General features: G+C 77.2%; 48 protein-coding genes, 1 pseudogene and 1 riboswitch (1 of these 50 cut by a window edge). Of the genes and pseudogenes, 22 read left to right on the top strand and 27 right to left on the bottom strand.

All coding sequences use genetic code 11. The features are described 5' to 3' along the window. Positions 1–112: 112 nt before the first annotated feature. Positions 113–475, top strand: a complete 363-nt coding sequence (locus ACI79F_RS03335) for a DUF6221 family protein (RefSeq protein WP_456547463.1) — start codon at positions 113–115, stop codon at positions 473–475. Positions 476–492: 17 nt separating this feature from the next. On the opposite strand, the gene ACI79F_RS03330 is transcribed toward ACI79F_RS03335, so the two are convergent. The 4 genes and pseudogenes from ACI79F_RS03330 to ACI79F_RS03315 all read right to left on the bottom strand — a co-directional run. Then, complete coding sequence (locus ACI79F_RS03330; RefSeq protein ID WP_456547464.1) at positions 493–1,563, bottom strand: DUF3616 domain-containing protein; 1,071 nt, start codon at positions 1,561–1,563, stop codon at positions 493–495. Continuing rightward, positions 1,560–2,339, bottom strand: a complete 780-nt coding sequence (locus ACI79F_RS03325) for a sporulation protein (protein ID WP_456547465.1) — start codon at positions 2,337–2,339, stop codon at positions 1,560–1,562. The genes ACI79F_RS03330 and ACI79F_RS03325 overlap by 4 nt, the downstream gene beginning before the upstream one ends. Positions 2,340–2,384: 45 nt before the next feature. After that, positions 2,385–2,642 (bottom strand): MFS transporter, encoded by a 258-nt coding sequence (locus ACI79F_RS03320; RefSeq protein WP_456547466.1) that lies wholly within the window; start codon positions 2,640–2,642, stop codon positions 2,385–2,387. Positions 2,643–3,142: 500 nt separating this feature from the next. Further along, positions 3,143–3,505: pseudogene (locus tag ACI79F_RS03315) on the bottom strand (MFS transporter); the annotation flags it as partial. A 111-nt stretch (positions 3,506–3,616) separates the two neighbouring features. Between ACI79F_RS03315 and ACI79F_RS03310 the strand changes: the two are divergent. From ACI79F_RS03310 to ACI79F_RS03295, 4 genes are all read left to right on the top strand, one after another. Next, on the top strand, positions 3,617–4,486 hold the full coding sequence (locus ACI79F_RS03310) for a tryptophan 2,3-dioxygenase (protein WP_456547467.1): 870 nt from the start codon (positions 3,617–3,619) through the stop codon (positions 4,484–4,486). An 81-nt stretch (positions 4,487–4,567) separates the two neighbouring features. Further along, on the top strand, positions 4,568–4,726 hold the full coding sequence (locus tag ACI79F_RS03305; protein ID WP_456547468.1) for a hypothetical protein: 159 nt from the start codon (positions 4,568–4,570) through the stop codon (positions 4,724–4,726). After that, positions 4,723–5,493 carry an alpha/beta hydrolase gene (locus ACI79F_RS03300; protein WP_456547469.1) on the top strand — a complete coding sequence of 257 codons (771 nt, stop codon included), beginning with the start codon at positions 4,723–4,725 and terminating at the stop codon, positions 5,491–5,493. The genes ACI79F_RS03305 and ACI79F_RS03300 overlap by 4 nt, the downstream gene beginning before the upstream one ends. Before the next feature lie 109 nt (positions 5,494–5,602). Next, entirely contained in the window at positions 5,603–6,628 is a 1,026-nt protein-coding gene (locus ACI79F_RS03295; protein ID WP_456547470.1) for an Atu2307/SP_0267 family LLM class monooxygenase, read from the top strand. A 2-nt stretch (positions 6,629–6,630) separates the two neighbouring features. On the opposite strand, the gene ACI79F_RS03290 is transcribed toward ACI79F_RS03295, so the two are convergent. From ACI79F_RS03290 to ACI79F_RS03240, 11 genes are all read right to left on the bottom strand, one after another. Further along, positions 6,631–7,383 carry an esterase/lipase family protein gene (locus ACI79F_RS03290; protein WP_456547471.1) on the bottom strand — a complete coding sequence of 251 codons (753 nt, stop codon included), beginning with the start codon at positions 7,381–7,383 and terminating at the stop codon, positions 6,631–6,633. A 25-nt stretch (positions 7,384–7,408) separates the two neighbouring features. After that, positions 7,409–7,930, bottom strand: coding sequence for a pyridoxamine 5'-phosphate oxidase family protein (locus tag ACI79F_RS03285; protein WP_456547472.1), 522 nt, complete (start codon positions 7,928–7,930; stop codon positions 7,409–7,411). Positions 7,931–8,031: 101 nt separating this feature from the next. Further along, the gene (locus ACI79F_RS03280; protein WP_456547473.1) at positions 8,032–8,229 is read right to left on the bottom strand and encodes an antitoxin; all 198 of its coding nucleotides are present in this window, start codon (positions 8,227–8,229) and stop codon (positions 8,032–8,034) included. Between the two features lie 75 nt (positions 8,230–8,304). Continuing rightward, positions 8,305–8,688 carry a VOC family protein gene (locus tag ACI79F_RS03275; protein WP_456547474.1) on the bottom strand — a complete coding sequence of 128 codons (384 nt, stop codon included), beginning with the start codon at positions 8,686–8,688 and terminating at the stop codon, positions 8,305–8,307. Between the two features lie 106 nt (positions 8,689–8,794). Then, positions 8,795–9,406: a maleylpyruvate isomerase family mycothiol-dependent enzyme gene (locus tag ACI79F_RS03270; protein WP_456547475.1), complete on the bottom strand. Its 612-nt coding sequence runs from the start codon at positions 9,404–9,406 to the stop codon at positions 8,795–8,797. Continuing rightward, on the bottom strand, positions 9,403–9,843 hold the full coding sequence (locus ACI79F_RS03265; protein ID WP_456547476.1) for an SRPBCC family protein: 441 nt from the start codon (positions 9,841–9,843) through the stop codon (positions 9,403–9,405). The genes ACI79F_RS03270 and ACI79F_RS03265 overlap by 4 nt, the downstream gene beginning before the upstream one ends. Next, the gene (locus ACI79F_RS03260) at positions 9,840–10,184 is read right to left on the bottom strand and encodes an ArsR/SmtB family transcription factor (protein WP_456547477.1); all 345 of its coding nucleotides are present in this window, start codon (positions 10,182–10,184) and stop codon (positions 9,840–9,842) included. The genes ACI79F_RS03265 and ACI79F_RS03260 overlap by 4 nt, the downstream gene beginning before the upstream one ends. A 48-nt stretch (positions 10,185–10,232) precedes the next feature. Beyond that, on the bottom strand, positions 10,233–11,780 hold the full coding sequence (locus ACI79F_RS03255) for an ATP-dependent DNA ligase (protein WP_456547478.1): 1,548 nt from the start codon (positions 11,778–11,780) through the stop codon (positions 10,233–10,235). A 5-nt stretch (positions 11,781–11,785) separates the two neighbouring features. Then, positions 11,786–13,171, bottom strand: a complete 1,386-nt coding sequence (locus ACI79F_RS03250; RefSeq protein WP_456547479.1) for a sensor histidine kinase — start codon at positions 13,169–13,171, stop codon at positions 11,786–11,788. A gap of 9 nt (positions 13,172–13,180) precedes the next feature. Further along, entirely contained in the window at positions 13,181–14,182 is a 1,002-nt protein-coding gene (locus ACI79F_RS03245) for a YihY/virulence factor BrkB family protein (protein ID WP_456547480.1), read from the bottom strand. Between the two features lie 46 nt (positions 14,183–14,228). Next, on the bottom strand, positions 14,229–17,108 hold the full coding sequence (locus ACI79F_RS03240) for a BTAD domain-containing putative transcriptional regulator (RefSeq protein ID WP_456547481.1): 2,880 nt from the start codon (positions 17,106–17,108) through the stop codon (positions 14,229–14,231). Positions 17,109–17,278: 170 nt separating this feature from the next. On the opposite strand from ACI79F_RS03240, the gene ACI79F_RS03235 reads away from it, so the two are divergent. Continuing rightward, positions 17,279–18,535 carry an FAD-binding oxidoreductase gene (locus ACI79F_RS03235; protein ID WP_456547482.1) on the top strand — a complete coding sequence of 419 codons (1,257 nt, stop codon included), beginning with the start codon at positions 17,279–17,281 and terminating at the stop codon, positions 18,533–18,535. On the opposite strand, the gene ACI79F_RS03230 is transcribed toward ACI79F_RS03235, so the two are convergent. After that, on the bottom strand, positions 18,526–21,282 hold the full coding sequence (locus tag ACI79F_RS03230; RefSeq protein ID WP_456578872.1) for an AAA family ATPase: 2,757 nt from the start codon (positions 21,280–21,282) through the stop codon (positions 18,526–18,528). The genes ACI79F_RS03235 and ACI79F_RS03230 overlap by 10 nt on opposite strands. A gap of 197 nt (positions 21,283–21,479) precedes the next feature. Between ACI79F_RS03230 and ACI79F_RS03225 the strand changes: the two genes are divergently transcribed. Next, a complete protein-coding gene (locus ACI79F_RS03225) occupies positions 21,480–21,881 on the top strand; it encodes a VOC family protein (RefSeq protein WP_456547484.1) in 402 nt (133 codons plus the stop codon). Here the strand turns inward: ACI79F_RS03225 and ACI79F_RS03220 are convergent. After that, positions 21,874–22,260 carry a YchJ family protein gene (locus ACI79F_RS03220; protein WP_456547485.1) on the bottom strand — a complete coding sequence of 129 codons (387 nt, stop codon included), beginning with the start codon at positions 22,258–22,260 and terminating at the stop codon, positions 21,874–21,876. The genes ACI79F_RS03225 and ACI79F_RS03220 overlap by 8 nt on opposite strands. A 169-nt stretch (positions 22,261–22,429) precedes the next feature. Here ACI79F_RS03220 and ACI79F_RS03215 point away from each other — a divergent pair, with 169 nt between their 5' ends. Continuing rightward, positions 22,430–22,759, top strand: a complete 330-nt coding sequence (locus tag ACI79F_RS03215) for a PspC domain-containing protein (protein WP_456547486.1) — start codon at positions 22,430–22,432, stop codon at positions 22,757–22,759. A gap of 13 nt (positions 22,760–22,772) precedes the next feature. On the opposite strand, the gene ACI79F_RS03210 is transcribed toward ACI79F_RS03215, so the two are convergent. Beyond that, on the bottom strand, positions 22,773–22,967 hold the full coding sequence (locus tag ACI79F_RS03210) for a hypothetical protein (RefSeq protein WP_456547487.1): 195 nt from the start codon (positions 22,965–22,967) through the stop codon (positions 22,773–22,775). Between the two features lie 152 nt (positions 22,968–23,119). Here ACI79F_RS03210 and ACI79F_RS03205 point away from each other — a divergent pair, with 152 nt between their 5' ends. The 3 genes from ACI79F_RS03205 (at position 23,120) to ACI79F_RS03195 (ending at position 25,725) form a co-directional block, all read left to right on the top strand. Then, on the top strand, positions 23,120–23,710 hold the full coding sequence (locus ACI79F_RS03205) for a DUF4234 domain-containing protein (protein ID WP_456547488.1): 591 nt from the start codon (positions 23,120–23,122) through the stop codon (positions 23,708–23,710). Positions 23,711–23,786: 76 nt separating this feature from the next. Next, the gene (locus ACI79F_RS03200; protein WP_456547489.1) at positions 23,787–24,659 is read left to right on the top strand and encodes an SGNH/GDSL hydrolase family protein; all 873 of its coding nucleotides are present in this window, start codon (positions 23,787–23,789) and stop codon (positions 24,657–24,659) included. 85 nt (positions 24,660–24,744) lie between these two features. Then, complete coding sequence (locus tag ACI79F_RS03195) at positions 24,745–25,725, top strand: isopenicillin N synthase family dioxygenase (RefSeq protein WP_456547490.1); 981 nt, start codon at positions 24,745–24,747, stop codon at positions 25,723–25,725. 7 nt (positions 25,726–25,732) lie between these two features. Here ACI79F_RS03195 and ACI79F_RS03190 read toward each other — a convergent pair whose 3' ends face one another. Both ACI79F_RS03190 and ACI79F_RS03185 read right to left on the bottom strand, forming a co-directional pair. Then, complete coding sequence (locus ACI79F_RS03190) at positions 25,733–26,344, bottom strand: pyridoxamine 5'-phosphate oxidase family protein (RefSeq protein ID WP_456547491.1); 612 nt, start codon at positions 26,342–26,344, stop codon at positions 25,733–25,735. After that, complete coding sequence (locus tag ACI79F_RS03185) at positions 26,341–27,693, bottom strand: FAD-binding oxidoreductase (RefSeq protein WP_456547492.1); 1,353 nt, start codon at positions 27,691–27,693, stop codon at positions 26,341–26,343. The genes ACI79F_RS03190 and ACI79F_RS03185 overlap by 4 nt, the downstream gene beginning before the upstream one ends. Before the next feature lie 94 nt (positions 27,694–27,787). Between ACI79F_RS03185 and ACI79F_RS03180 the strand changes: the two genes are divergently transcribed. From ACI79F_RS03180 to ACI79F_RS03160, 5 genes are all read left to right on the top strand, one after another. Further along, complete coding sequence (locus ACI79F_RS03180; RefSeq protein WP_456547493.1) at positions 27,788–28,753, top strand: PDR/VanB family oxidoreductase; 966 nt, start codon at positions 27,788–27,790, stop codon at positions 28,751–28,753. Next, the gene (locus tag ACI79F_RS03175) at positions 28,750–30,000 is read left to right on the top strand and encodes an amidohydrolase family protein (RefSeq protein WP_456547494.1); all 1,251 of its coding nucleotides are present in this window, start codon (positions 28,750–28,752) and stop codon (positions 29,998–30,000) included. The genes ACI79F_RS03180 and ACI79F_RS03175 overlap by 4 nt, the downstream gene beginning before the upstream one ends. A gap of 115 nt (positions 30,001–30,115) precedes the next feature. Continuing rightward, the gene (locus ACI79F_RS03170) at positions 30,116–30,904 is read left to right on the top strand and encodes an ABC transporter ATP-binding protein (protein WP_456547495.1); all 789 of its coding nucleotides are present in this window, start codon (positions 30,116–30,118) and stop codon (positions 30,902–30,904) included. After that, a complete protein-coding gene (locus tag ACI79F_RS03165) occupies positions 30,901–31,821 on the top strand; it encodes an ABC transporter permease (RefSeq protein WP_456547496.1) in 921 nt (306 codons plus the stop codon). The genes ACI79F_RS03170 and ACI79F_RS03165 overlap by 4 nt, the downstream gene beginning before the upstream one ends. Before the next feature lie 69 nt (positions 31,822–31,890). Beyond that, on the top strand, positions 31,891–33,072 hold the full coding sequence (locus ACI79F_RS03160) for an ABC transporter substrate-binding protein (protein WP_456547497.1): 1,182 nt from the start codon (positions 31,891–31,893) through the stop codon (positions 33,070–33,072). 61 nt (positions 33,073–33,133) lie between these two features. Here ACI79F_RS03160 and ACI79F_RS03155 read toward each other — a convergent pair whose 3' ends face one another. The 3 genes from ACI79F_RS03155 to ACI79F_RS03145 all read right to left on the bottom strand — a co-directional run bounded on the left by ACI79F_RS03155 (position 33,134) and on the right by ACI79F_RS03145 (position 36,661). Next, entirely contained in the window at positions 33,134–33,823 is a 690-nt protein-coding gene (locus ACI79F_RS03155) for a hypothetical protein (RefSeq protein ID WP_456543338.1), read from the bottom strand. A 105-nt stretch (positions 33,824–33,928) separates the two neighbouring features. After that, positions 33,929–35,293: an amidohydrolase family protein gene (locus tag ACI79F_RS03150; protein ID WP_456543339.1), complete on the bottom strand. Its 1,365-nt coding sequence runs from the start codon at positions 35,291–35,293 to the stop codon at positions 33,929–33,931. Between the two features lie 45 nt (positions 35,294–35,338). Continuing rightward, positions 35,339–36,661, bottom strand: coding sequence for an amidohydrolase family protein (locus ACI79F_RS03145; RefSeq protein WP_456543340.1), 1,323 nt, complete (start codon positions 36,659–36,661; stop codon positions 35,339–35,341). A 94-nt stretch (positions 36,662–36,755) separates the two neighbouring features. On the opposite strand from ACI79F_RS03145, the gene ACI79F_RS03140 reads away from it, so the two are divergent. The 3 genes from ACI79F_RS03140 to ACI79F_RS03130 all read left to right on the top strand — a co-directional run bounded on the left by ACI79F_RS03140 (position 36,756) and on the right by ACI79F_RS03130 (position 40,733). After that, the gene (locus tag ACI79F_RS03140) at positions 36,756–37,547 is read left to right on the top strand and encodes a creatininase family protein (protein WP_456543341.1); all 792 of its coding nucleotides are present in this window, start codon (positions 36,756–36,758) and stop codon (positions 37,545–37,547) included. A gap of 122 nt (positions 37,548–37,669) precedes the next feature. Further along, a complete protein-coding gene (locus ACI79F_RS03135) occupies positions 37,670–40,444 on the top strand; it encodes an MGH1-like glycoside hydrolase domain-containing protein (protein ID WP_456578871.1) in 2,775 nt (924 codons plus the stop codon). A gap of 88 nt (positions 40,445–40,532) precedes the next feature. Next, positions 40,533–40,733 carry a hypothetical protein gene (locus tag ACI79F_RS03130; RefSeq protein WP_456543343.1) on the top strand — a complete coding sequence of 67 codons (201 nt, stop codon included), beginning with the start codon at positions 40,533–40,535 and terminating at the stop codon, positions 40,731–40,733. A 31-nt stretch (positions 40,734–40,764) separates the two neighbouring features. Here ACI79F_RS03130 and ACI79F_RS03125 read toward each other — a convergent pair whose 3' ends face one another. Beyond that, entirely contained in the window at positions 40,765–41,133 is a 369-nt protein-coding gene (locus tag ACI79F_RS03125; RefSeq protein WP_456543344.1) for an ArsC/Spx/MgsR family protein, read from the bottom strand. Positions 41,134–41,236: 103 nt separating this feature from the next. On the opposite strand from ACI79F_RS03125, the gene ACI79F_RS03120 reads away from it, so the two are divergent. Then, entirely contained in the window at positions 41,237–41,542 is a 306-nt protein-coding gene (locus ACI79F_RS03120; protein WP_456543345.1) for a hypothetical protein, read from the top strand. Between the two features lie 79 nt (positions 41,543–41,621). Here the strand turns inward: ACI79F_RS03120 and ACI79F_RS03115 are convergent, their stop codons facing one another. Next, a complete protein-coding gene (locus tag ACI79F_RS03115; RefSeq protein WP_456543346.1) occupies positions 41,622–41,825 on the bottom strand; it encodes a cold-shock protein in 204 nt (67 codons plus the stop codon). Positions 41,826–42,392: 567 nt separating this feature from the next. On the opposite strand from ACI79F_RS03115, the gene ACI79F_RS03110 reads away from it, so the two are divergent. Continuing rightward, complete coding sequence (locus tag ACI79F_RS03110; RefSeq protein ID WP_456543347.1) at positions 42,393–44,060, top strand: bifunctional 3'-5' exonuclease/DNA polymerase; 1,668 nt, start codon at positions 42,393–42,395, stop codon at positions 44,058–44,060. A 72-nt stretch (positions 44,061–44,132) separates the two neighbouring features. On the opposite strand, the gene ACI79F_RS03105 is transcribed toward ACI79F_RS03110, so the two are convergent. Further along, on the bottom strand, positions 44,133–45,980 hold the full coding sequence (locus ACI79F_RS03105) for a phosphoenolpyruvate carboxykinase (GTP) (protein ID WP_456543348.1): 1,848 nt from the start codon (positions 45,978–45,980) through the stop codon (positions 44,133–44,135). A gap of 399 nt (positions 45,981–46,379) precedes the next feature. Further along, positions 46,380–46,535, top strand: a riboswitch (cyclic di-AMP (ydaO/yuaA leader). 292 nt (positions 46,536–46,827) lie between these two features. Between ACI79F_RS03105 and ACI79F_RS03100 the strand changes: the two genes are divergently transcribed. Then, positions 46,828–47,814: a hypothetical protein gene (locus ACI79F_RS03100; protein WP_456543349.1), complete on the top strand. Its 987-nt coding sequence runs from the start codon at positions 46,828–46,830 to the stop codon at positions 47,812–47,814. Between the two features lie 41 nt (positions 47,815–47,855). Here the strand turns inward: ACI79F_RS03100 and ACI79F_RS03095 are convergent, their stop codons facing one another. After that, positions 47,856–48,147, bottom strand: partial view of a helicase-related protein gene (locus tag ACI79F_RS03095; protein WP_456543350.1) — the 3' end only. 1,505 nt of this gene lie beyond the right edge of the window; 292 of the gene's 1,797 nt are visible here — the last part of the coding sequence; its start codon lies beyond the right edge, outside the window — the gene reads right to left on this strand; the stop codon is at positions 47,856–47,858.

Below are 48,147 nucleotides of genomic sequence, written 5' to 3'. Positions count from 1 at the left end.
CCGCCCGCCCCCCCCCCCCCCCCCCCCCCCCCCCCCCCCCCCCCCCCCCCCCCCCCCCCCCCCCCCCCCCCCCCCGCCCCGCCCCGGCGGCGCCCCGGGCCTGGAGCCGGACATGGAGCCCCGGCTCGACGAGTTCCTGCTGGCCCGCATCGCCGAGGACAAGCGCGTCGCGACGCAGGCCGCGGCCGGGTGGCCGGCCGGCGGCCCGGGCGAGGGCCTGCCCGCGGCGGCGCGGGAGCACGTGGCCCGGCACGACCCGGAGGCGGTGCTGGCCGACTGCGCCGCCCGCTGGCGGCTGGTGCTGGCCTGCCGCGAGCTGCGGCCGGAGCTCGCGTTCGTCGGGGCGCGGCAGCGCGGCCTGGCCGACTTCCCGGTGCCCCCGGCCGACTCCCACCAGCTCGCCGCCCTCGCCCTCGCGCTGCTGGCCCTGCCCTACGCCGACCACCCCGACTACCGCCGGGAGTGGCGCCCCTGACGGCCGGACGCGGCGGGTCAGCCGCCCGGTAGCCGCACGACGTCGGCCAGGACCCCGCCGGCGTCGTCGAGCCGGCCCGGCGCCGGGCTGTCGTACACCACCAGCAGCCGGGACCCGTCGTCGCCGAGCAGCCCGATGCCCTCCGCGTGGTCGTCGCCCTCGCCGTGGGGCAGCGCCACCTCGCGGGTCAGCAGCTCGCCGCGGACGACCTGCGGCGCCTGCGCCGCCAACGCGCCGTGCCAGCGGTACACGCGCACGGGCCCGTCCAGGTCCATCGTCGGCCCGGCCAGCACCAGCAGGTCCTCGCCGTGCGGGCACAGGTCCCGCACGCCCAGCCCGTCCAGCCGCAGCACGTGCGTGCGGTAGCCGCGGTCGTCGTCGTCGAACGGGCGCAGCCGCAGCCGGGCGGGGTCGTGCGGGTCGACCTCGGGCCGCAGCTCCAGCACCACCGCCCAGCCGCGCAGCACCGGCCCGCGCAGCCCCAGGTACACCCGGTCGCCGGAGACGGCGACGCCCTCGACGTCCAGCCCGTTGTCCTTGCCGGGGATCGCCAGGAACGGGGCCAGGTGCTCGTCGTCGGCGAGCACCTCGCGCAGGTCGGGCGCGAGGACGGCGGCGAGGTGCCGCTCGCCGTCGACGGTCAGCTCCCGGACCGGGGTGGGCAGGCCGTCGGCCTCGGCCACCGGGATCCGCGCGAGCAGCTGCCGGTTGGCCTGGCCGGTCACCCGCGCCAGCCGGCGCAGCGCCTTCTCGCCGTCGTGCCTGCTCTTGACCCGCCGCCGGCGCAGGCTGTGCGACCCCACCGCCCACAGGAACCGGCCCGAGCGGGCGAGCCCCTCGACGTCGGCCTCCTCCGCGGCGTCCTCGCCCGGCAGGGTCACCAGGTCGGCGAGGCGGACCGTGGTCTGCCGCCCGTACTCCCGCGGCCGGGCGGGGTCGTCGGCGACCAGCCGCTCGATGGTCGCCGTCTCGTCCCCGGCGACCCACAGCACCGGGCCGTCGCTGCGGACGGCGGAGAGGTTCGTGTGCGTGCGCGCCTCGCGGGACGCCGCGGAGAACGTCAGCCGGACCGTCCGCTCGACGGTCACAGCCAGCCGCGCCGGGCGCCGAGCTGCCGCACCGCGGCGTCCAGCCGCCCGGCGACCGCCCGGACGTCGGTGTCGGTGTGGGCCAGCCGCATCCTGCCCGCGGCGTCGCTGCCCTCGGTGAGCAGCCCGCCGCGCCGGTCGACCTCCAGCACGACCTCGACGCCCGACGGGTCGGCCAGGAAGGTCACCTCCAGCTCGTTGACCCGGCCGCGCAGGTCGCGGGGCGGCGCGAACTCGACCTCCTGGTAGAAGGGCAGCTCGCTGCCCCGGATGCGGCCCTTCTCCACGTCGGCGCCGCGGAACGCGAAGCCGAGGGCGTCCAGCGCCTGCAGCACGGTCCGCTGCACCGGCAGCGGCAGCACGGTCACCGGGTCGAGGTCGCCGGCGTCGACGGCGCCGGGGATGTCCACGCGGGTCCGCAGGCCGACCCGCATGCCGCGCAGGTGCCAGCCGTCCAGGCTGGTGATCGGGCACTGCCACGGGACGGCGAAGGAGAACCGGCCGCTGCGCTGCTCGCCGGGGGCGATGGTCGAGGCGCCGGCGACCACCGTGGTGCCGAAGACGGCGTTCTCGTGCCAGGAGCTGTCGCCGCTCTCCACCTCGACGGTGGCCTCCAGGGCGACCCGGATCTCGGCGATCTCCTGCGGCACGGCGCCGCCGGTGACGTGCACGGTGCCGGTCACCGTGCCGCCCGGAGTCGTCTCCGGGGAGTCCAGCACCGTCTCGACGCTCGCGCCGCCGGCGCCGAAGCGCGCCAGCACGTTCCGGAAGGCCACCGGTCCGTTCCTCTCAGCCGTGGGGTGGGGTCGGGGAGCAGCCTGTCAGGCCGGCCGGCGGCGGGGGAGCGCCAGCGCCGCGGCCAGGCCGGCGCCGACCACGCCGGTGCTGACCGCGAACGCCACCTGGTAGGAGGCGACGTCGGTCAGCCAGCCGGCGACCAGCGGCCCGGCGACGGCGCCGAGGTCGGCCGCCATCTGGAAGACGGCGACCACCCGCCCGCCGCGCGCCGGGCTGACGTCGCCCACCAGCGCCGCCGGCACGCTGGCCAGCAGCGACGCCGCCAGGCCGTAGGCGGCCATGGACAGCAGGAACACCCGGTCGCCGGGGGCAGCACCAGCAGCGCCAGGGCCGCGGTGCCCAGCGCCCCGCCGAGCACCAGGGACGGGCGGCGTCCCCACGTGTCGGCCAGCCGGCCCGACCGCAGCAGCCCCAGCGCCTGCGCCGCCGACCCGGCCAGCAGGCCGGCGCCGGCCCAGGCGGCGCCGCGGCCGAGCTCCTCGGTCACGTACAGCGGCACCAGCGAGTTGCGGACGCCGAACAGCACCCAGCCGACCCCGAGGTTGGCCACCAGGGCCGCGACGTAGGCCCGCGACCGCAGCGCCGCGGCCAGCGGCACCGGGCCCTCGTCGAGGTCCGGCCCGGGGTCGCCCGCCCCGCGGCCCGCCGGTGCCCGCAGCAGGACCAGCGCCACCGCCCCGGCCACCAGCAGCGTCGCGGCGTACAGCAGGAACGGCAGCCGCGGCGACAGCTCGGTGAGCAGCCCGCCGGCGGCCGGGCCGGCGATGCCGCCGAGGATGAAGCCGCCCTGCCAGGTCGCGGCGGCGCGGCCGCGGTGCGTCGGCGGGGACACCCGCAGCAGCAGCGCCAGCGCGGCGACGGTGAACATCGCGCTGCCGACCCCGCCCGTCGCGCGCAGCGCCAGGAAGACCGGGAACGAGCCGGCCAGCCCGGCCAGCCCGGTGGTGACGGCGACGACGACCAGCCCGGCGGCCAGCACGGTCCGCTCGCCGAACCGCTCGACCAGGGCGCCGCCGCCGAAGGCCGAGACGAACCGGAAGAACGCGAACGCGCTCACCGCCAGGCCCACCGCGGTGGTGCCGACCCCGTAGTCGCGGGCGAACAGCGGGATCGCCGGCGCGACGACGCCGAACCCCAGCGCCACCACGAAGGCGACGACCGCCAGCACCCGCACCTCGCGCGGCAGCCCGCCCGCCCCGTCGCGTCGCACGAGCGCCGATGCTCGCACGCCCGCCCCGGGACTACCGTCGCCGGCGTGGCAGGCGAGGAGCAGGACCCGGGCCGGGCGGTCCGGCCGCTGGAGGAGTCGATCCGCACCGACCTCGGCGGCGCGCTGGACTACGCCGGCTACCTGGACCTGGACCGGCTGCTGAGCGCCCAGCACCCGCGCAGCAGCCCCGAGCACCACGACGAGCTGCTGTTCATCGTCCAGCACCAGACCAGCGAGCTGTGGTTCAAGCTCGTGCTGCACGAGCTGCGGGCGGCGTGCGGCTACCTGGCCGCCGACGACCTCGGCCCGGCGCTGAAGTCCCTGGCCCGCGTGAAGAACGTGCAGCGGACCCTCACCGAGCAGTGGTCGGTGCTGGCCACCCTGACCCCGCGCGAGTACCTGCAGTTCCGCGGCGCGCTCGGCGGCGCGTCGGGCTTCCAGTCGGCGCAGTACCGGGCCGTGGAGTTCGTCCTCGGCAACAAGGACGCCGCCGTCCTGGCGCTGTTCGCGCACGACCCGGCCGCCGCGGACCTGCTCGGCGGGCTGCTCGCGGCGCCCAGCCTCTACGACGAGTTCCTCCGGCTGCTGGCCCGCCTCAAGTTCGCCGTCCCCGCCGCGGTCCTGGACCGCGACGTGCGCGCCCCCTGGACCTTCCAGCCGGACCTGGTCCCGGTGTTCCGCCGGGTCTACGAGTCCGACGACACGCCGTGGGGGGTCTACGAGGCCTGCGAGAGCCTGGTCGACGTCGAGGACGCCTTCCAGTTCTGGCGGTTCCGGCACCTGCGCACGGTGCAGCGCACCATCGGCTTCCGCGGCGGCACCGGCGGCTCCTCCGGCGTCGGGTTCCTGCGGCGGGCGCTGGACCTGACGTTCTTCCCGGAGCTGTACGCCGTCCGCACCGAGATCGGCACCTAGCGGCGGGGTGTCCGGCCGGGGACGACGGGGAACTCCCCGAGGCGTGGCCGACCGGCCGCGACCCCGGGGCAGGAGGCACCGATGAGCGAACCCGACAGCACCCCGCAGACCGACGGCAGCGACGAGGACGGCTCGCACGCCAGCGTCGGCGGCGACGTCTCCTCGGCCGGCGGTGGCCGCACCGAGGGCGAGACCTCGGTCGACGAGGCGATGGGGCAGGAGCCGCCCGCGGCGGGATGAGGTCGCCACCGTCGCGGCGGCAGGTCCTGGCGGCGGCCGGGGCGCTCGGCCTGGCCGGCGTCGCCGCGGCCTGCGAGGCCCGCCCGCCGACCGGGGCCACCCGGGACGCCCGGCTGCGGGCCCGGCCCGGCGCCGGTCCGCCGCCGGGCGCGCCGCCGCCTCCCGGGCCCGGCACGCACGCCCTCGGCCTGGAGCCGGAGCGGGACGCGCTGCTGCAGGTGCCGCCGGCGCCGCGGGGCCCCCTCGTCGTGACCCTGCACGGCGCCGGCGGCGACGCGGGCGGCGGCCTGGCGTTGCTGCGCGGCCTCGCCGACGAGCGGGGACTGCTGCTCCTGGCGCCGTCGTCCCGGGGGACGACGTGGGACGCGGTCGCCAGCGCCCCCGGCCCCGACGTCGAGCGGATCGACCGGGCGCTGGCCGCCGTGTTCGCCGCCTTCCCGGTGGACGCCGGCCGGATCGCCGTCGCCGGCTTCTCCGACGGCGCCTCCTACGCCCTCGGCCTCGGCCTGGCCAACGGGGACCTGTTCGGCCGGGTGCTGGCCTTCTCCCCGGGCTTCGTGCCGGCCATGCGGGCGCGGGGGCGGCCGGCGGTGTTCGTCGCGCACGGCACCGCCGACGACGTCCTGCCGATCGACCGGACCAGCCGCGAGCTCGTCCCGCGGCTCGAGGACGACGGGTACGACGTCACCTACCGCGAGTTCGACGGGCCGCACGTCGTGCCCCCGGACGTGGCCCGGGAGGCGGTCGACCGGCTCGGCTGGACCTGAGGCCCCCGGTGGCGTCGAGGTCCCCGGTGGCGTCGAGGTCCCCGGTGGCGTTGACTCGCTCGTCGGGTGCGCGCCGACCGCGGGGCGCCGAGCGGACCCGGAGGTCGGCGTGCACGTCGGGATCGACAGCTTCGTGGCGGCGGTGACCGACCCGGCCAGCGGGCGGCGCATCGGCCCGGAGGAGCGGCTGGCCGACCTGCTGGAGGAGATCGAGACCGCCGACCGGGTGGGCCTGCACTCCTTCGGCATCGGCGAGCACCACCGGCCGGAGTACTACGACTCGGCGCCGCCGGTGATCCTGGCCGCCGCCGCGGCGCGCACCTCGCGGATCCGGCTGAACAGCGCGGTCGCCGTCCTGTCCGCCGCCGACCCGGTTCGGGTGTTCCAGCAGTTCGCCACCCTCGACCTCATCTCCCGGGGGCGGATGGACCTGGTGGTCGGCCGCGGCTCGTTCACCGAGGCCTTCCCGCTGTTCGGGCTGTCGCTCGCCGACTACGACGAGCTGTTCGAGGAGAAGCTGGACCTGCTGCTGCGGATCCGCGAGTCCGAGCACGTCACCTGGTCCGGGCGGCACCGGGCGCCGCTCACCGGCCAGGGCGTCTACCCCCGGCCGCTGCAGGACCCGCTGCCGGTCTGGGTCGGCGTCGGCGGGACGCCGGAGTCCTTCGCCCGCGCCGGGCTGCTGGGCCTGCCGCTCATGGTGGCGATCATCGGCGGGGAGCCGCGCCGGTTCGCCCCGCTGGTCGACCTCTACCGCCGGGCCGGCGAGCACGCCGGGCACCCGCCGGAGCGGCTGCGGGTCGGGCTGCACGTGTTCGGCTTCGTCGCCGGGAGCACCCGGGCGGCGGCCGACACGATCTACCCGGGCTGGCACGAGATGTTCAGCGCGGTCTCCGCGGAGCGCGGCTTCCCGCCGCCCAGCCGGGCCCAGTTCGACACCAGCGGCCCGGACGGCGCCTTCTTCATGGGCGACCCGGAGACCGTGGCGACCAAGCTGCGGCGGGTCTCGGAGCAGCTCGGCGGGGTGGAGCGGGTGTCGATCCAGATGACCAACCCGCGGCTGGCCCACGCCGACCTGCTGCGCGGCATCGAGCTGCTCGGCACCGAGGTCGCGCCCCGCGTCGCCGACGTCTGAGCTCAGCGACGACGGGGGAACAGCGGGCGCAGGGTCGGGGGCGGACGGAACGGCGTCCACCCGGCCTCCGGCGTCGCCAGCCGGTCGGCCAGCAGCCAGAGGACGGCCGGGTTGACTGCGAGCCCGAGATGGCTGCCGCGGACCTCGACGTTCTCCCGCCGGGGGCGGGCCTCGTACCGGCAGGCCGACCAGTGCACGACGCCGTCGGCCCGGGTGTAGACCGACGTCGCCGGCACCCGCAGGGAGCCGCGCTCGGCCCAGGGGCGCGGCAGCGGAGCGGCCGCCCGGCGGCGCCGGTCGGCCATCCCGGACGCCGCCCGCACCCAGGGCGCCCAGCGGACGACGGGACTGCCCAGCGTGACGATGCCGCGGACGCTGCCCGGAGCGGCCCGGGCCAGCTCCTGCGCGTACAGGCCGCCGAGGCTCCACCCGACCAGGCTCACCCGCCGGCCCGACTCCCGGTGCAGCCGATCCACGTGGGCGCGCAGATCCCGGACGACGCGTCCGGTGGGACCCCGGTTGGCGCCGAGGCTCCACCCGGACACGTCGTGGCCGAGCACGCGCAGGCAGGTGCGCAGCAGGAGCGTGGCCGGATCGCCCGCCAGCAGTCCGGGCAGCACGAGCACCGGGTGCCCGTCGCCGCGCGGAGCGGCGGCGAGCACCGGCCAGGACGCGGCGAGGGCGGCCAGGTCGACGCCCGCCCGGGACGGCTCGGTGAGGAGCGCGGCCCGCGAGGGCCTGCGGGGAGCGGGCACCGGGACAGCTTGCCCGGCCCGCCGCTCAGGGGCGGTAGGTCGTCTGGCCGTGGGCGCCGCCGAAGGCGATCACCTTCGCCGGGGGGACCCGGTACACCCAGGCGCCTCCCTCCGTCGCGCCCCCGGAGTCGCTGCGCTCGACGAACTCCTCGCCGCGGACCTCGAAGCGCCAGTCGTCCCCGTACTTGCCCGACCAGGCCGCGGCCAGCGCGCGCAGGTCGTCGGCGTCGGTCACGCGCACGGCGGTGCCCTCCACGACCACGTCCACCCCGGTGTCCCAGCCGTCGGCCCCGGTGTTGCCGGTGGTCACGGCGACCTGGGAGTTGCCGTCGAGGTTGCGCTGCTTCTGCTCCGCCGGCCCCGTGCAGAACGCGAAGGTGCCGCGGTGCCAGACGCCCACGAGGGGGACGGCGTGCGGCCGGCCGTCGGCCCGGACGGTGATGATCCAGTACAGCTGCGCGTCGGTGAGCAGGCGCTCGATCGACGACCACGGCGGCGGGGTGGCCGTCGGATCGCCGTAGCGCGGGTCGATCGTCCCGGTGGTCATGCGGGTCCGACCGGCCGGGCCGCCGCGACTCATCGGCTGCCCGGACGACGGCGGCGGGCGGGCCCTCCCGGAGGAGGACCCGCCCGCCGCCGTGCGCGCGGTCAGGTGGCGCGCTGGTCCCGCTGTCCGAGGAACTCGTCGGCCCTGTCGCCGGCCTTGTCGGTCTGCGCGTCGTACTTCCCGCCGGTCCGGTCGTCGGCGAACTGCTCCCCGCGCTCGAGCGCCTGGTCGCTGACCTTCTCGCCCTTCTCGCTGTCCAGGGCCTTCTTCGCCTTGTCGCCGAGTCCACCGAGGTCCATGCCGGGTCTCCTCCCGATCGGGTGCGTTCCCCCCGCTGCGGGGCCGGTACCCGCCGGCCGGGCGGCCACACCGGGTCAGGCGGGCCAGCCGCCGTAGGGCACGGTGAGGATCTCCAGGACGTGCCCGTCGGGGTCGTGCCAGTAGACGCCGCGGCCGCCGTCGGCGGTGTTGACCGCCCCCGGGGAGCGCTGGAACGGGTCGGCCCAGAACGGCAGCCCGCGCTCGCGGATGCGGCCGAGGATCGCGTCGAACTCCTCCTCGCCGACGAGGAACGCGTAGTGCCGCGGGGTGACGGTCTCCTCCGCCATGAAGTCGAGGGAGACCCCGTTGTCGAGCGCCACCACCGCGAACGGCCCGTACGCGGTCGGCGCCGGCCGGCCGAGGACCTCGGCGAGGAAGGCGGCCGAGCGCCACCGGTCCCGCGCCGCGACGATCGTGTGGTCCAGCCGGACGGGCATGCCGCTGCTCCTCCCGCGCGCCGACGGTGGACGACGAGCACAGCACATCCGCGGGCGGGCCGGCAGCCCCGCGGCGCCGGTCAGGGCGCCGGCCGTGGCGCCGGGCTCATCGCCGGGTCGCGCCGAGCGCCCGTCCGTCGGGCAGGGTGCGGCCGGCCAGCAGCGCCACGAGCCGGCCGCGGTCGGCGCGGACGACGTCGCCGTCCCCCCACGCCCAGCCGGAGTCGTCGGCCTCCAGGCGGACGCCGGCCAGGTCCACGCCGAACCACGCGCCATCGGAGGCGGCCAGCTGGTCGAGGACGGCGGTCAGGGCGTCCGCGGGCGCCACCGCCGGGCGGTCGAGCGCGACAGTGACGTCGAGGGAGTGGATGACGGCGTGGCTGAGCGCGCCGGCGGCGCCCCCGCCCGGCGGCTGCCAGGCGTGCAGCCGCGGCGAGCGCAGCGCGTCCAGGTGGTCGGCCGCTGGCCGGGCGGCGTCGCGCGCGGCGACCGCGTCGGAGAGGACGCCGAAGTCCCCGCCGGCCGCGGCCAGCTCGGCGCCGAACGTCTCCGGGGTCAGCCGCACGGGCATCGACACGTGCGCGACCACGTGCCGGACCCGCCAGCCCGCGCACAGGGAGGGCGCGTCCCAGGTGTCGGCCGGCGCGGCGGCGAGCAGGTCGGCCAGGCCGGCGTAGGTCGGGGCCACCCAGGTCTGCGGGTCGGTCGTCGTCGTCACGGTCGCTCCTCTGCGACGAGGCGGGTCAGGTGCTCCTCGAGCCGGTCGAGGGAGCTGAGGAAGCCGGCGCGGGCCTGCGGCGCGCGCATCGGCTCGGGCACGTGCCGCTGGTGGATCACGACCTCGGTGCCGGCGGCGCCGAGGTCGGTGAGCGTGCTCGTGGTGTGCACGCCGCTGGCCGGCTCCCGCCAGGCCAGCCGCTCGGGCGGCACGACCTCGGTGAAGGTGGCGACCATCCGGTGGCTGCCGGCGTCGCCGACCATCAGGGTCTCGAACCGGCCGCCCACGCGGAGCTCGACCACGATGCCGTCCAGCGGTGTGGTCGTCCCGCGCGGACCCCAGAACCGCGCCAGCTCGGCGGGCTCGGTCAGGCACCGCCAGACCAGCTCCCGCGGCGCGCGGAACACCCGCCGGGTGACCAGCTCGTCGTCGCTCACGGCTGCTCCTCCTGCAGGCGGGCCAGGTGCGCCCCGAGCCGGTCCATCCGCTCGTCCCAGGTGCGCCGGCTCTCCGCCAGCCACGACACCGCGGTGTCCAGCACCTCGGGCTCCAGCCGGACGGGGCGGGTCTGCCGGTGCCGGCCCCGGCTGACCAGGCCGCACCGCTCGAGGACGCCGATGTGCTGGGACACGGCCTGCAGGCTCATGTCGAACGGGTCGGCGAGCTCCTTGACCGTCGCCTCGCCCTCGCTCAGCCGGGCGACGATGCCGCGCCGGGTCCGGTCGGCGAGTGCGGCGAACACCGCGTCGAGCCGCTCGTCGTCCAGGGTCACCGCCATGCCATTAGTCAAGCAGACGCTTGAACAAGCGTCAACTTGAGCAACGACTCAGCCGCCGGCGAGCAGCGCGCGGACGGCGTCGATCGGGTCGGCCTCGGCGGCGGTCTTGTCCGGCCGGTAGCGGACCACCCGGGCGAACCGCAGCGCCACGCCGCCCGGGTAGCGGGTGCTGCGCTGCGCGCCGTCGACGGCGACCTCGACGACGAGCTCGGGCCGCAGCCGCACGCCCCAGTCGGGCCGCTCCACCGCGTACTCCGGGAAGGTCGCCGTCTGCCAGGCGAGCAGCTCGTCGGTCATCCCCTTGAACGTCTTGCCGACCATCACCGGCTCGCCGCCGTCGGGGTCGCGGGCCGCGAGGTGGATGTTGGACAGGGAGCCGGTGCGCCGGCCGTAGCCCCACTCCGCGCCGGTCACGACCAGGTCCAGGGTGTGCACCGGCTTGACCTTCTGCCACGCCCGCCCGCGCCGGCCGGCCGCGTACGGCGCGTCCAGCGCCTTGACGACGACCCCCTCGTGCCCGGCGGCCAGCGCCGCGGCCAGCACGTCGGCGGCCTGCTCGGGCGTGGGGGAGCGGACCCCGGGCATCCGCAGCGGCGCGTGCTCCTCGGCCGCCAGCAGCCCGGCCAGCGCGTCGAGCCGGACGGCCAGCGGCTCGTCGAGCAGGTCCCGCCCGTCCAGGTGCAGCACGTCGAAGAGGAACGGGGAGAGGACGACGGAGGCATCCGGCCCACCCACCCCGGGGGCGTCGCTGCCGAAGCGGCTCATCGTGTCCTGGAAGGCGCGCGGCCGGCCGTCGTCGTCCAGGGCGAGGGTCTCCCCGTCGAGCACGGCGGTGCGGCAGGGCAGCGCCCGGACCCGCTCGACCAGCTCCGGCACGCCACCGGTGACCTCGCGCAGCGTGCGGGTCCACACCCGGACGTCGTCGCCGTCGCGGTGCACCTGGATCCGCGCGCCGTCGAGCTTGTACTCGACCGTCACCGCGGCGCCCAGGTCGGCCAGCGCCGCCTCCAGCGAGGAGCCGGGGCTGGCCAGCATCGGCCGCACCGGCCGGCCCACCCGCAGCGTCTCGGCCTCGAGCGCGGCCAGCCCCCCGGCCAGCGCCGTCGCGGCGGTGGCCGGCACGCTGCCGGCGAGCATCGCGGCCCGGCGGACCGCGGCGGCCGGCACCTCCCCGGCGGCGGCGACCGCGTCCAGCAGCACCCCCTCCAGCGCCCCCTGCCGCAGCTCGCCGGTCAGCAGCCGGAGCAGGAACCGCTGCTCGTCGGCGGTGGCCGCGCCGAGCAGCCCGGCGAGGACGGCGTCGCGGCGGGCGACCGACCCGGCGCCGGAGGTGCCGGCCAGCTCGGTCAGGGCGGCGTCGACCGCGCCGACGGTCAGCCCCGGCTCCGCGGCGGGCGGGTGCGCGGTGCGGGTGAGGGTCCGCCAGCCCAGGCCCAGCCGGCCCTGCCGGGGCTCGCCGGCCAGCCAGGCGGCGACCTGCTCGACCTCGTCGGGCCCGGCCGCGCGCAGCAGCCGGGCGAGCGCCGCGGTCTTCGCGGTGCGGGAGCGGGTGGCCGCGACCTCGGCGGACCCGGCGACGACCTCGGCGAACAGCACGCCGGTCAGCGTGGCACGGCGCGCTGCGGCAGCCGGACCCGCAGCACGGTCTCCGCCGGCCGGACGTCGATCTCGATCGTCCCGGCGTGCCGCTCGACGATCCGCCGGGAGATGTCCAGGCCCAGCCCCGTGCCCTCGCCCACGCCCTTGGTGGTGAAGAACGGGTCGAAGGCCCGCTTCTGCGTCTCCGGGGTCATCCCGCCGCCGGTGTCGCCGATCTCGACGCAGACCCCGGTGCCGTCCGCGCGGGTCGACACCCGCAGCGTGCCGGACCCGGCCATCGCGTCGAGCGCGTTGGCGATCAGGTTGGTCCACACCTGGTTGAGCTCGCCCGCGACCGCCTCGATCCGCGGCACGTCCGGCCCGTGGTCCCGGACGACGGCCACCTCGGGCGGGATGCGGCCGGCGAGCATCGCCAGGGTGCTCTCCAGCCCCTCGGCGACGTCGGTCTCGTGCATCGCCGCCCGGTCGAGCTGGGAGTAGGAGCGGACCGCCGCCACGAGGCCCGAGATCCGGCCGGTGGCCTCCTTCAGCTCGGTGAGCAGGGCGGTGGCCGTCAGCGCGCCGGCCACCCACTCCAAGCCGGGCCCCAGCGCCGCGCCCGGCAGGGCGGCGGCGGCCCGCTCGAGCCAGGCGGCGTCGACGCCGGCGCCGGCCAGCGCCGGCGCGATCAGCCAGTCGCGGTCGACGCCGTGGTCGGCCAGCCAGTCGGCGAGCTCCTCCTCCCGGTCGGCGAGGGCCAGCCCGCCGAGCGGGGGCGCCGGCTCGATCGCGCGGCGCAGCCCGTCCAGGGCGGCGAACTGCCCGGCGGTGAGGGCCGCCGCCGTCAGGCGGCCGGAGGAGGCCAGCACCGTGTCGCAGGCGCCGGCCAGCTCGTCCACGGCGCGCGCCGCGGCGGCGGCCGGGTTGTTGATCTCGTGCGCCAGCCCCGCCGCCAGGGTCCCGAGCGCCACCAGCGACTCCCGCTGCCGGGCGACGAGCTCGAACGTGCGGGCGGTGCGGACGAAGCCGTCGATGAGGTGCACGCCGAGGGGGAACCGGGCGCCGGCCCACTCCCGCAGCGCGGGCGCGGGCACCCGCAGCACCCGGCCGGCGGTGGCGGCGCGCCCGGTCGCCACGTACACGCCGTGCTCGTCCCAGGCGCGGAAGCCGCCGGCCCAGCGGCCGGGCACGTCCATCGCGCCGAGCAGCAGCTCCTCTCGCCCCACGTGGCGCACCAGGTCGATGCGGCCGTCGACCAGCACCAGCCAGGAGTCGGCCGGGTGCCCCTCGGCGAAGAGCACCTCGCCGGGGGCGAAGCGCACCTCCTCGCCGACCGCGAGCAGCTCCCGCAGCTCGTCGTCGGTCGTGCCGTCGAAGAGGCCCAGCGCGCGCAGGTCGCCGACGTCCATCGGGGCAACCTAGGGCCGCGGCCGCTCCTCGGGATAGGGCGGCGTGCTGTCGGCGACGACGGCGCCGCGCTCGCCGAGCGGCCGCTCCGGGCCCACCGTCGAGTCGCGGTGGGTCTCCCGCTCGGCCTCGCCGTTGACGGCCGCGCCCACGATGACGAGGAACACGGTCAGCCACAGCCAGAACATGCTGATCGCCACGCCGGCCAGCGAGCCGTAGGTCGACTCGTAGTTGCCCAGGGTCTGCACGTAGGCGAACAGCGCGCCGGAGGAGCCCAGCCACAGCAGGGTCGCCACGGCCGCCCCCGGGCTGATCCACCGCCAGCGCGCCTGCCGCCGGTCGGGGACGAACCGGTAGAGCAGGGCCAGCACGCCGGCCATCAGCGCGGCCAGCGCCGGCCAGGCCAGCATCCCCGCCACCGTGTGCACCACCCCGGGCGCGCCGTCCAGCGCCCGCGACGCCAGGCCGCCGGCGGCGATCACGCCGCCGATGGTGAGCGCGCCGCCCAGCACCAGGACCAGCCCCATGCCGCTGCGGCGCAGGTACCCGCGGCTGTCCGTCTCGTGGTAGGCCAGCGTCAGCGCGTCGACCAGGTAGGTGGCCGCCACCGTCGCCGTCCACAGCGCGACGGCCAGGCCGCTGATCCCGCGCCAGGTGAGCACCTCGCCGGAGGCGGCCGTGATCGTGGTCAGCTGCTCCTCGACGATCGGCTCCAGTTGGTCGGGCAGCGAGTCGGCGAGGTCGGACAGCTGCGCGAGCGCCTGCTCCGGGGTGTTCAGCGCCCCGTACACCGACAGCGCCGCCACCAGCATCGGCGCGATCGACAGCAGCGCGAAGAACGAGATGCCCGCGCTGAGCACCTGCAGCCGGTCGCCGAACACGTGCCGGGTGGTGCGGCGCAGCACCCGCCGCCAGCCGGCGACGCCGAGCCGGTGCGGCGAGGTCGCGTCGGCGCCCCGGCGGGGCGCGGCGCCGGAGGACTCCCGGATGGCCCCTCGGGCGGGATCCGCCATGCGGGCAGGATCCTCCTCCGCGGTCCGATCCGCCGAGGCGGCGCGCTCAGGCCGCGGCGAGCCGCTGCACCAGCGCGCAGGCCCCGCCGAGGTCCAGCAGCGCCCCCTCGGCCAGCGCGGCGGCGTACTCCGCGGGGTCCAGCGCGGCCTCGGTCGCGGTGACGTACCGCTGGCCGTCCATCGGGTCCATCCGCAGCGGGTCGTAGCCCACCAGCCGCGCCGACGTGTGCACGGCACCGAGCAGCACGGCGGCGTCCCGGGCGCGGCCGCCGGCGGTGGCCGCGCCGACGGCGGTCAGCAGCCCGGCGAGGGTGCCGGTGGCGTCGCCCTCGCGGTGGGTCAGGTCGACCATCTGCCACAGCGACGCCAGCGCCTCGGCGGCCCGGCCGATGTCGGTGAGCACCTTGGCGCGGATCCACAGCACGGAGGAGTGCGCCCACGAGTGGCCGAGGTCGACGGCCAGCTGCGCCGCCCGGGCCAGGTGCTCCAGCGCACCCTCGGGGTCCCCGGCGACGCGGGCGAACTGGCCCAGGGTCATCGCGATCTCCGCCTGCACCCACTCGATGCCCGAGGCCCGGGCCAGCTCCACGCCGCGGGCGATGTCGCGGTCGGTGCCGCCGTCGGGGTCGGCGTGCCCGATCAGGGCGCCGACGAAGGCCCGCAGCACCAGCGCCAGCGCCAGCACGCCGTCGGTCTCGTCGCCGGCCGCGGAGACGATCTCGTTGGTCCGGGCCCAGATCGAGGCGACGTCCCCGGAGAGGTAGGCCAGCAGCGCGTCGCCCAGCAGCGCCCCGCTGCGGACGATCGGCGGCGCGTCGGGGGTGGCGTCCAGCGCGGCGGCCAGCCAGCGGCGGCCCTCCTGGACGTGCCCGCGCCGGTACCACCACCAGGCCACGGCGGACCCGATGCGCAGCGCGACCTCGCCCTGCCCGGTGGCCAGGGCGTGGGCCAGCGCGGCCCGCAGGCCGGGCTGCTCGGCGTCCAGCCGCCGCGCGCTCGCCGTCCACTCGGGACGGCGCAGGGTCGGCTCGAGCTCCTCGGTCAGGGCGAGCACGAACCGGGCGTGCCGGTCGCGGAAGCGGCCGTCCTCCTCGGCCGAGAGGCCCTGCTCGGCGTACTGCCGGAGGGTCTCCAGCATCCGGTAGCGGCCGGACTCGTGGTCCAGCTCCACCAGCGACTTGGCCACCAGCACCCGCAGCAGCGGCAGGGTCGCGCCGTCCACCTCGGGCGCGGCCACGGCCGCGACGGCGTCGGGGGAGAAGCTGCCGGGCAGCACCGACGCCGCGCGGAAGACGGCCAGCTCGGCCGGGTCGAGCAGGTCGACGCTCCACTGCACGGTGGCCGCCAGCGTCCGCTGGTGCGGCGCCGCGGTGCGCCAGCCGCCGGACAGCAGCGCGAACCGGTCGTCGACGCGGGCGGCGACCTCGGCCAGCGGCAGCGTCGTCAGGCACGCGGCGGCCAGCTCCACGGCCAGCGGCAGCCCGTCCAGCGCCGCGCACAGCTCGCACACCTGCCGCAGCTCCTCGGCCGAGGGGGCGGCCAGGTGCGGCACGGCCAGCCGGGCCCGGTCCAGGAACAGCTGCTCGGCGTCGCTGCCGGGCACGCCGGCCGGCATCGGCCCGCAGGGCAGCACCGCCTCGCCGGGCACGCCGAGCGGCTCGCGGGAGGTGGCGAGCACCTGCAGGTCGGCGCAGCGGGGGAGCAGCGCGGCGCACAGCGCCGCGGCGGCCTCGACCACGTGCTCGCAGTTGTCCAGCACGAGCAGCAGCGGCCGGCCCTGCACGGCGGTGGCGACCGCGCCCACCGGGTCGCCGGCGGTCAGGCTGACGCCCAGCACCGTCGCGACCTCGGCGGCGACCAGCTCCGGGTCCTCCACCCCGGCGAGCTCGACCAGCGCGGCCGGCGGGGCGCCCGCGGGACGCCGGCGGGCCGCCTCCAGCGCCAGCCGGGTCTTGCCGCTGCCGCCGGGCCCGACGAGGGTGACCAGCCGCTGCCCGGCCAGCGCGGAGGCCAGCACGCCCAGCTCCTCGGCGCGGCCGACGAACGCGGTCAGCGGCACCGGCAGCGGGGCGAGCGGCAGCCCGGCGGGGGCGGCCGGCGCGGCCGGCGGGGCCGGGGCCGGCTCGGCGGCGGGGGCGGGCGCGGCGGCCCGGGGCGGTGCGGCCAGGTCGGCGTCCTGGCGGAGGATGCGCGCGTACAGGTCCTGCAGCGGCCGGCCGGGGTCCACGCCGAGCTCGTCGGCGAGCAGGGCGCGGCCCTCGGCGTAGGCCTCCAGCGCCTCCGCCTGCCGGCCGCAGCGGTACAGCGCGAGCATCAGCGAGGCGCGGAGCCCCTCCCGCAGCGGCTTGGCCCGGACCAGCTCGCGCAGGTCGTCGACGATCTCGGCGTGCCGGCCGGCCCGCAGGTCCAGCTCGGCGGCCAGCTCGCGGGCGTCCAGGCGCAGCTGCTCCAGCCGCTCGGACTCCTCGACGGCGAAGGCGGCGGAGACGTCGGCGTAGGCGGGGCCGCGCCACAGCGCCAGCCCCTCGGCGACCGCGGCCCGCGCGCCCTCGACGTCGTCCCGGCCGGCCAGCTCCCGCGCGGCGCGCAGCAGCCGGACGAACCGGACGGCGTCGACGTCGTCGGGGTCGGCGGCGAGCACGTAGCCGGGGTCGCGGGTGAGCAGCAGCGTCCAGCCGCCCGGGGCGGTGCCCGGCTCCAGCTCGCGGCGCAGCCGGGAGATCAGCGCCTGCAGGGTCCCCGACGCCGACGCCGGTGGCTGGCCGCTCCACACCCGGTCGGCGAGCACGTCGACGGGCACCGTGCGGCCGACGTCGACCAGCAGCGCGGCGAGGACGGCGCGGTGGCGGGCGGTCTGGCCGGGGAGGAGCCGGTCGTCGCGCCGGATCTCGACGGGACCCAGGACCCGGAAGGAGGTGCCGCTCATCGCCGCGCAGCCTAGGGGCGCGAGGTGACGAAACGGCATCGGCGGGCGGTGTGCCGCCCGGTCCGGTGACGACGGGCCCGCCACCTGCCGCGCAAGCGCGGGACAAGGACGAGCCAAGCGGGGCGGCCGACGCTCCTGCCATGCCCCACCCGCACCGCCCTGGAGAGCCCGTGACCGCCCTCGCCGCCCCCGTCCTGCCGCCCGACCTCGCCGCCCGGCTGCGCGGCCGGCTCTCCGCCGCGGCGGCCGTCGTCGACGGCTCCGTGGTCCGGGTGGCCACCGCCGACGACGTCGTCGCGGTCCTGCGGCTGGCGGGCCGGCACGGGGTCGCCGTCCGGGAGGGGACGGCGCCCGTGGCGCGGGCCCTGGTGGTGGACACCACCGCCCTCGCCGGGACGACGCTGTCGGCCTCCGGCTGGGCGCGGGTCGGCGCGGGGGCGCGCTGGTCGGAGGTGCTCGACGCGGCCGCCGGCCAGGGGCTGGTCGCGGTCACCGGCGCCTCGGCCGGCGAGCGGGTCGCCGACTCCGTCACCGGGGCCGGCGCCGGCCCCGTCGCCCGCACCTACGGGCTGGCCTCGGACCGGGTCCGCGCGGTCGAGCTCGTCACCGGCGACGGCGTGCTGCGCCGGGCCACGCCCACCGAGGACGCCGAGCTGTTCTGGGGCGTCCGCGGCGGCGGGCCCGGCCTCGGCGTGCTCACCGCCGTCGAGCTGGACCTGCTCGCCGCGGCGCCGCTGGGCACCGCGCTGCTGAGCTGGCCGGGCAGCGAGGCGGCCCGGGTGCTGCGCGTGTGGCGGGAGTGGGCGCCGGCGCTGCCCGCGCACGCCGGCTGCTCGCTGGTCCTGGCCCGGCCGCCGGCGGGCCCCACGGGCGTGACCGTCGCGGTGACCTGGACCGGGGAGCCCGAGGACGGCGCCGACGTGCTCGCCCCGCTGCTGCGCGGCGTGCCCCCGCAGGCCCAGGCGGTGGGGACGCGGCCGCTGGGCGACCTGCGCCCGGAGCCGGTGGGCCCGCCGGCGGGCCGGGAGTCCTCGCTGCTGCTGGACCGGCTGCCCACCGGCGCCGTCGACGCGCTGCTGCGCGCGCTGGGCCGGGGGCTGCCCCGCTGGGTGGAGCTGCGGCTGCTCGGCGGCGCCGTCGGCTGGGCGCCCGCGGTGCCCAGCGCCGCCGGCCCCCGGGACGCCGCGCTGGCGGTGCGGCTGATCGGCGGCGCGGCCGCGGAGGAGCGGGCCGCCACCCGGGCCTGCGCCGACGAGCTCGCCGCCGAGCTGGGGACGGCGACCGGCGGCCGCGCGCCGGCGCACGGCTGGGCGGCCACCCCCGACGTGCTGGCCCGCGACCACGCCCCGGCGGCGCGGGCGCGGCTGGGCGCGCTGGCCGCGGCCACCGACCCGCACCGGATCCTGGCCGGCGCCGCTCACCTCTGAAGGGCGCCCGGGTCCAGCGAGGGCGGGAAGGCGGAGGCCAGCTCGACCCGCGAGCGCAGCCCCCGCTTGCGGTAGACGGCCGACAGGTGGTGCTCGACCGTCTTCGGGCTCAGGAACAGCGTCGCGGCGATCTCGCGGTTGGACAGCCCCCGGGCGGCCAGCACGGCGATCCCGGTCTCCTGGGCGGTCAGCGGCTCCCCGGCCGGGGACCCCGCCGCCGGGGGCTGCCGCGGGCGGGCGGTCCGCCCGGTGGCCCGCAGCTCGGTCGCCGCCCGGGCGACCCACGCCTGCAGGTCCATCGCGGCGAACTCGTCGGCGGCCGCGGTCAGCTGCTCGCGGGCGGCGCGCCGCCGTCCCGCCCGGCGCAGCCGGCCGCCGTGCAGCAGCCGCGTGTGCGCGGTCTCGAACCGGTCCGGCGCGAGGGCGTGGGCGGCGAGCGCGTCCGCGAAGGCCGCCGCGGCCTCGTCGTCGTCCGCGCAGGTCAGCCCGCGACAGCGCGCGACGAGCGCCGGGGTCGACGGCAGCACGGCCCCGGACCCGGCGGCGTATCGCCCGGCCAGCGCGGCCGCCTCGGCGCCGCGGCCCAGGCCCGCGTAGGCCTCCACCAGGAGCGGGGCCACCCCCAGCGGCTCGCCGAGCGACCCGACCCCGCCGTCGGCGGCCAGGCGGGCCTCGAGCAGCCGGGCGGTCTCCGCGAGGTCGCCGCGGCACAGCGCGACCGACGCGGCGGTGATCGCCAGGTGCGCGGCCACGGCCGACGTCCCGGCCCGGTCGGCCAGCGCCCGCGCCCGGTCCACCTGCCGGGCCGCCTCGTCGTGCGCGCCGCGGGCGGCGAGCTCCCACGCCAGCCGCAGCACCGCGGGGACGGCGTCGGCCACGTGCCCCAGCTCCTCGGCCAGCTCCGCCGCCTCGCCGGCGTCGGCGAAGGCGCCGGCGTGGTCGCCGAGGAACGCGGCGCGCCCGTTCGCGGTCAGGGCGAGCGCGGTGACCAGCACGCCGAGGACGCCCCGCTCCCGGGCCCGGCGGAGCCGGCGCTCGATGCCCGGCACGGCCGCGAGCGCGTCGTCCTCCAGCCAGCCGAAAGCGAGCAGCAGCAGCGGCAGGATGCCGGGCTCGTCGCGCAGGGCGGGCTCGGCGTCCCACGTCGCGAGGGCGCGGCGGAGCGCGGCGCGGCCGGTCGCCGGGTCGCCCCCGGACAGCTCGGCGACACCGGCGACCCAGGCGGCCAGGGCGCGCTGCGCCGGGTCGGCGTCGTCGGCCGCGGCCGCGATCGCCGCGGCGGCCGTGCGCAGGCCGGCGACGTCACCCAGCCGGTGCTCGGTGACCGCCAGCTCGGTCAGGGCACGGACGCGCACCGGCCCGGCGGCCAGGTCGCCGGCCTCCCGCAGCAGGTCGCGGGCCGCCGGGACGGACCCCGCGTACTGCTCGACCAGCCCGCGGACCAGCAGGGCCTGCGCCCGGGCAGCCGGCGGGGCCGCGCCGCGCAGCACCCGGTCCGCCAGCGCGCGCGCCCGCGGGACGTCGCCGGCGGCCACGGCCTCGGCCGCCGCCTCCGCCAGCCGGGCGGCGGCGACCGGCGCCGCGGACGTCAGCGCCGCGGCGCGCTCGAGGGCCGCCGACGCCGCCGCCGGTCCGCGCTGCGCCCGGGCCGAGGCGGCCTCGGCCACCAGGGCGTCGGCCAGGCCGTCGTCCGGACCGTCGACGGCGTGCGCCAGGTGCCAGGTGCGCAGGCCCGGCCCGCCGGCGGTCCCGGCGAGGGCGCGCTGCGCCGCGCGGCGCTGCGCGGGGGTCGCCCGGCGCTCCACCTCGGTCCTGACCAGCGGGTGACCGAAGGCCAGCAGGTCCCCGCGCCGGTCGAGCAGCCGGGCCTCCTCGGCCTCGTCGAGGCAGGCGCCGGGGTCCTCGCCCGCCGCGGCGAGGGCTGCGGCGACGGGCCCGGCCCGGCCGTCGGTGCTGGCGGCGAGCAGGAGGAGCGCCGAGCGCGCGCCCGCGGAGAGCGCGCCGACCGCCGGCGTGAAGACCCGCGCCAGGCGGGGACCGACCGGCAGCGGCGCCGGCAGCGGCTCGGTGCCGCGCCGCTGCCCGCGGGTCAGCCGCGCGGCGACCTCGCGCAGCGCCAGCGGGTTCCCACCCAGCTGCGCGGCCAGGCGGCGGGCGACCGGGCCGGCCACCTCCGGCGCCAGCAGGTCGGCGGCCTCCGCGGGGGTCAGCCCGGTCAGCGGCAGCGACTCGACCCCGCCGGGCGGGGCCGCGCCCGAGCGCTGCGCCAGCAGGACGGCGACCCGGTCGGAGTGCATGCGCCGCGCCGCGAACAACAGGGCCGCGGCCGAGCCGGCGTCGACCCACTGCAGGTCGTCGACCACGACCAGGACCGGGGCCGCCTCGGCCGCGGCGGCCAGCACCGAGAGGGTCCCGGCGGCGAGGAGGTACCGGTCCACCGGCCCGCCCGGCGGACCCCACCCCAGCGCCGAGCGCAGCGCCTGCGCCTGCGTGGGCGGGACCTCGTCGAGGTGCCGGCGCAGCGGCCCCAGGAGCTCCAGCAGGCAGCCGGGCCCCCACGCGGCCTCGGACTCCACCCCGGTGGCCGTCAGGCAGGTGAAGCCGGTGGCCCGGGCCGCGGCGGCGCGCAGCAGCGCCGTCTTGCCGACGCCCGCCTCGCCCTCCACCAGGAGCACGCCCGACCGGCCGGCGCGGGCCCCCGCCAGCACCTCGCCGATGCGCTCGAGCGCCCGCCCGCGACCGATCACGGCATCGCCGTCCCTCGTCGGGTCGAGGGATCTCCCCGACGCGACCGGTGCCCGCCCGAGCCGACGCTCGGTGCGCCGGACGCCCCCGAGGAGGACGCGATGATGATGACACCGGAGGAGTTGCTGGTCCTGGTCGGTCGACGCCTGAGGTGGTTCGGCTGGCCGCTGCCCGTGCCGTTCGACCGGCGGGGACGGCGGTGACGCCGCCGCTGGGCGGGGTCGACCACCTCGGCCTGAGCGTGACCGACCTCGACGTGGGCGAGCGCTTCTCCTACGACGTCCTGGGCTTCGTCCCGCGGGTCGACTTCGGCGACGTCCGCGTCGTGCTGCACCGGCCGACGGGCCTGACGCTGGGGCCGGTGCGCCACGGGGACGGCGGCGGCCGCTTCTCCGAGCGGGTGACCGGGCTGGACCACCTCGGGCCGGCCGTCGGGTCCCGCGCGGAGCTGGTGTCCTGGCAGGCCCGGCTGGAGGCGGCCGGCGTGGAGCACACGCCGGTGCGGGACATGGCGTTCGGCTCGCACCTGAACCTCCGCGACCCGGACGGGATCGCGGGGGAGCAGCTGGCGGCCGCCGGGGAGCCGGTCGCCGTCAGGTGAGCGAGACGCCGTCGACGTAGGCCCAGCGGCCGCCGTCGCGGACGAAGCGGCTGTCCTCGTGCTGGGCGCCGCGCCGCCCGTCGCGGACGTAGGAGGCGCGGAACTCGACGGTGCCCTCGGCGGCGAGCATCGCGCCGCCGGTCGTGCGCAGCACCTCCAGGCCGGTCCAGCGCGTGTCCGGGTCCAGCTCCAGGGACGCCGGGCGGGTGCGCGGGTGCCAGGTGGCGAGCAGGTACGCGGTGTCGCCGACGGCGAAGGCGCTGTAGCGGGAGCGCATGAGCTGCTCGGCGGTCGCCGCGGACGCCGTCCCGTCGTGCAGCCGGCCGCAGCACTCGGCGTAGGGCAGGCCGGTGCCGCAGGGGCAGCGTCGGGGAGCCACCCGCCCAGTCTCCCGGGACCGCCGGCTCGGGCAACGGGGCGGTCCTGCGCGGTGCAGAACCGCACAGGTGCGCCGTCGCGGACCAGGGGATCCCCCGACCCGGGGAACGGGGGTCGGTTCCGGGCGCTCCCGGATGGGCAGGGCTGCCGCCGGCGGACAGGCTCGTGCCATGACCTCGACCGTGCCGCCCACCGCCCCCTCCGCCGACCAGCAGGCCGCCGCCCCCCGCCCGGCCCTGCAGCGCGGCCGCACCGACACGATGCTCGGCGGCGTCTGCCGCGGGCTGGCCGACGCGACCGGCGTCGACGTCGTCCTGTGGCGCGTCGGCTTCCTCGTCCTCGCGCTGACCGGTGCGGGGCTGCTGGCCTACGCGCTGCTGTGGGTGGCGCTGCCCGCGGCGCCGCTGCCCGCCGGCGCCCGCCCCGCGCCGCTGGACCCGTTCGTCGAGCGGCTGCACACGAGCCTGGCCGCCGCGCTGTCGGGCCGGCGCCGCGGCTGAGGCCGCCGCGCGGTCAGGCGGGCGCGGCCAGCCGGCGCACCGTCTGCACGACGTAGACGACCGACAGCACGAAGAACAGCGCGCCGACCGCCGCGCGGACCTGGTCGTCGTCCAGCCCGGACCGGCGGGCGACCGGTGTGGCCACGGCGTCGGCCACCTTCGCCCGCCACCCCTGCAGACCGGCCTTGCCGAACGAGATCGCGTCCATGGGCTGCCCCCTACCCGGCGGCAGCCGGGCCAGTCGGCCCGCCGGGGAGGAGCCGCCGAAGAGGTCCTTGGACCCGCCTCCGGGGCCCGCGAGAGGGCTAGCGTCGGCGCCGCCGCCGACCCGCGCCGACGGCCGGACCCCAGGAGGCGCGCATGACCACGTCCGAGGACCCCCGCCGGCCGACGCCGCCGTTCTCCGCGGCTCCGGACGCGCCCTGGCCGAGCCAGGCACCGCCCCCGCCGCCGCCCCCGCCGCCGGCCCCGGACCTCTCCGCTCCCGGCTACACGGCCCCCGGCTACACGGCCCCCGGCTACACGGCCCCCGGCTACGGGCAGCCGATGCCCGCCGCGCCGCCCGGCCAGTGGCACGCGCGGCCGACCGGGCCGCCGGGGAGGATCCGGCCGACCGGCCTGATGATCCTGCTGTTCTTCGTCACCATCGGGATCTGGGGCTTCATCTACTACTACCTGGTGCACGAGGAGATGAAGCGGCACAGCGGCGAGGGCGTCGGCGGGGTGATCGCGGTGCTGATCGCGATCGTCTTCGGGCTGATCAACCCGTTCCTGCTCAGCCACGAGGTCGGCCAGCTGTACGAGCGCAGCGGCCGCCAGCCGCCGGTCACGGTGCTGACCGCGCTGTGGTTCTTCCCCGGCATGTTCATCATCGTCGGCCCGTTCATCTGGTTCGTCCGGACCAACCGGGCGCTCAACGACTACTGGGCCGCCCAGGGCGTGACCGCCTGAGCGGAGACGGCCGTCACCTCCGGCGGGGTCGGGCGTTGTACGGGGGGACCTGCCCCCGGCTCCACCGGAGTAGCCCGTGCGCCGTCGTCCTGCCCGTCTGCTCGTCCCCGTCCTCGCCGCCCTGGCGGTCCTGCTCGGCCTCACCGCCCCCGCCGCGGCGACCCCGCGGCCGCCGCAGCCGCTGGACTACGTCGCCCTGGGCGACTCCTACAGCGCCGCCTCGGGCGTGCTGCCGCCCGACCCGACCGCGGCGCCACAGTGTCTGCGCTCGACCCGCAACTACCCGCACGTCCTCGCCGAGCAGCTCGGCGCCCGGCTGACCGACGTCACCTGCGGCGGGGCCGACACCGGCGACTTCGCGGCCGAGCAGCACCCGGGGGTGGCGCCGCAGCTGGAGGCGCTGAGCGCGGAGACCGACCTGGTCACCATGACCATCGGCGGCAACGACAGCGGCGTCTTCATCAACTCGATCCTGCAGTGCGGCGCCGCGGGCGTGCTGACCCTCGGCCAGGGCAGCCCGTGCCGCGACCGGTACGGCTCCTCCTTCGAGGACACCGTGCGCACCACGACCTACCCGGCGCTGGTGCAGGCGCTCTCGGCGGTGCGCGAGGCGGCGCCGAACGCCCGTGTGGCGATCCTCGGCTACCCGTGGATCCTCCCGGCCTCGGGCGGCTGCTACCCGGTCATGACCGTCGCGTCCGGCGACGTGCCGTACCTGCGCAGCCTGCAGGCCACGCTCAACGACGCGGTGCGGCGGGCGGCCGCGGAGACCGGGGTCCGGTACGTGGACATGAGCCAGGTCTCGGAGGGCCACGACGCCTGCCAGCCGATCGGCGTCCGCTGGATCGAGCCGGTGCTGGCCGGCAGCAACCCGGTGATCGTGCACCCGAACGCGCTGGGCGAGGCCGCGATGGCCGACCGGGTCCGGCAGGTCCTGCGCCTGCGCTGACCGGCGCGGAGGAGGTCCCTCGGCGTCACGCCGACGGACCTCCTCCGGTACCTCCGCGAAACACCGCGCTGGTTGCCTGGGACCCATGACCAGCCGCCTGACCGAACTCGACCGCGAGGCCCGCATGGGCGCTCTCGGCACCGAGACCAGCACCCGCGAGGTCCGCCGGATCAGCCTCGCCGACCTGCCCGCGCGCCGCGCGGAGATCGCCGACGAGCTGTGGGCCGCCGCCACCGACATCGGCTTCTTCCAGGTCGTCGACCACGGCATCCCGCAGGAGCAGGTCGACGGCGCCTTCGCCGCGGCCGAGGCGTTCTTCGCCCTCCCGCCGGAGGTCAAGGCGCGCCGCCCGCTCGACAAGGCGCTCAACGCGGGCTGGGAGTCCAAGACGCAGGTGCGGCCCTCGATCGGCACCCCCGACGAGAAGGAGTCCTACCAGGTCACGCGCCCGCACATGGCCGGCCGCTGGCCGACGGCGGAGGAGCTGGCCGGGTTCGAGGAGACGATGCTCGCCTTCGAGGCCCGGTGCCGGCAGGTGGCCATGGACGTGCTCTCCTGCTTCGCGCTGCGGCTGGGGTTCGACGCGGACTTCTTCGCCCGGGCGCACGACCCGTCGGCGCCGGGCTACCAGAGCACGCTGCGGCTGCTGCACTACTTCCCGGTCTCGGCGGAGACCGCCGCCCGCACCGACCTGTGGCGGGCCGGCGCGCACACCGACTTCGACTGCCTGACCCTGCTGTTCCAGCGCGCCGGCCAGGGCGGCCTGCAGGTGCTGCCCGGCGCCGAGGCCGAGGGGCAGGCGTGGACGCCGGTGGAGCCCTCCGACGACGCGATCACCTGCAACATCGGGGACATGCTGACCCGGTGGAGCGACGGCGTCCTCCCGTCGAACTTCCACCGGGTCAAGGCGCCCGGACCCGGCGACCCGCTCGGGTCCCGCTACAGCATCGCCTTCTTCGCCCAGGCCGACCGCGACGTGCTGATCGAGAGCCCGCAGGGCAGCTACCCGCCCATCTCGGCCGGCGACTTCATCCTCGAGCGGATCCGCGCCAACTACGGCGGCTGACGGCGGGTCAGCCCGGCAGGGCGCGGCAGGACCACCGGCCGCCGGCGCGCAGGTACTGCAGCCGGCGGCTGGCGGTCTCCGCCGACGCCGCCCAGAAGGTCATCTCCCGCGGCCGCAGCCGGTAGCCGACCCACGAGCCGGCCGGTCCGTCGCCGTCCGGCGCGAAGCCGGCCCACCGCGCCACCCGCTCGGCCCGCGGCAGCCCGGCCAGCTCCTCGGTGTTCAGCCACGCCAGCCGCCGCAGGTACTCCGACCGGGCCGCCCACGCCGCCGCGGCCTGCTCCTCGCCGTCGGGGACGACGTCGCCGCGCACGACCAGCTGCCGGCCGAGGTCCGGCCACAGCACGACGATGCCGGCCCGCGGCACCGCGGCCAGCTCGGCGACCTTGCGGCTGCCGCAGGCGGTGTGGAAGGCGAAGCCGGACGCGTCGACCGCGCTGAGCAGCACGGTGCGGGCGTTCGGGTAACCGTCCTCGCCGACCGTGCACAGCGTCACCCGTGGCCGGTCGGGGTCGTCGTCGGCCGGCAGCCAGGCGCGGGCCAGGGCGAGCGGGTCGGCCGGGGGAGCGCCGTCGGCGTGCACCTCCCGGCCGGGCGGGGTCCCGGTCGACGCGGTCACCGGATGGCGCCCTTGGTCGGGCCGTCGTAGTCCGGGTTCAGCTTGCCGGGGTTGAGCAGGCCGTCCGGGTCGGTGACGCGGGCGGTCTCGATCGTGCGGCCGAGCTCGAAGTCGACGTTCCACTGGTGCGGGTCGTGCACGCCCACGCCGAGGGCGTTCAGCGCGCGGATGCCGGCGCGCACCTGCTCGGGGCTGCGGTAGACCCCGGCGAGCATGCCGATCGGCACGGTGTGCCCGGCCTCGACGTGCAGCAGCCCGCCCTCGTAGACGGCGTGCACCTCGTCGATCCGCTCGACCAGCGCGTCGCCGGAGACCTCGACGTGGAAGAACACCCCCGGCCGCGACTTCTGCAGCCACTCGATGGGGTGGTTGTAGCTGAGCATGCTCAGCGACAGCACCACCTGGGCGCCCTCGCGGACGTCCTCGACCCGCCCGCCGGCGCCCTCGACCAGCGCGGTGGCCGCCGCGAGCGTCCGCGCGTCGGCGATCATCCGCAGGCTGGCCCGGCCGGCCGGGAACGCCGGGTCCGGCGGCAGGGTGGCGGTGATCTCGGGGGTGTCGGCGGAGACCAGCCGCGGCAGCGGCTCCAGCCGCCCGAGCTCGCGCAGCACCGACAGCGCGCCGCGGAAGTCGGGGAAGCTCGCGTACACCCCGCGCCAGTCCTGCAGCGGCTCCAGCCGCACGGTGGCCCGGGCGATGACCCCGGCGGTGCCGTAGTTGTGCACGTACCGCTGCGCCTCGTCGCCCTCGACGTGCACCAGGTCCGGGGACCCGGTCGCGTGGACGACGTCGAGCGCGAGCACGAAGCCCATGTCGTTGGAGCCGTGCGCGATGGTCCCGGTGCCGCCGGAGCCGCCGCCGAGGAACCCGCCGAGCGAGGACTGCGCGGTGGACGGGTACATCCACAGCTGCTGCCCGGTCTCGGCCGCGGCCCGCTCCAGGGCCACCATCGGCGCGCCGGCCTCGGCGGTGATCCAGCCGTCGCCGACCTCGACCACCGCCCGCGCCCGGGACAGGTCCAGCACCAGCCCGCCGGCCATCGGGATCGCCTGCCCGTAGTTGCCGGTGCCCTTGCCCCGCGGGGTGACCGGGACGCCGTGCCGGACGGCCGCGGCGACGGCGCGGCCGACGTCCTCGGCGGTGGTCGGCCAGGCGACCAGGTCGGCGACCCCCAGCGGCAGCAGCTCGGTGATGATCGGGCTCATCCGCGCGCCGTCGACCGACGCGCGCTCCCGGGCGCGCAGGTCGCCGGTCACGTTGCGCGCGCCGAGCAGGGCGGCGAGCTCGGCCTCCAGCGCGGCGAGCGCGGCGGGCGACGGGGCGGGGGTCCGGACGGGGGAGGCGGTCACCGGGCCAGTCCAGCCGCGCGGGGTTCCGCCCGTGTCACCTCCGTGTCACGTCGGTGGGACACGTTCGGCACGCGGCTCTGCTCGGATCGCCGGCGTGAGCTTCTTCTCCGACGTCGAGCGGGACCTGCTCGTCGACGCCCGCACCGACCTGGCCGAGGGCGTCGTCGCCCTGGACCTCGTCTCGCACAACGGCCGTGACCTGCCCGCCTGGACGCCGGGCTCGCACGTCGACGTCGTCCTCGCGCCGGGGCTGGAGCGGCAGTACTCGCTGTGCGGCGACCGGGCCGACCGCTCCCGCTGGCGGATCGCCGTCCTCCGGGAGGAGGAGGGCGGCGGCGGGTCGCTGGCCCTGCACGACGACGTCCGGGTGGGGCAGGCGCTGCGGGTGCGCGGCCCGCGCAACCACTTCGCGTTCGAGGTCACCCCCGGCACGCGGTACCGGTTCGTCGCCGGCGGCATCGGCATCACCCCGCTGCGCGCGATGGTCGCCGAGGCCGCCGCCGCGGGCGCCGACTGGACGCTGGACTTCGCCGGGCGGTCGCGGGCCACCATGGCCTTCGCCGCCGAGCTGGCCGCCGCGCACCCGGGCCGGGTCCGCGTGCACGCCGCCGACGAGGGCGGGCGGCTGGACGTCGCGGCGGTGACCGGCTCCCCGCGCACCGACACCGCCGTCTACGTCTGCGGCCCGGGCCGGCTGATCGACGCGGTCACCGCGGCGATGGCCGGCTGGCCGGAGCAGGCGCTGCACCTGGAGCGGTTCGAGGCGAAGGAGTTCGGCGACCCGGTGTGGCCCGGCCCGTTCGAGGTGGAGCTCGCGCTGACGGGGTCCACGGTGACCGTCGAGCCGGGGGAGTCGGTGCTCGAGGCGGTGACCGGGGCCGGCGCCGTCGTCCTCTCCTCCTGCCGGGTCGGCACGTGCGGCACGTGCGAGACGCCGGTGCTGGAGGGCGAGGTCGAGCACCGGGACTCCGTCCTCACCCCGGCCGAGCAGGCCGACGGCGCGGTGATGATGGTCTGCGTCTCCCGCGCCGCCGGGCCGAGGCTGGTGCTGGACCTGTGAGCCTGCTGCTGAGCGGCGCGGCCGACCTCGACGGGCGCCGGGTCGACGTCCGCATCGAGGGGCGCCGGGTCGCCGCGGTGGCCCCCCTCCTGCCGCCGCTGCCGGGGGAGGAGGTGCTCGACCTCGCCGGCTCGTGGCTGCTCCCGGCGCCGGCCGAGCCGCACGCCCACCTGGACAAGGCGCTGACCGGCCACCGGGTGCCCAACCGCACCGGCGACCTGGCCGGCGCGATCGAGGCGATCCGGGCGATCGCGGCGGACTTCACCCACGAGGACCTCGTCGACCGCGCCACCCGCGCCGCGCACGAGTACCTGGCCAACGGGACGACGGCGATCCGCACGCACGCCGACGTCGGCGTGCACGCCGGCACCCGCCACCTGCGCGCGCTGCTGCAGGTGCGCGACACCCTGGCCGGCCTGGTGCGCATCCAGGTCGTGGCGCTGGTGTCGGCGCCGTTCACCGCGGAGGAGGCGGAGGCGGCGCCGCGGCTGCTGGCCGAGGCGATCGACCTGGGCGCCGACGTCGTCGGCGGCGCGCCGCACCTGTGGGCCGACCGGGACGCCGGGCAGGCGCTGTCGTTCGACGCGGCCGTCCGGGCCGGCCTGCCGCTGGACCTGCACACCGACGAGACGCTCGACCCGACGGCGCAGGGGCTGCCCGACCTCGCCCGCCGCGTGACCGGGACCGGCTTCGACCGCGGGGTGACCGCGAGCCACTGCGTGAGCCTCGGGGTGCACCCGCTCGACGTCGCCCGGGAGACGGCCGCGGCGGTGGCCCGCGCCGGCATCGGCGTCGTCGCGCTGCCGCAGACCAACCTGTACCTGCAGGGCCGCGACGTCCCCGTGGCGCCACCCCGCGGGCTCACCGCCGTCCGGGCGCTGCTGGACGCCGGCGTCACGGTCGGCGCCGGCGGGGACAACCTGCGCGACCCGTTCAACCCGATGGGCCGCGCCGACGCCTGCGAGGCCGCCTCGCTGCTGGTGACCGCCGGGCACCTGTCCCCCCGCGAGGCGTGGCTGGCCGTCAGCGCGGGCGCCCGGCGCTGCATGGGCCTGCCGGTCCCGGCGGTCGCGGAGGGGGCGGCCGCGGAGTTCGTCGCCATCGCCGCGGAGAGCCTGGACGCCGCCGTCGCCGGCGCCGGGACCGAGCGGGTCGTGCTGTCCGGCGGGCGGGTCGTCGCGACCACGCGGGTGCGCCGCTCGGTGGCCCCGCTGGGGTCCCCGGGAGCGGCTGTGGCCAGGTCGTGATGCGGGCCGCGCGTCGTTCACCGCCGCAACACACCCACGAAACAGGCAGCACGGAGGGTGAGGTCCGTCCTCACCACGGGCCGGCGACGCCGGCCCCCGACCCCCGGAGCCGCCCGTGAGCGCACCCGCGCCGAGCAGGCCCGCCGGACCCCGGCCGGGCGCCGCGACCGATCCCCGGGTCCTGCACTTCCGGGACGTCGCCAAGACGTTCCCCGACGGCACGGTCGCCCTCGAGGGCGTCGACCTCGACATCCGGCGCGGTGAGTTCGTCACCGTCGTCGGCCCCTCCGGCTGCGGGAAGAGCACGCTCCTGCGGATCGCCTCCGACCTCTCCCCGGCGACGTCGGGGGAGGTGCAGGTCGACGCGCAGCGCATCGGTTACGTCTTCCAGGACGCCACGCTGCTGCCGTGGCGGTCGGTGCTCAAGAACGTGCAGCTGCTCGGCGAGCTGCACGGCATGGGCAAGCCGTCCCTCAACCAGGCCTCGCGGGACGCGATCGACCTGGTCGGGCTCACCGGCCACGAGAAGAAGCTGCCCCGCGAGCTGTCCGGCGGCATGCGGATGCGCGCCTCGCTGGCCCGCTCGCTGACCCTCGACCCGGACCTGTTCCTCTTCGACGAGCCCTTCGGCGCGCTCGACGAGATCACCCGCGAGCGGCTGAACGACGAGCTGCTGAGCCTGTTCCGGACCAAGCGGTTCGGCGCGCTGTTCATCACGCACTCGGTCAGCGAGGCCGTCTACATGTCGACCCGGGTGCTGGTGATGAGCGGCCGGCCCGGGCACGTCGTGGCCTCCTTCGACGTCCCGTTCGGCCCCGACCGCGACCCCGAGCTGCGCTTCACCCCCGAGTTCGCGGCGCTGTCCGGCGAGGTCTCGCACGCGCTGCGCGAGGGGCACCGATGACAGCGCTGCACCCCGACCGGCAGGAGAGCGACGTGACGGCCACCGAGCAGGGCACGGAACCCATCGCCGCGCCGGAGGAGCTGGTCGCCGGCGGCACCGCGCCGCTGGTCCGCCGGAGGCGCCGGCGCGGCGGGACGCTGCTGGACGTCGCGGCCCCGGTCGCCGTCTTCGCCGCCCTCGTCGGGCTCTGGTACGCGATCACCTACCTGCTGCTCGACCCCGGCCGCCGCTTCCTCATGCCGCCCCCGCAGGACGTGATCACCGAGGCGTTCCTCGACGGGCCGACCATGGAGAAGATCGGCGACGCGCTCTGGAACACCGTCGAGGTCACCTTCACCGGCCTGGCCATCGCGATCGTCATCGGCATGGTCTGGGCGGTCGTCATGAGCCAGACCAGGGTCGCCGAGCGGTCGCTGTTCCCCTACGCCGTCGCGCTGCAGTGCATCCCGATCCTGGCGCTGGTCCCGCTGATCGGCTTCTGGTTCGGCTACGACTTCCCGGCGCGGGTCATCGTCTGCGTGCTGATCTCGCTGTTCCCGATCGTGTCGAACACCCTGTTCGGCCTGCAGTCGGTCGACCGCAGCCAGCACGAGCTGTTCGACCTGCACGGCGCCGGCCGGCTGACCCGGCTGGTGAAGCTGCAGTTCCCCGCCGCCATGCCGGCGATCTTCGCCGGCTTCCGGATCTCGGCCGGGTTGTCGGTGGTCGGCGCGATCGTCGGCGACGTCTTCTTCCGGCAGGGCGAGGCGGGCCTGGGCATCCTGCTCGACAACTTCCGCTCGCGGCTGCAGGGCCCGGAGCTGTTCGCCACGATCATCGTCGCCGCGCTGCTCGGCATCGCCACGTTCGTCGTCTTCGGCTGGCTCGGGAAGCTCGCCGTCGGCCGCTGGTACGTCACCGACCGCGACTCGGCCTAGACCCCACCCCCTCTCGTACGGCGCCCCGGATCCGGGGACGCCGTCCCACCCCACCCCTGGAGGAGTCCCGTGCGCCGGACCCGTACCTCGATCGGCCTCGCCGCTGCCGCGAGCCTCGCCCTCGTCCTCTCCGCCTGCGGCAGCGACGACGACGGCGGCGGCGAGTCGTCGGCGCCCGCCGGGCCCAGCGGCGAGGTCGGCAGCACCGACCTGGCCGCGGCCGGCTGCCCCGACACCGTCGTCATCCAGACCGACTGGAACCCCGAGGCCGAGCACGGCGGCATCTACCAGCTGTTCGGCGACGACTACTCCGTCGACGCCGGCGCCAAGTCGGTCACCGGCACCCTGGTCGACAGCGAGGGCGCCAGCACCGGCGTGCTGGTCGAGGTGCGCGCCGGCGGCCCGGCGATCGGCTTCCAGGCCGTCAGCGCCCAGATGTACTCCGACGACGACATCACCCTGGGCTACGTCGACACCGACGAGGCGATCCAGCTGTCGGCCGAGCAGCCGACCGTCGGCGTCCTCGCCCAGCTCGAGAAGTCCCCGCAGATGATCATGTGGGACCCCGAGACGTACCCGGACGTCGACGAGATCGCCGACCTGGCCGGCACCGACGCCACGGTCCGCTACTTCGAGGGCTCGGCCTACATGGACTACCTGGTCGGCGCCGGGATCCTCCGCGAGGAGCAGCTCGACGGCAGCTACGACGGGACGCCGGCGGCGTTCGTCGCCTCGGCCGGCGCCGACGCCCAGCAGGGCTACGCCAGCGCCGAGCCCTACATCTACGAGAACGAGGTGGACGCCTGGGGCAAGCCGGTCGAGTACCAGCTGGTCCACGACGCCGGCTTCCAGGTCTACGCCTCGTCGCTGTCGGTCCGTGCCGACCAGCTGGAGGGGCTGTCGGGCTGCCTGACCGAGCTGGTGCCGCTCATGCAGCAGGCCGACCTCGACTACATCACCGACCCGACCGGCGCCAACGAGCTGATCCTCGAGCTGGTGGAGCAGTACGACACCGGCTGGCAGTACAGCGAGGGCGTCGCCGAGTACTCGGCCACGACCATGGAGGAGCTCGGCATCTCCGGCAACGGCGAGAACGCGACCCACGGCGACTTCGACGAGGCCCGGCTGCAGACGCTGATCGAGCAGACGACGCCGATCTTCACCGAGCAGGGCACGCCGCCGGCCGAGGGCCTCACCCCGCAGGACATCGCCACCAACGAGTTCATCGACATGTCCATCGGGGCCGTCTGACCGCCCGACCGTCCCCCGCCCGCGCCGGCGACCCCCGTGGGGTCGCCGGCGCGGTGCCGCGTCACCCGGCCGCCGTCACCCGCGGCAGGGTCAGCATCGCCTTGAGCGCGCCGAGCAGTCCCAGCCCGGCCACGGCGACCGCGCACCACAGCCCCGCGCCGATGTCGGACGGGTCCCAGCCGGCGCCGGCGCAGGCGACCCCGACGCCGGCCGCGGCCGGCACCGTGGCCAGCAGCGCCAGGACGCCGGCCGCCCGGTGCGTGCGGGCCGGGCGGAAGGGCAGCGGGCCGACCAGCAGGAGCGCGGCGCCGCTGGCGACCACGGCGACCGGCGGCCACAGGTCGCCGCTGAGCAGCTCGGCCAGCCCGCCGGCCTCCAGCCCCTGCCGGACCAGCGACCCGCCGGAGGGCCCCCCGTCGGCCGCCCAGGAGAGCCACATGCTCGCGACCGCCGCGGCGGCGGCCAGCAGGAGCGCGACGCCGGCGGCCGGGTCGGCGCGGTGCCGCACCACGAGCAGGACCCCGGTGGCGGCCGGCCGCAGGAGGTGGGGGTCGTCCCCCTCGGCGCCGTCGACCTCGTCGTCCGGCTCGGCCGGGAAGCCGAGGATCGCCGCGTCCTCCGGCTCCTCGGGCGGGCCCGGCGGCGGCGCCGGGGGCCCGGTCCGCTGCGGGGTGCCCGTCCCGGCCGACAGCGGCCCGGTCACGTGCACGGTGTTGTCCTGGAACCGGTGGACCCTCGGGCGCAGCTTCATAGCGTCCTCCGACGGCGCGGGGCGCGGGGAGGCGCCCCAGGACCCGAGACTAGACCGTCCGCAAGGCTCCGGCATCCCGGCCGGACGCGGCGCCGCGGCCGGTGCTCACCGGGCTGCGGCCTCCACCTGCGCGGCGATCCGGGCCAGCCGGTCGTGCACCTGGTCCACCACGACCGGCGCCTCCGGGTGGCACAACCGCGCGCCCCGGGCCACCTGCCGGCCACCCACCCACACCTGCTGCAGGTTGCGCAGCGAGCAGGCCAGCACGTAGGTGCCGTAGGGGTCCCAGACGGGACCGGTGTCGGGGTCGCGGGGGTCGACGACGAGGAAGTCGGCGTACCGGCCGACCCGCAGCGTCCCGACCCGGTCGTCGACGCCGAGCACCTCGGCCGAGCCGCGGGTGTGCAGGTCGAGCACGTCGCGGACCGGCAGCGCGGCGGGATCGCGATAGGTGGCGCGGACCAGCGCCAGCGCCGTCCGCATGTTGCCGAACGGGTCGCTGACATCGGTGCACGACTGGTCGTCCAGGCCGATGCCCACCCGCATGCCGAGCTCCCGGATCTCCGGGATCCGCGCCACCCCGGACGCGAGCCGGCCGTTGCTCATCGGCTGCCAGCTCATCCCGCAGCCGGCCGCGGCCGCCGCCTGCAGGATCTCCTCGGTCGTCTGGATGAAGTGGCCGAACACCAGGTCGGGGCCGAGTGCGCCCGCCGCGGCGTACCAGGCGAACTTCGACCGCTGCAGCTCCGCGTCGTGCGGCGTCTCGAGGAAGTGCGACTGGTTGAGCAGCCCGTGCCGCCGCATCGCCGCGACCTCGAGCTCCGCCGCGGCGGGGTCGTCGGCCCACTGCACCGTGCCGCTGAGCGCCAGCCCCAGGCACAGCGCCGGGTCGACGTCGCCCGCGGCGTCCACCACCTCGTCGAGCTGGGCCAGCGCGTCGGCGGGGGCGACCGCGCCCTGCCCGAGCATGACGCTGTGCACGTGCCGCAGCCCGGCGTCGGCCTTGCCGCGCAGCTGGGCGTGGGTGAAGGCGGTGTCGGGCAGCGCGGCCTCGTAGCGGGCGTCGCCGGCGGTGAACGGCAGCCCGGCGGAGGTGAAGTCGTAGGCGCTGGTGATCCCGTTGCACAGGAAGTCCTGCGCGCCGTGCCGGCTGAGCCAGTAGACGTCCTCGGCGTCGGCCGCGTCGGTGTAGCGGGTCATCGCCTGGATCCACCCGTACAGCGACTGGTCCACCGCCAGCCCCCGCGAGCCGGAGGTGAACAGGTGGCTGTGCGCGGAGACGAACCCCGGCCCGACCAGCGCGCCGCGCACGTCGAGCGTCTCGCCGGCGGTCGTGCCGGCGGGCGGGTCGCCGGGACCGATCGCGGCGATGCGGCCGTCGTCGTCCACGGTGAACCAGCCGCGGAACGGGTCGGGCCGGTCGGGGTCCATGGTCAGCAGGACGGCGTCGCGCACGAGGAGGCGGGTCACGCCGGGACCCTCCCCGGCGCGCGTTGCCGCCCGGTGACGCTCAGGTCACCGGCGGGTTCGCGCGGTCAGCAGGTCCCTCAGCCGCCCCGCGACGTGCGCCTCCGGCACGGTCTGCAGGACGCCGTCCCGCACCGCGACCCGCCCGCCGACGACGACGTGCCGCGGCCGCCGCCCGGGCGAGGCCCACAGCAGCCCGGCGACCGGGTCGGCCACCCCGGCGTCGGCCACCCCGCCCACGTCCCAGCACACGAGGTCGGCGCGGGCCCCGACGGCCAGCCGGCCCAGGTCCGGGCGGCCCAGCCCGTCGGCGGAGCCGCGGGTCGCCCAGGTGAGCACCTCGCGCGCGGCCACCGGCCGGCCGGCCAGCGGGGCCACCTGCATGGCCAGCCGCGCGTCGGCCAGCAGGTGGCCGGCGTCGTTGGAGCCCCCGCCGCTGGTGCCCAGCCCCACCGGGACGCCGGCGTCGGCGAGGGCGGCCGTCGGCGCGACGCCCCAGCCCATCGGCAGGTCGCAGCCGGGCGCATGCGTGGCGCTCACCCCGGCGGCCGCCACGGCGGCCACCTCGGCCGGCGTGACGTCGCAGAGGTGGGCCAGGGTCACGTCGGGCGCGAGCCAGCCCCACTCCTGGAGCAGCTCCAGCGGCCGGCGGCCGTACCGCTCCCGCGCCCGGACGACGTCGACCTGCTCGTTGGCCTGGGTGCGCCGGCGCAGCCCGCGCCGGGCGGCCACCTCCGCCAGCAGGCGGAAGGTCGCCTCGCCGTCGCTGTGCACCCCGGCGGGACCGACGGCGACCTGCAGCGCGCCGTCGGCGGTCACGCCGCCGGGCGGGACGAGCGCGGCGGCGACCGCGTCGGCGGAGGCGGCGGCCGTCTCCGGGTCGTCCCCGGCGCTGCCCCGCACGAAGGCCAGCCGGGCGCCCAGGTCGCGCGCGGCCGTGGCGGCGGCCCGCGCGAGGGCCACCCCGCCGTCGGCCGGCGCCGGGTCGCGGGGCCAGGTGAGGTGGTGGTCGGCGACGGTGGTCACCCCGCACAGCAGGGCCTCGGCCAGCCCGGCCGAGGCGGCGGCGTGCACCAGCTCCTCGTCGACGCCGGTGGCGGCGTAGGCCGCGGCCATCGCCGGCAGCCACCGGGACATCGGCACCCCGCGGGTCCCGGGGAGGGTGCGGAACGCGGTCTGCAGCAGGTGGTGGTGGGCGTTGACCAGCCCGGGGGTGACCACGCAGCCCGCGGCGTCGAGGACCTCCCCGGCCCCGGCCGGAGCGGTGCCGACGAGGGCCACCCGGCCGTCGTCGGCGCAGAGCACGTCGGCGGCGACCGGTTCCTCGCCGGTCGCCGTCCACACCACCAGCGCGTCGCGGACCGTCAGCACCCCGGCGACGCTGCCAGCCGCGTGTTCCGGCCGGGTGTCGGCCGCCGGCGCCGCCGACATCCCCCCGCAACGCGGCGTCCCTACCGTGCGCGGCATGGCCGCCCGTCTGCTCACCGAACTGTCCGCGCCGGCGCTGCGCACCGCCCTCGGGCCGGACAGCGTGCTGGTGCTGCCCACGGGCGCGATCGAGCAGCACGGCCCGCACCTGCCGGTGGCGACCGACCTCGTCGTCGCCTCGACGCTGGCCGAGCGGGCGGTGCAGCGGTTCGGCGAGGACCTGGACCTGTGGTTGCTGCCGCCGCTGGCCTACACGAAGTCGAACGAGCACGCGTGGTCGGCGGGCACGTTCTGGCTGTCGGCGGAGACGCTCACGGCGGTGCTGCGCGACCTCGGCCGCAGCGTGGCCCGGACGCCGGCGCGGCGGCTGGCGTTCCTCAACGGGCACGGCGGCAACTCGGCGCTGCTGCAGGTGGTCGCGCGCGACATCCGGCTGGAGACCGGGCTGCGGACGTTCACCCTGCACCCCCGGCTGCCCGCCGACCAGGGCGGCACCAGCCCCGCGGGGGAGCTCGGCATGGGCGTGCACGGCGGGTTCGAGGAGACCTCGCTGATGCTGCACCTGCGCCCCGACCTGGTCGACATGGCGCAGGCCGGCCGCTGGGTGCCCGAGCACCTGGCCGGCTACCGGCACGTCCGCTTCGGCGGCTCGGTCTCCTTCGGCTGGTCGTCGGACGACTTCGGCCCGGCCGGGGTGGTCGGCGACGCCCGCGCCGCCACCGCGGAGGACGGCGCCCGGCGGGCGGAGGAGGCGGTGGCCTACCTGGGCGAGGCGCTGGCCGAGGTGGCCCGCTTCGATCCCGCCCCACCGTCCGGCGCCGCCGGCTGACGAGCGCGGCGCGGACGGACGGCTTCGTCACGTCTGGACCCACTCGTCCCCCCGACCACAGGAGACACGGAGAGCACCCTCGCCGTCACGGCCCGGCAACGTCCGCGTGGCACTGTGGGTCCGTGACCGCCGCAGCACCCGGCGTCCCGCACGACCGGCGCGCCGCCGCGCCCGGTCCCCAGGACGCCGCCCCGGACGCCGTCGCCCCGGGCGCCGCCGCCCCCGACGACACCGCCCCGCGGACCGCCGAGCACGCCCGGCTGGCCGAGTCGGGCAGCATGTCGGCGCCGTGGCGGACCTGGGGCCCGTACCTGGCCGGCCGGCAGTGGGGCACGGTCCGGGAGGACTACTCCGAGGACGGCGACGCCTGGGCGTCCTTCCCGTTCGACCACGCGCACGCCCGCGCCTACCGGTGGGGCGAGGACGGCCTCGGCGGCATCTGCGACCGCTTCGGCTTCCTGAACCTCTCGGTCGCGCTGTGGAACGGCCGCGACCCGATCCTCAAGGAGCGCCTGTTCGGGCTCACCAACGAGGAGGGCAACCACGGCGAGGACGCCAAGGAGCACTGGTGGGCCCTCGACGGCACGCCGACGCACTCCTGGATGCAGTGGCTGTACCGCTATCCGCAGGCCGAGTACCCCTACGCGCAGCTGCGCGAGGAGAACGCCCGCCGCAGCCGGCTCGAGCGCGAGTACGAGCTGGCCGACACCGGCGTCCTGGACGAGGACCGCTTCTTCGACGTCCAGGTGACCTACGCCAAGGCCGGCCCCGAGGACGTCTGCATCGTCGTCTCGGCCACCAACCACGGGCCCGAGGCGGCGCCGCTGCACCTGCTGCCGCAGGCCTGGTTCCGCAACACCTGGTCCTGGGGCGGCGACAAGCGGCAGGGCGTCATCAACCAGCTGCTCGCGCCCACCCTCACCGTCTCCGGGCTGGAGGCCGTCGAGGCCGAGCACGGCTACCTGGGGCGCTACGTGCTCGCGGCCGAGGGCGCGCCGGAGGTCCTGTTCTGCGAGAACGAGACCAACGCCGTCGCCCTGTTCGGCGAGCGGCGCAACTCCACGCGGTACCCGAAGGACGGCATCAACCGCCACGTCGTCCAGGGCGAGCGGGGCGCGGTCAACCCCGCCGACACCGGCACCAAGGCCGCGTTCTGGTACCGCTGGGACGCCGTGGCGCCGGGGGAGACGGTCAGCGTGCGGCTGCGGCTGCGGCAGGCCGACCCGGACGACGCGGTGTTCGGCGAGGAGTTCGACGCGGTGCTGGCCACCCGCCGGGCCGAGGCCGACGAGTTCTACGGCACGGTCATCCACCCGGGGCTGTCCGACGAGGACCGGCACGTCGCCCGACGGGCCTACGCCGGGCTGCTGTGGACCAAGCAGCTGTACCGCTTCGACGTCTCGCAGTGGCTGGACGGCGACCCCGACTTCTCCGCCCCCGAGAGCCGCCGCACGCGGGGCCGGCGCAACTCCGGCTGGCGGCACCTGGCGCTCGCCGACGTCATCTCCATGCCGGACGAGTGGGAGTACCCGTGGTTCGCCGCGTGGGACACCGCCTTCCACTGCATCCCGCTCGCGCACGTGGACCCCGACTTCGCCAAGGAGCAGCTGGTCCTCATGTGCCGGGAGTGGGCGATGCACCCCAACGGCCAGCTGCCGGCCTACGAGTGGGCCTTCGGCGACGTGAACCCGCCGGTGCACGCCTGGGCCGCCTGGCACGTCTACCGGATCGACGGCTACCGCGACCGGCAGTTCCTCATCCGCGTGTTCACCAAGCTGCTGCTGAACTTCTCCTGGTGGGTCAACCGCAAGGACGCGACCGGCTCGGGCCTGTTCGAGGGCGGCTTCCTCGGCATGGACAACATCGCGCTGTTCGACCGGTCCGCGCCGCTGCCCCCGGGCTACCGGCTGGAGCAGTCCGACGCGACCAGCTGGATGGCGTTCTACTGCCAGCAGATGTTCAAGATCGCCCTCGAGCTGTCCCGGTTCGACCAGGCCTGGGACTCCACCGCCACCAAGTTCCTCGAGCACTTCCTGTCGATCGCCCAGGCGATGAACTCCTTCGGCTCGCACGAGGAGTCGCTGTGGAACGAGGAGGACGGCTTCTTCTACGACGTCCTCGTCGGCCCCGACGGCACCGCCGAGCCGCTGCGGGTGCGGTCGATGGTGGGCCTGCTGCCCATCCTCGGCGTCACCGAGGTGCCCGCGTGGATCCAGTCCGAGTGCCCGGACGTGGCCAACCAGCTGCGGTGGCTGCAGCGGCGCCGGCCGGAGCTCATGGGGCCGCTGCGCAGCCGCTCGGCCCCGGAGGGCCGCAAGATGATCCTCTCGCTGGTCGACCGCGAGCGGCTCGAGCGGATCCTGCGCCGGATGTTCGACACCGACGAGTTCCTGTCGCCCTACGGCATCCGGTCCCTGTCGAAGTCGACCGGGCACGTGGTCGCGCAGGTCGGCGGCCGGGACGTGTCCATCGAGTACGAGCCGGGGGAGTCGCGCACCAAGCTGTTCGGCGGCAACTCCAACTGGCGGGGCCCGGTGTGGTTCCCGGTCAACGTGCTGCTGGCCGACAAGCTGCGCACCCTGGGCCGCTTCTACGGCGACTCGTTCACCATCGAGATCCCGACCGGCTCGGGCGACCACCGCACGCTGGTGGAGGCCGCGGACCTGATCGACAACAGCCTCACCGCGCTGTTCCAGCCGGTCGAGGGCCGGCGCCCGGCCGACGGCAAGCGCATCGAGTCCACCGGCTCGCCGCTGTGGCAGCAGCACCCGACGTTCAGCGAGTTCTTCGACGGCGACACCGGCGAGGGCCTCGGCGCCTCCCACCAGACCGGGTGGACGGCGCTGGTCGCGCACCTGCTCAACCCGCGGCTGCCCCCCGACCCCCGCTTCTCCTGACCGCCGGCCGGCCCGCACCCCCCGCACTGGGTGTTGTCCGGGGACGCGGCCGTGCCGGAACGTGGTCGGCACCGAGGGGAGGTGCTCGATGGCGTGGTGGGTGTGGGCGCTCGGCGCCTGGCTGGTCGCCTCCGTGGCGGCGGCCGTGCTGATGGGCAGCGTCCTGGCTGCGGCGGAGCGCCGCGAGCGGTCGTCCGCCCTGGACGCGGCGGACGCGGTCCGACCGGGGCCGCAGCGGCGGCGATCCGTCCCGGCGGCGGCCGACTCCCCGGCCGGCCTGGCCGGCTGAGCGGCCACCGGCGACCGGTGGCCGCCGGCGGTCAGCGGCGCTCGGCGCGGGCGGCGGCGACGATCTCGCCGAGGGTGTCGCCGTCCCGGGCGATCCAGGCGCGGCCGTCGTCGGCCAGGACGATCGGCCGCTGGATCAGCCGCGGGTTCTCCACCAGCACCCGGATCCACGCGTCGGCGTCGCGCGGGGCGTCCCTCAGGCCGAGCTCCTCGGCCCGCGGCTCGGCCATCCGCGTGACGTCCCACGGCTGGAGGCCGAGCGCGGCGAGCGCCGCGCGGAGCTCGGCCTCGGTCGGCGGCTCGTCCAGGTAGCGGCGCAGCCGGTGGTCGACGCCGGCCGCGTCGAGCTCGGAGCGGGCGGTGCGGCACTTCGAGCACGAGGGGGTGAACCAGACCTCCACCCCCCGACCCTATGGGGCCGGGCGGGGCCGCAGGGGGCGGGATAGGGTCGACACCCCGATGCCGACGAGGTCCTCAGGGGACGACGAGGGGAGTGCCGGCCAGGTGGTGGATCGCGAGTCCGGACCCCCCGAGGACGACGCCCCGGTCCCGCCGCCGATCCCGTCCTTCGACTCGCTGCGCGCCCCGCGCCGCCGGTCGGCGGTCGACCTGCTGCTGCCGCCGGCCGAGCCCACGGCGCTCGTCGACCCGGTGGCGCCGGTGGACCTCGAGGAGCTCGCGCCGGCCGCGCCGCGCGCCCCCCGCCCGGCGCCGGCGCCCCGGCCCGCCGAGTGGGCCGACCTGCTCCGCCTGGGCGCGTGGCTGGGCGGCTGCCTCGCCCAGCGGGTCCGCGGGCTGCTGCGCGGCTGATCGACGACGGGACGCGCGCCCCCGGGAACGCAGAGGGGCCACGGCGCAGCGCGCCGTGGCCCCTCCGTGCGTCCGTCGGTCAGACGGCGCGGACGTTCTCCGCCTGCGGGCCCTTCTGGCCCTGCGTGACGTCGAACTCGACCTGCTGGCCCTCGTCGAGGGACTTGTAGCCGGTGCCGCTGATGGCGGAGTAGTGGCAGAAGACGTCGGCGCCGCCGCCGTCCTGGGCGATGAAGCCGAAGCCCTTCTCCGCGTTGAACCACTTCACAGTGCCGGTGGCCATGTCGTTCTCGTTTCCGTGCTGGGGGTGTCCGCACCGGCACGGCGCCGGTGGGGGTCGCCGCACCGACCGGCAGGACCGAGTGGAACGTCAGGCAGAGACGACTGCGGACGTTCGAGAACGAGGCAGAGGTACGACAGCGACCGGGAGCAACTGTAGTCGATCGGACGCGGCAGGCGGCGCGCCGCCCCTCCGTGCGAGGGAGGACGAGCCCGCGGTCACCACCGGAGGGGGTGCGTCTCCCGCGACTGGGCGGTCCGGCAGGCCCGGCAGTTGCCCCAGGAGACGATCGCCAGCGGCGTGGTGGGGCCGCCGCACTCCGGGCACTCGACGGCCTCATCGGTCCGGGAGCGGGCGTCGGCGAGCTGCTGGGCCCGCTCCTCGTGGCGGGCCCGGTCGCCCCGGCAGGGGCAGCCCAGGTGGGCGTCGGCGCAGAGTCCGCGGTGTGTGGCGATGGGAGCCCCCTCGGGTTCGGCCCCGACGGTAGCCCGGATACCGCCGATCGCCGCCTCCCGCGGCGGCGCGTCACCCGGACCGGTGGCTGTCGGCGGGCTCGGCGAGACTGCGGCGGTGCACCGCGTCCTGCTCCGCCGGCTCGCCGGCGGCGGGGTGGAGGCCGTCGACCGGGACGGCGGCGGTGCGGCCGCCGGTGCCGTCCGGCTGCCGGCCGGGGAGGTCGCCGGGTTCGTCGGCGACCGCGAGCGCGGCGGGGTGCGCTGGGTCTGGGACGACACCACCCGCTGGTACCCGGGGCTGCTGGCCGCCGGCGTGCGGGTGGAGCGGTGCACCGACCTGCGGCTGACCCACGCGGTGCTGCGCCGCTCGCCCTTCGTCGACCAGGCGCTGCTCGCCGGGCCGGACACGGCCGGCTGGGACGCCCTCGCCCCGGTGGGCGCGCCCGACCCGGCGCTGTTCCCGCTGGCCGACCCGGCCGACGCGCTCGACCCGCTCGCCGAGGACGCCCGGCAGCAGGCCGCGCTGGCGGCGTCCCCGCAGCGGGCCCGGCTGGCGCTGCTGCTGGCCGCCGAGTCCTCCGGCGCGCTGGTCGCGGCCGAGATGACCGCGGCCGGCCTGCCGTGGCGGGCCGACGTGCACGAGCGGCTGCTCGCCGACCTGCTCGGCCCGCGGCCGGCCGCCGGGGCCCGGCCGGTCGTGCTGGAGCGGCTCGCCGGCGAGATCCGCACGGCGCTGGCCGCCCCGGACCTCAACCCGGACTCCCCGGGCGAGCTGCTGCGCGCCCTGCAGACGGCGGGGCTGCCGGTCGCCGACACCCGCTCCTGGACCCTCGAGCGGCTCGAGCACCCCGCCGTCCCGCCGCTGCTGGAGTACCGGCGGCTGGCCCGGCTGCTCACGGCGAACGGCTGGGCGTGGCTGGACGCGTGGGCGCGCGACGGCCGCTTCCGCCCGACCTTCCTGCCCGGCGGCGTGGTGACCGGCCGGTGGGCCTCGCACGGCGGCGGCGCGCTGTCGGTGCCGGCGGTGGTGCGCCCGGCCGCGGTCGCCGACGACGGCCGGCGGCTCGTCGTCGCCGACGTCGCCCAGCTCGAGCCGCGGGTGCTGGCGGCGATGAGCGGCGACACCGCGATGGCCGAGGCGGCCCGCGCGGCCGACCTGTACGAGGGCATGGTCGCCGGCGGCGCGGTCGCCACCCGGGCCGAGGCCAAGGTCGGCATCCTCGGCGCGATGTACGGCGGCACCCGCGGGGAGAGCGGCCGGATGCTGCCCCGGCTGGCCCGCCGCTACCCGCGCGCCGTGGGACTGGTCGAGGAGGCGGCGCGGGCGGGGGAGCGGGGCGAGGTGGTGCACACCCTGCTGGGCCGCGGGTCGCCGCCGCCGACGGCCGCGTGGGCGCAGCGCCCGCTCGACCTCGGCGAGGCGCCGGAGGAGACGGGCCGCCGGGAGGACCGCGACCGCGAGCGCCGCGCCTGGGGCCGGTTCACCCGCAACTTCGTCGTCCAGGGGACGGGCGCGGAGTGGGCGCTGTGCTGGCTGGCCGACCTGCGCAACCGGCTCTGGCGCCTGGCAGCCCCGGGGGAGGGGACCCTGCACGACCGGCCGCACCTGGTGTTCTTCCTGCACGACGAGGTCGTCGTCCACACACCCGAGGAGCTCGCCCCGGCGGTGGTGGAGGAGGTCCGCGCGGCCGCCGGAACGGCCGGCCGCCTGCTGTTCGGGTCGTTCCCGGTGGACTTCCCGCTCGACGTCGCCGTCGTCCGCTCCTGGGGCGACGCCGGCTGAGACCCCCCGGACGCGAGGGACCCCCGCAGCCGGGCGGCTGCGGGGGTCCCGTCGTGGTTCAGGCCGTGCGGGTCACTGCCCGCGCTCGGCGTCCAGGGCGGCGGCGACGCGGCGGTGCGCCTCCCAGATCTCCTCGGGCAGCCCCGGGAAGAGCTCCAGATGGGCCTCGCGGTGGCCCATCTCCTGGCGCCAGCGCTCGTTGTCGATGGAGAGGAGCTTCTCCAGGTCGCCGTCGCGCAGGTCGACGCCCTCGAGCTCGAGCTCCTCGGCGGTCGGCACGATCCCGACCGGCGTCTGCCGGCCCGTGACCTCGCCGTTCTTGAGCTGCATGAGCCACAGCAGCGGGCGCAGGTTGTCCCGGTAGCCGGGCCACAGGAAGTGGCCGTCCTGCGGGTCGCGCTGGAACCAGTTCACGTGCGCGAACAGCGGCTTCTCGCTCGCGGCGCCGATCACCTTGAGCCAGTGGGCGGCGTAGACGGCCTCCGGGGTCGCCATGAACGGCCGCATGGACATCGGGTCGTAGCGCAGGACGCCCTCCGTGCCCTCCGCGGCGAAGGTGGCCTCCGCGCCCAGGGTCAGGCCATCGTAGACGCCCTCGGCGAGGTCGGTGATCGCGCGGATCAGCGGCTCGCGGTCACGGGTGCGGCCACCGAAGATGATCGCGTCGACCGGCACGCCCTTGGGCGTGTCGAAGTCCGGGGCCAGGTTGGGCACGTTGGCCAGCGTGGTGGTGAAGCGGCTGTTCGGGTGCGCCCAGGGGGCATCCTTCTCCGCCTCGGACCGCTCGCTGATCAGCTTGCCCTGCCAGTCGCGCCACCCGGTGACGTCGGCCGGCGGCTCGGGGCTCTTGCCCTCCCACCAGACGTCGGCGGTCTGCTCGTTGTAGGCGACGTTGGTGAAGATCGTGCCGGTGCCCTCGCGGATCGCCTCGACCGCCGTGGGGTTGGTCGCCTCGTTGGTGTCCTTGGCGACACCGAACACGCCGTACTCGGGGTTGATCGCGTAGATCTTCCCGTCCTCGGGGTCGACGCGCAGCCAGGCGATGTCGTCGCCGTAGAACGTCACGTGGTAGCGGTCGCCGAGGATGTCGGGGGCCAGGGTCATCGCCAGGTTGGTCTTGCCCGACGCGCTCGGCATCCCGCCGCAGATGTGGTACTTGCGACCGGTCTGCTTGTCGGTGATCCCCAGCAGCATGAACTGCTCGGCGAGGAACTCCCCGGAGCGCCAGCCGTCGTAGGCGCCCTGGCGCAGGCCGTGGGCGATCTTCCCCAGCAGCGCGTTGCCGCCGTAGGAGGAGCCGAAGTGCAGGATCGTGCGCTCGTCGGCGACGGTGACGAAGTAGCGCTGGTCGTCCGGGGTGCCGTGACCCAGGTTCTCCAGGTCGCCGGTGACGTGCACGCCGCGGACGAAGCTGTCCTGGTCGGCGAGGTCGTTGACGAACTCCACGCCGACGCGCGCCATGCGGTTCATGTGCAGCACGACGGTGCGGGTGTCGGTCAGCTCGACGCCGGTGGCGTACTGCTCGAGCGGCGACCCGGGCGGGGCCATGAGGTAGGGGACGACGTACATCGTCTTGCCGGCCGAGGCGCCCTTCATGCGCTCGGTCAGCAGCGGGCGCATCTCCGAGGCGGGCTTCCAGTTGTTGTAGACGCCCTTGTCGGACTCGTTGTTGGTCGCGACGACGGTGCGCTCCTCCGACCGCGCCGTGTCCTTCGGGTGACTGCGGGAGTAGTAGCGGCCCTCCCCGGCGGGCAGCAGCTCACCGGCCTCCAGCGCCTCCTGGACCAGGCGGGCGTCGTCGGAGGCGTGCACCACCTCCACGCGGGCGGCACCGGTGTGCTCTGCCCACTGGCGGACGAAGTCGCGGACGCGACTGTTCTTCACCCCTGCTTCGTCGAGCACGGCGTCAACGGCTGCCACGACTTGCACCTCTCCCTCGCGGGTCATCCGTTCACCGCGCCTCCCGACGTGCGCGCTGCGGCCCGCTGCGTCGGGAACTTACCGATCCCGCCCCGGCCGATTGACAGCAGTGGGGCCGATGTCACTCCTTCCGGCCGCCCTTCTCGGCCGCCACCTGCGCCCATAGGTCGTCTGGGACGTCTACCGGGCCCGCCGTGCCTCCCGGGCCGCCCGTCCGCTGTGTTCTCGGCCACAGCCGGGCGCGGTGGCGGGCCGGTGCCCTACACGGTCAGCGGCCCGAACCGGCGTACCGGCGCCGCGTGTCGGCTCCAGAACCGGCCGCGCCGGATTGTCACGACTCCATAACGCGATTACCGTTCCCGCCGTCCGTCCGGTCGTTGGTCCCCGACCGGGGAAGCCGGTCGGACGCCGCCGAGTCGCCCACGAGCCCCCTCGTGGCGAGCCGGGGACCCACCGCAGTACTGGGGTGAATCCCGTCCGGACGTGTCCGGAGGGGTAGGGCCGCTTCCCGCCCGAACCCGTCAGCTAACTCGGTAGGCGGCCGACGGAAGAACGGAGAGCCGCCGCATGGCGCGCCCCAGCATCGCTGCCCCGCATCCACGCCCCCGCTCCGGCCGGTCCCCTCGGGGCAGGGTGCGCCCGCGCAGCTGAGCACCCGCGGTCGTCGGTAGCCGACGCCGCTCCACCCCTGCACCCCGTCGAGCACCCGCGCTCGAGCGGCGCCCCGCCGCGTCCCGTGCACCGGTGGAGCCCGGCACCGCCGGCCGGCCTCGCCCGCCTGCACCCCCGCCCGCAGGCGCCCGTCCCCGGCGCGCCGCGGCACCCGCACCCCTGGAGTCCCCTCCTCATGCAGCACCGCAGCACCCCCTCGCCCCGCCCCACCCGGGCGGCGGCCCCCGAGACCGCGCCGCTTCCGGCCCCGCCGGCCGCGGCCGCGACCGAGCCGGCGACCGAGGTCCTCCACGTCCCCGCGCCCCGCCGGCGCCGCTCACCGGCCGCGCTGCGCCGCCGCCCCGGCGTCTACCTGGGCGTGGCCGCCGCGGGCGCGGTGCTCGTCCAGGTCCTGGTCGGCACCGACCCGGCCGCGCAGGCCGAGGCCGGGACGTCGGAGTCGGTCTCGGTCGCCGCGGCCCTCGGGCTGTCCGCGCAGAGCGCGCCGGCCACCGTCGAGCCGGACCTGCAGCAGCTGTCGGAGCTCACCGCCAGCCGCGGCACCCGCGAGGCGGCCGAGGTCGCCGCCGCGCAGGCCCAGCAAGCCGCCGACCAGGCCGTGCTCGACCGGCAGCGGGCCGAGGCGGAGGCCGCGGCCGCCGCGGCCGCCGCCCAGGCGCAGGCCGAGGCCGAGGCGGCGGCCGCCGCCGAGGCCGCCGCAGCAGCCGCCGAGGCGGCCGAGGCCGCCGAGGAGGAGGCCGCGGGGTCGGGGTCCTCGGGCGGCGGCAGCGCGGCCGCCGCAGGCAGCACCGCCGTCACCGCGGTCGCCCGCATCAACAACACGGCCGGGCCCGTCTCCGCGCGCGTGCAGGCCGCGGCGAACGCGGTCGTCAGCAACGTCCCGGGCGCCGGCTCCATCTCCCTGGGCGGCACCCGGCCCAGCGCGACGGACCCGCACGGCCACCCGTCGGGCAACGCGCTGGACTACATGGTCCTGTCCAACGCGTCGCTGGGCGACGCGATCGTCGCCTACCACGTCGCCCACTGGGACGAGCTCGGCGTCGAGTACATCATCTGGGAGCAGCGGATCCTGCAGTCGCCGGGCGGCTCCTGGTCCACGATGGCCGACCGGGGCGGCGTGACGGCCAACCACTACGACCACGTGCACGTGAACTACAACTGAGCCAGGGGCCGGGCGCGCACGCGCCCGGCCCCACTCGGTGCTCAGCCCCGGCGGGACCGCCCGCGCGGACCGCCCTGGCGCCCGCCCAGGGCACGGCCGGCGGCGCGTCCGGCGGCCCGGCGCCCGCCGGCGGCGGGACGGCGGTCGGCGTCGCCCCCGCCGCGGCCGGCGGGGCCGCTGCACGGGCGGCAGGTGGCGAACCGCGGGGCGACCGCGCGGCCGCACTCCCGGCAGGTCGCGCTGCGGACCGTCGAGATCGCGCCGGGCAGCAGCAGCGAGATGGCCTCGGCGCACTCCTCCTCGACCCAGGCCGCGTCGTCGTCCTCCAGCCCC

The sequence above is a fragment of the Blastococcus sp. SYSU D00868 genome (assembly GCF_054050575.1).
The sequence above is the reverse complement of the archived record's forward strand: the minus strand, read 5'-3'. Positions and strand labels throughout refer to the sequence as shown.

Excerpts from the sequence above, each read along its gene's own strand:
- ACI79F_RS03335 (WP_456547463.1), top strand. The coding sequence starts at position 113 with ATGGAGCCCCGGCTCGACGAGTTCCTGCTGGCCCGCATCGCCGAGGAC.
- ACI79F_RS03300 (WP_456547469.1), top strand. The coding sequence starts at position 4,723 with ATGAGGTCGCCACCGTCGCGGCGGCAGGTCCTGGCGGCGGCCGGGGCG.
- ACI79F_RS03245 (WP_456547480.1), bottom strand. The coding sequence starts at position 14,182 with ATGGCGGATCCCGCCCGAGGGGCCATCCGGGAGTCCTCCGGCGCCGCG.
- ACI79F_RS03320 (WP_456547466.1), bottom strand. The coding sequence starts at position 2,642 with ATGGCCGCCTACGGCCTGGCGGCGTCGCTGCTGGCCAGCGTGCCGGCG.
- ACI79F_RS03280 (WP_456547473.1), bottom strand. The coding sequence starts at position 8,229 with ATGGACCTCGGTGGACTCGGCGACAAGGCGAAGAAGGCCCTGGACAGC.
- ACI79F_RS03195 (WP_456547490.1), top strand. The coding sequence starts at position 24,745 with ATGACCAGCCGCCTGACCGAACTCGACCGCGAGGCCCGCATGGGCGCT.
- ACI79F_RS03140 (WP_456543341.1), top strand. The coding sequence starts at position 36,756 with ATGGCCGCCCGTCTGCTCACCGAACTGTCCGCGCCGGCGCTGCGCACC.
- ACI79F_RS03250 (WP_456547479.1), bottom strand. The coding sequence starts at position 13,171 with ATGGACGTCGGCGACCTGCGCGCGCTGGGCCTCTTCGACGGCACGACC.
- ACI79F_RS03285 (WP_456547472.1), bottom strand. The coding sequence starts at position 7,930 with ATGACCACCGGGACGATCGACCCGCGCTACGGCGATCCGACGGCCACC.
- ACI79F_RS03240 (WP_456547481.1), bottom strand. The coding sequence starts at position 17,108 with ATGAGCGGCACCTCCTTCCGGGTCCTGGGTCCCGTCGAGATCCGGCGC.
- ACI79F_RS03100 (WP_456543349.1), top strand. The coding sequence starts at position 46,828 with ATGCAGCACCGCAGCACCCCCTCGCCCCGCCCCACCCGGGCGGCGGCC.
- ACI79F_RS03210 (WP_456547487.1), bottom strand. The coding sequence starts at position 22,967 with ATGGACGCGATCTCGTTCGGCAAGGCCGGTCTGCAGGGGTGGCGGGCG.
- ACI79F_RS03305 (WP_456547468.1), top strand. The coding sequence starts at position 4,568 with ATGAGCGAACCCGACAGCACCCCGCAGACCGACGGCAGCGACGAGGAC.
- ACI79F_RS03165 (WP_456547496.1), top strand. The coding sequence starts at position 30,901 with ATGACAGCGCTGCACCCCGACCGGCAGGAGAGCGACGTGACGGCCACC.
- ACI79F_RS03275 (WP_456547474.1), bottom strand. The coding sequence starts at position 8,688 with ATGCCCGTCCGGCTGGACCACACGATCGTCGCGGCGCGGGACCGGTGG.
- ACI79F_RS03155 (WP_456543338.1), bottom strand. The coding sequence starts at position 33,823 with ATGAAGCTGCGCCCGAGGGTCCACCGGTTCCAGGACAACACCGTGCAC.
- ACI79F_RS03260 (WP_456547477.1), bottom strand. The coding sequence starts at position 10,184 with ATGGCGGTGACCCTGGACGACGAGCGGCTCGACGCGGTGTTCGCCGCA.
- ACI79F_RS03205 (WP_456547488.1), top strand. The coding sequence starts at position 23,120 with ATGACCACGTCCGAGGACCCCCGCCGGCCGACGCCGCCGTTCTCCGCG.
- ACI79F_RS03130 (WP_456543343.1), top strand. The coding sequence starts at position 40,533 with ATGGCGTGGTGGGTGTGGGCGCTCGGCGCCTGGCTGGTCGCCTCCGTG.
- ACI79F_RS03115 (WP_456543346.1), bottom strand. The coding sequence starts at position 41,825 with ATGGCCACCGGCACTGTGAAGTGGTTCAACGCGGAGAAGGGCTTCGGC.
- ACI79F_RS03215 (WP_456547486.1), top strand. The coding sequence starts at position 22,430 with ATGACCTCGACCGTGCCGCCCACCGCCCCCTCCGCCGACCAGCAGGCC.